Genomic DNA, 50,153 nt, shown 5'->3' with positions numbered 1-50,153 from the left:
GCCAAACAGATCGGCGTCAAGCAGCCCACCATCGCGCGGTTCGAAACCAGCGACTCACTTCCCGATCAAGCGCACCTGCAAGTACTGCTCGAGCTCTACGGCCGTAAGGACCAGTTCACCAAGTTGCGGCAGGTCAGGGACGTTGCCGCGGCGCGAAAACGTGACCAAAGCATGCCGATCGGCACGTTGTCGGACATCGAGCTGCTGATCGGACTGGAGCACTTCTCCAGCAAGATCGAAGTCTACGAGACCATGGTTGTGACCGGCCTGCTCCAGACTCGTGACTACGCACGGGCGATCATCGAGAAGTTCGCCGTTCAAGAGTCCGGCGTGATCGTCGAAGACGCACTCGACCTTCGCCTGGCCAGGCAGGCCGTCCTTGACCGCGGCGACGACGAGCTCCCGCCAGACCTCACGATGTACGTCGATGAGAGCACCTTGCGGTTGGAGATCGGTGGCAAGAAGGTCTTGGCTGGGCAGCTTGAACATTTGCTCAAGCTCGAGAAACGAGACAACATCACGATCCGAGTGATCCCGGCCGACGTGGTGTATCACGCGGCACGCGACAAGTCGTTCACGCTGCTCACCTTCGATGACGACTGGAAGATGGCTTATGCCGAGGACTTCTTCTCGACGCACTACCACGACAGCGTCAAGGCAATCGGTCGCGCGAGCTCACTCCTAACCGGCTTGCACGGCCTGGCCCTCCCTGCGTCAGAATCACGGGGTCTCATCAGCGATATTCGAGAGGAGCTGACATGAGCCAGGACATTACGAACTGGCGCAAGTCCGGCCGTAGCACCAACGCCAACCAGTGCGTCGAGCTGGGGTGGACCGACGAGATCGCGGGTGTCCGCGACACCGCCGAAGACCAGCTCGCCACAGAGGCAAGGCCGGTCATCAAGGCCAGTCACCAGGCGATCGCCGCATTCGCCGACGCGCTGCGCCGATAATCGCGGCACGTAGTCAAAGACCCGAGGCCCCGCACACATCCATTGCAGTGTGCGGGGCCTCGGTCATTCGCACCCGTCCGGCGGCTACCGCGCCAGTCTCCTGGGCCCTGAGAATGTGTGCGGTCCACTTCGCCGACAACGCGGAGCTGAGCGCGATGATCACGAACTGGCGCAAGTCCAGCCGAAGCGACAACGCCAACCAGTGTGTCGAGTTGGGCTGGACTGGCGAGATCGCGGGTGCCCGCGACACCGCCGAGGACCAGCTCGCCGCCGAGGCCCGGCCGGTCATCACCGCCAGCCGCCGCGCCATCGCCGCGTTCGCCGATGCGCTGCGCCGGTAATCCCCGCTGCGCTCCAGTGGCATGGACTCGCGTCCCGCGAGCTAGACCGCCCGGCCGTTGAACAGCCCTCTCTGGCGCGGTCCTCCGACTGCCGCGTGTGGCCGACTCCGGCCCCATGACGGACCGTGCCGGTGACTGTGTGCATGCCGAGGTTCTGTCTCCACGCCATTGCTCGTGGAGACAGAACCTCGGTTATTCGTGCTCTCATCAGCGATTCGAGAGCGGTGGACGTCCGCATCGCATGTTGCCGAGAACCCCGGCAGGACGCAACTGCAACGTGCCGTCCTCACCCGAGCGGACCAGTGCAATTTTGGCCGGTCTACTCAGCGGAGCCTACGATAAATAGACCTCTGGAAAACCTGACCTACAATAAGAGGCCTGAGCCAAGCCAGAATTCTTAGTGCGCGGGCGGAATGATCTCGCCGAAGTCACCATCATCGACCCCACCCAAGAAGGCTTCCCGCTCTTCAGGCGTAAACACCAGCGGAAGCCGCTGTGCCTCGGTGCGACTGTCGTCGATCGTCGCGGGTCGACGCACCAGGAGGTAGGTCACCTCGTCGAGCGTCGCCTCGGCGATCTCCAAGGCGTCCTCGATGTGTTCCCCCTCGGGCTCTGCGCGGCGCCAGCTGAGGCTGTCGAGCCCGCATTCCTCATCGATACGGGCCCGGATGGCGGCTTTGTCTACTCCGGTCGAGCCAGGACCGTCCTCGGGGTATCCTGCTGTGCTGCCGTTCTCCACCATTGCGTAGCCAAGTCTCGTTTCATGATCCGGGGCCGATGTTCGTACCGATGGCCAGCATTGCACAGCTGCCGACTCTGAGATCCACAAGGCAGGACACCTCGCCGGTAGCGCCGGTCGAGTGTCGTCATCTTCCGGCCGAGCCAGGAGCGGCGACGTGGCCTCGTATGGCAAATCGGAGGGAGGTCATGCGAGGAAGCATGCACCGACGGCCGGTCTCGGACTGGTACGACGTGGTCCGGACGTTCACCTTCGTCGATCCAACGGCTTCTGTTCCCGATCTACTGTGCAGCGCCCGCCGACTCTCTTTGTGGCGTGAAAACGCGTAGCCGGTGCAGCTCGCTGACGCACCAGTCCTGAAGCAGGTGCAGCCGCCCGCCCGGCGGTTCCGAACCCAGTTCGTCATACATGTAGAGGTGCCGCGGATGCTTGGCCGTATTGCGCAGCGCCGCCCGAACCTCAGCGACGGTAAGCCGCGGTGAACGCTGCATGCGCGACAGATTCAGGTGACGGTATCGGAACATGAGCGCCTCGACGGCTTCTTCAAGTAAGAACTCGACAGTCACCCCAACAATTTCCAGTCCATTGCTGGTGCTACGACGAATTGGTGCCATGTCAGGACTTCCCTATGATCGTCTGCCGGTAGACGGACTCGCCTGCTGAGTGCAACACATCCCGGGGAGCGTCGGGAACTCGTCCGCCGGTGCGCTGATGATCCAGGCGTGCCACCGGCCACAGGATTCGTTGCAGATTCAGCAGCCTCATGGTGTTCACGACTTCTCAAAACGCAGCATCATGCGGCACTCGGTCTTGCGAATCAACACATCCGCGGCGGACTCGCTGCGAACGCCGGACTGCAGGATCGTCGCGATCGGCACTCGCCCACGATCGGTGTCCCACTCAGCGATCGCGTGCAGCATCGCCTGGACCAGCTCCCGCGCCCTGGGCCCGTGCCCAGTCGCTCCGAGCCTCGAGCGCCGATCACCATCGCCGGAGCCTTCGCAGGGTTGAGCGACCAGGTAGGCGACGCTGTCGGAATCGACCAGAGCCGGCGTGCGGTAGCGAATGATCGGTTTACACAGGCCAGTCGAGACGGCGTTCTCATCGGCGGAAATCCGGCATCCGCCTGGGTGCATCGCAGTGTGCAACCAGATTCCATCGAATGGGTCGAACGGCCCGACCTCCGCGGTCGACCATTCGGTGACCCCTTCCAGGTCCAGAACGCCGGACAGAACACTCGCCTCGATCGGCTGATCGCAGTCCCACCCGATCTGAACATGCCCGTCGACGTCGATGGATTCTTCCCGATCACCGTACTGGCTGGTCAGCGGCACAAACCCGCACAGTCGCATGCCATGCGATTCGAGCCTGTCCTCGCTGGAGGGGCGAACGAACAGGATCGAGCGAGTTGTTCCGCGGAACCGCAGTGGCAACACTATTCGCCCGCCGACAACAAGCTGTTCTCGCCAGGTCGCGGGAATGTCCCAGGCCCCCACGGTAAGGATGATCGCATCGTATTTGGCGTGTTCGGGGACACCGAGGACACCGTCACGCGTGACGACGCGGACACGCTCGTACCCCTGATCGTCCAGATTGCGGCGCGCCTGGGACGCGACCTCGTCATCGACGTCGACGGTGGTGACCTCGCCGTCCGGGCCGACAAGCTCGGCCAACAAGGCGGCGTTGTAGCCAGTCCCCGCTCCGATTTCGAGAATTCGCTGCCCAGGTTGTGGGTCGAGCTGATCGAGCATCATCGCCACGATCGACGGCTCGGACGCACACGACAGCGATTTGCCATCGGTGTCGCGTTTCGTGACGACCGTGTTGTCGTCATACGCTTCCGTCAGCTCCGCCTCAGGCACGAACGCGTGGCGGGCCACGGTGCGCATGACGTATTCGACGCGCGGATTGGTGGCGTACCCGTTGTTTCGAACCTCGTCGACAAGGCGGTTGCGGAGTTCGTCGGGGCTGGAAGTGGTATTCACCGGCAGTTCCTTCCTGTTCGTAGCTACACTTCTGCGGGCTTGGGGGTGCTATCCGAGCAGTAAGCAGGCATCCCATCGGACCGCGCCCGCGGGTGGAATGTGGTCGATGAGTTGAATTCCGCTGTTTCCTTCGAGGAACCCGTCGTGGCCGACGTGCTCGGGGCTGAGGCTGCTGCGGAATCGCTCGCGCAGGTCGGTGAGTGCGCCGACCAACCGCGCATCGCCACTGTCGGCCGCGATCCTGCCGAGGGTGTGCAACAGGCCCGCCGATCCATGGCACAGCGACTCATCGATGATCTGGGCGAGTTGCCATTCATCCGTGACGCAGCCGTAGACGATGTTCTCGACATGCTGCTGGCGCGTGGTGTCGCCGAGCGCGAGCGCGGCGAGCTGTTGGGCTCGAACCTGCCCGGGTGTGCCATAGCACCACGACGGACGCTGTGGACCGCGCTGGCGTGTACGGCCGGTCTCGTGCTCGTGCGCGTTGATGCTTGCGGGCCACCAGCGGTGTTCCGTGCCGAGTTCCCACCGGTCGAGGTAGGAGAGAATGCGCTGGATCGCCTCGGCATGGCCGGGGACGGTAATGCCCTCGCGCAAAGCGATGGCGAGTAGCGTGAGCGGGCCGTTAATGCCGTGAGCGAGACCGAAGTTGGCGTGTCCGCCGCGAAACTGTTCGGGGTCCCCGTCCGGTGGAGGATCGGCATACCACCATCCAGGTCGATCGCGGATCGGCTCGGTCAGCCGTATCAGGTAGGACAACAGGTCACGGAGCACATCATGATGCCCGAGCGCCAGCAACGGGACGGCAAGACCAGTGAGGCCGGAGATCAAGTCGTATTCCCCCAGACCGGCGTGCTCGCACCTATCGATGCGAGCATGGGCCTGCGCGATCCGGTGCCAGGTGATGCTGTCGAGCTGGTGCTCGAGCTCGACAGGCACGTAGCCGGCGGTGCTCAAGACGAACGCGACAGCGGGCACACCCTGGTAGAGGGAAGCCGTATCCGGGTGCCCGGCCACACCACGCCCGGTCATGGCCGCGATTGCTCGTTGGAGTTCCTGGCGATCCGCGGTTCCCGCGTGAGCTTGCTGGACGCGCAGAAGGGCGGTTCCAGCGGCCCCGGAACCGAGGTCGTCGCCGCGCACGGTCTCTTGTCCGATTGAGGTGGTCATGTGGTCGCTCCGGTGCGGTGTTGCCAGGTGAGGGCGGCGTGGCGCGCGAGTTTACGGGCGGAGTGCTCGCGGTCGCGGTCGATACCCACCAGGCGGTTGTGGTGCATGTGCAACAGCGACTCGATGACCGCGTCCCGACCGCTGTCGGGAATGTGGTTCCGGTAGGTGGCCAGCGCGTCGGCGCGGGCCCGCCACGCGGTATCGAGTTCCGGGCTCCAGCCAGGCGTATCCTCTGGTGGGCTCGTCGCGACCAGGGCGGTGACTTGCGCCAGGAGGGCGCGGTCGACTGGCGGTCCGGGATGGGCGGGTCGGTTGATGAACCAGCGCATCGCCTCGGCGTGGCTGCCTAACATCCCGACGGCGATACCGATCATGTTCAGCGCGACTAGACCGTCGCGCGGCAACTGGCCCGGTGTTCGCAGGTGCAGCGCGGTGACCGTGGTGTCGGCGGTGAACACGGTCTCAGCGGTCGGCATGTGCCAGTAGCGGCCGGTCTCGGGCTGGTAGGTGTCGAGCACCAGCCGGTTGATGTCTCGTTTGGCACGCAAGCGTTGTGCCCACTGGCCGAGGCCAGTGAAGACGTCGGTGCGGTGTCCGGGCGTGTTGGTCGCGATGCGCAGCCGGAGATGATCGAGCTCGGAGTTACTGCGGTAGCGAACGACCCACCACGATTCGTCGCCGAGCTCATCGTCCAGGACGGTGATCAGCTCGTCTATCCGGTCGGGGTGGGTGTAGAGCTTCGCGTACAACCAATCGCCGCGACCGGGCAGGTCCCCGCGGCTGATGGTCACAGCCGGACGAGTAACGCCGGTAGGAGTGGGGACGGGATCTTGTGTCGTGATCAGGGGAAAAACGACTTCGTGAGCATGCCCGATCCAGTCGCTGCGGCGCGACCAGTGCTCCACGATCTCGGTCAGCACGGCTTCGCCGTGCCGATCGAGGTGGTCGAGCAAGAGCTGCCGGTGCGCCGGATCGTCGAGATCCAAGCGCAGTGTCCGGTCATGATCGGTCAGCTCGACCCGCTTGGGGCAGGCGTACCGGATCCGCCATCGTTCCAATCCCAGACGCGGATTCTCGAGAGGAATGTTGCTACGGGAAAGACGCCAACGGGCGTGCGAAAGGATCGTTCGGCCATAGCGCACGCGCGGCAGGAACGGCACCGTGCCCGCTATCGGTCCCCAATCAAACCGATGCCACACCGTGTGACCGGCCCGGGGAAGGTGTACCAAGAACCGGGCCAGCGCCGCGTACTGCTTGTCGAACGCGAGCGCATTGAACGCTTGCGGCTCAAGGACTTTCTGGCGACTTCGGCTCAACAAACACAAACCTCCATCGCCGGTGGCCAGGACCGCGAGATCATCGAGCGGAATCACTGCCGCGGTGGCAGGGGCACGGTGTTCACCGAGGGAGAGGACATGAGGGAGGAATTGCGGGGTACGGCTGATGTTCTGTGCGTGCGCATAAGCCGGTGGACAGGACAGCTGCACGGGTGATGCACCGCGCGTACAGGTCGGCAGCGAGGCGTACAGCCGGTCGAGGCCATTGTCTGTGAGATCGGCAAGCCGCGCGGTGAATGTCCCCGCCGCGCGTCCCGGCGCCACGCTACACAGGTAGTCGCCGTCGTCGATGCCCAACGGGCTGGAGGCATGGATCGTGGCACCGATTTCGACATGCGGCGGTACGCGAAGTGGCGTATGCGGATCGCCCACACGGAGTTGGTCGATCAGGGTGTCATCAAGGACCAGCTCGTCGCCAGTAGCGATGGTATGCCAGGCATAGGCAAGCAGCTTCACGTCGCGCTCGCTCACTGCCTCCTCGGGGGCAGGAAGGACGCTTCCGGGATAACCAGCGGGGTATCCGAGCCCGCTGTCAGGATTGACGGCGTCCAGCAACGGTACCGGTAGGTTGGTTCCGTAGCGTTCCACAAACCGCATGTACCAGTCGCGCCAAACAGGGTGGCCGGTAGGTTGCCTGGAAAGTCGAGCCAGCGCGGACGCGCCGGCCTCGAGATCTCGGGCGAGATGTCGGGGAAGCTGAGCGTGCGCGTCCAAACGCAGGTCCACACTCATCTTGGCCGTGGCCTGCACGGGCAGCGCGCGCATCGCGTTGACCGCCTGGAGGTAAGCACGATCGGCATCGCCGGACTGGCTGTTGTGTTCGGCAATCCGGTCGCGAACGTTCCGCAAGCCGGTATGGATACCAGTCACGAAAGGGATTTCACCGATGCTGTGGTAGTCGAGCGCGTCGACGAGATAGCTGAGCGGATCTACTTCGGTGCTCGGGGCGCGCAGGTTCGTAATGAGCACGCCCTGCATGACCAGGTCGGTCAGCAAGGTAGTGATCTGTTCCTCGGGAACCGGGAACGTGTCGCCCAACTCCATCGCGAGGTCGGCGAACAGAATCGGATCGGCGGCGGTCTCCAGAACCGCGTCCACGGGCTTCGTACAGCGCAAGCTGACTCGATGAGGACCGTAGGGAACGTCAATCCGAAGCCCACGCCGAACCGTGAGGTTGTTGACGACGACCTTCAGCAACGGCAAAAACTCCGGGTCACGCTCGAGCTCATCGATGACGGTGCTCAACCAATCGGAATCCACCCGCGCGACAACACGATCCCGCTCACCCCAGTGCAGATGCGTGGTGGATTCAGTGATCGTCGCGAGACCAACTCCTGCGAACAACCCGAACGGGGTGTGCCGTCCAGTCGCGCGCAGCGCATAGCGAACGAGACTCTTGGCGGCGCCAAGTACTTCCTTGTCAGGCAGTTGTTTTTCAGGAAGAAGAATTCTCATCTGTATGGTGTCGAGACGTCGGGCCAGAGCGGGATTCGCTCGCTGGATCGCCTTCGACCACTCCTGTTGCCCCCAGCGGCTGTGGATCCAGCTTCGGCACGATGCAGGGTCCGTCAGATCCGGCCAGATCGTGGGCTTGTCGATATACCCGGCAGCGGCGGCGCGAAGCATACCGACGCCCGCGTGCTGGAACAAGCTGTTGGGCATCGTTTCTCCAGAACAGGCCGCCTCGGAGCCCCGTTCCGCCTTCGGAACGTGGGGCTCCGAGACTGCCGCGACGATCGTGGTCAGGCGTTGCTAGTGCAGGCGGAAGCGCACGTTGGTTTGCAACCGTCATCGGTCTTGCACGGTGCTGCGACCTGACTCGGGTCGGTCAGGATGTTCACGTCGAGGTCGAATTCATCGAGCAGGTCGCCCGGTATCGAGGGAGCGGTCATAGGAGTGTTCCTCCTCTGGAATCAATCGGTTTTTCCTTGGGACACCTGGCCTTCCCGTCAGGGAGCGAACCAGGAGATCAGGATCCGGGCATGCCGGTTGTTGACGACGCGGCCCTGCGAATAGCGAGCGAGCGACGTCTTGGAAGGGTGTACGAGAATGCGCGGTCCTGGCCATCCGCGGTGGTGCACCGCCCACTCGCGCACGTACTTAATGAAGTCATGTGCAAGCGGCGTGGCCTGAGGGCCGTGAGCGCGAACACCGACTTCCCACAAACTCAGGTCATCGCGAATCGGCCGGGCGATTCGGTACCCGAAGTTGTCCCCACGCACCATCGTGGGCGCGCCGGTTCGACTGACGCGCGCCACCACGTCCCGAGCGACGGCTTCGGTGCTTCCAGTCAGAATCGCGAACTGGTCGATGCACGTAGCCAGCCACAGATCCAGCGGCGCAATCGACTGGTCCCATGACAGATTGACCCTGCTCCAGTACTCCACCGGAGTCGTGCTCAGGGCACTGCTTAGCCCGTCAACATCGATCTCAGGGGCGTCACTCTCAAGGCGGAGGCTGACGTGTTTGCCTTGCAGGGCAACCGTCTGCTCCCATTCGACTTCGTCGCCGTGGGGACGAACATACCCGCACAGTTGCGGATCGCGTCCGACCCAGTGACTGGATTCGCGGGTAAACACGATTGAGCGCGTCAAGCCGCGCATGGCCAGCGGCGCAACGAGTCGCCCCCCGGTCTCCAGCTGCGCTGCCCACGCCGGAGGGAGACCTGAAGATTCGACGGTGACCAGGATCAGGTCGAACGGCGAGTTGTCGGGAACCCCCTGCTCGACCTTGGCGTGGACGGCTTGAACATGCGGATATCCGGCCGTATCAAGATCACGGCGGGTACGAGCCGCTTGCTCGGGGCAGGTATCGACCGTCGTGACCTCACCGTCAGGTCCAGTCAGGTCGGCAATCAACGCAGCGTTGTAGCCACCGGACCCGATCTCCAGGACGCGTTGCCCGGGCCGAACATCGGCTTGCTGCAGCATCGTGGCCTGCACACCGGGAGCAGATAATACGTGAAGCGCGTGGCCATCCTCGTCGCGATCGGTGACCAGCGTGATGTCCGAGTACGCCTCCTCGAGCGGCACGCCGGAAGCGAACAGATGGCGGGGAACACCCCGCATGGCGCGCGCGACCCGCGTCGAATACAAGGTTCGGTCTTGAAGCAGGTCGTCGACCATCGCATGGCGGAACTCGTCGACACGATCTGGATCGGCAGGATCTGGTCCGTCGCCTCTGGCGGCATCACGGGTTTCGAAGTGCATTTCGCGCTGCCTTTCGCTGGGAAGCCACGCTTCCCGAGGGCAGCGCGGCATTCCCGGCGGTGAGATCGTCACCAGATCAACAAGGTGATCTCATCACCGGGTGTGGGAACGTTTCCCGGCTTCCATCACTGAACAAATCCGTTGGTCATCCCCAGTGAGGGGACCAACGCGTCAGCCATGGTCGCGGCGAGGAGTCTGTGTGCGCATCACGGGGAGAGTTGCGAGCTCATGCGACCCCTCCGCCTCGATGCGAATACCTCGTTGGCTGTATACTATACAGTCAAACTATTATGCGTTGACAAGAGCTATGCATACTCTTATCGGGTGATTCGCAACCTCAGCAACGACTACCTACTGTCATGACTGTTGGTTCCGGACGCTGTGGGGCGTTGCGTCCAGCGCACCACTAGAGGCCCGAGGCCCTTTTCTGTCTTTGCCGGCATCTGCCGGATCCGCAGGGTCCACATTCGATTGATTACCGACTGATCCCTTTCCGAGAGCTGTTGGCTCGGTTGCACAGAATCCAGGCAGAGCCGACTTATCTGCTGCACGGGGCAACTCAGCTCAGAGGCCATTACGTCGAGGGAAACCCCTGCTTTTCGCCCTGATCGCACTGCTTGCACCCGCTGCCGATTCAACACCCGAAATTCGGCTTCCGTCTTGTCTTGCACATCAGTTCCGTCGTCTTCCCGCGCTGGTGATGGCGGTTCGAGCTCGGACTGCGTCGATCGCTGCTTGGGCCGCGATCCGTACCGGCGCGCGGTAAATGGTGAAACACTGACTAACCTCGCAACCTGCTCGCCACTCAGTCCCCTGTCCCATCCGCGTCGGATTTCCGTGCGTTTCTCCTCCGTAACTCGCGGCAACGCCTTCGCTATCCGCTTATGGCGCGGGATCTGTTCCCACACGATTCCCGCGGGAAGTAGCATCCTTGCGGCAAGCTCGTCCGGATCAACGCCCAGTCGCAACTCGCGCCGAATTTGTAGATATAACCGCGCCGTCAGTTCAGAACGATCACCGGTCATAGTCGGCCGCCAGATACTTCCGCACGGCCACGGCGGGAAGCTTGAGCCGCGACGCAATCACCTTGACCCGCCACCCCAAACTCTCGGCCCACAGGATCACCAGCTGCACTTCGCCGGAAAGCTCATGCCAATCCGGAGCTGTACCCGTAGAGGCAAGCTCCCGTAGCTTCAGGATCTCCCATGGTTGGTACTTCAACACCGTCTGCTTCGAAACCTGGAAATGTGTGGCAATCTCGTTCGAAGTCCATCCAGCGAGCCACGCAATCCGCATTGCATGTGCCTGCTCCGCGATCAGCGGGTCCCGAGGGCCCCGCTGCGGTTGCGGCGGGATCACAAACGTCTGCGGCTCGGGATGCGGATAATGCTGCATCACCTGCGCGACCGAAATCCCCAGCTTCCCAGCGATGGTACGCGGAGACGACTCCCTGGCGGCTTCCTTCTGAATGGCACGGCGAACAGCCTCCGAGACGGGGACATCAACTGACGTGAGCACTTGCTGTAACGCTCCTCGAAAAGGCAGAACACGGATATGTGGCCACGGCCGTGAGCGGGCACCGCAACAACTGTCAGGCGCCGCATCACGACCAGGTACCCGTGACGAACCTGTGCGGAAGATCTGCCAGGTTGACCAGCCTCGAATCGAGCTGCTGCCTTCGACCGAGGCTTACGCCGACCACTGCCGGTCTCTCCAGCATGCCCCGCAACAAGCCGCACCACGCCTGTGATCCGCGGGCATGCGCCAATCGATTCGATGTTCGCATCGCAACCATCACCGCAGCCGGTACTTGTACACCGTTGTGAGCCCAACCCCGGCACGGTCGGCAATGTCGCTCGGATTCACCTTGTCCCGCCAGCCTTGCACGATGATGCTCTCCTGTATTTCGGAGATCCTTTGCCTCGGCGCCAGCTCCGACGGCCGGTACCGCAACGCGGTTTGATCACCGATCTCGAACTCCCGCGTGATCTGCTTCAATGTCAGCCCCGCGCACCATGCTGTCCGGATCTCTGACCTGAGCTCGTCGGTTAGATGCTTGCCCCGTGCATGCCGTGGAACATTCGCTCGCGGCTGGTGCCGCAGCACCGTCTCGACGGACAGCTGCAGGATCCTCGCGACCTCATCCGGGTTCTGGTCAAGCCGGAAAGAACTACGAATGAAGAGGTACTGCTCCGCTGTCACCCGCCTGAATTCATCCGGAGAAGGCATACGCCATCACGTCCGTCCGGAGCAGTAACACCAGTGCAGCCAACGCCACGAGGATCAACACTACGAGTACGGCGAACAGCAGCACCGCCGCCCGAACCGTGCGGCGACATCTCGCCCGAACATCTGGGGCGGCGATCACGATGCCGCCCCAGCGATCGAGGCCACCAGCATGAGCGACCAGTCCGCAGCCAAGCCAAGGCGGACCACCGTCCCGACGTCCGTACTGCCATTCGAACCAGGATCAACGATGCTTCCGCCGTGCAATCGAGTCGAGCGAGTCGCGCTGACGGAGCCAATGCCGTCGACGATGGCGCATACCGGGTACTTGCTCATTGCTGTGTCACCGCCGCGAACATGTATCCCACAGCGATGATGAGCACAACGATGAGTAACCCACCCACGAGTCGCAGAGGAGCATGGGAGTGATCCGTGTGGGTGCCGGAGCTATGAACGCGATCTGACATCAGGTTCGCCTTCTTCTGAACTCGCGCAGGTACTTGAGACTTCCGCAGCACCGCATTGCCAGCCTCGAGAGCTCGAGCACGCAACAAGACGACACTGCTATGCATGACCCTGCAGGTGAATAGCACTATAGCTGTATACTATACAGTCTAAAGGTTATGCAACATGGCCGCGTCGTCAGGCGGGTGGACTACTCCAGCCCACGCGCAATGTGGCCGGCTCGTTCAACTTCCAGCGCCGCCGAGATCGCCCGTTGAAGTTGCCCGGAAGGAGGGCTTGCGTAGTGAATCAACCACCCGAGCATCGACGTGAAGCGCACAAGCGTGAACTCATGCGGGCCGGACGTCTGCTCCAAGACATGCTCTACAACCGAGCGAGTCGAGAGCAGAGCCCCGAGCGCATCCGGATTACTACCGCCGCGCTGCGACAAGCCATTCACGCGCTAGAAAGCTACGGCGATACCGACTCGCTGGATCCGCGCGAACCCCTGCTCGTAGGTCCACCACGCGCGTCAGAGGGTGCCTACTGGTTCATTCAGCACCTTGGCGACCGCGGTGTGCATCGCTGCGAACAAACTGGCGTCACGATCTATGCGGACTGTGGGAAAGTGTTCAGCCCGAAACCCGCCAACGACGGCGAGCTCGCATTGGCCTTGCCGCTACGCGATTTCGCTCAAATCTGTAGGCGGTGCACGCAGGCATGATCGAATCGCATGCTCAAGACAACCGAAGTTGACGGATTGTGTCATAGCGGTGGGTGCGCTTTCGAGCAGTCTCAACCGACCGCATCGAGCTGATATCAGGCTCCGGTGAACTCGACCGCTGCCAGGTTCTTCTTGCCCTTGCGCAAGATCAGCCACCGCCCATGCAGCAGCTGATCGACGGTAACCGCGGCGTCTTCGGCGGTGACTTTCACATTGTTGACGTAGGCACCGCCTTCCTTCACGGTGCGGCGGGCTGCCGACTTACTGCCCACAAGGCCGACCTCCGCGAACAGGTCGACGACCTGACCGGGTTCGCTCACCCTCGCCTTCGGGAGTTCGGCTACCGCAGCCGTCAGGGTCGTTTCGTCGAGGTCGCCGAGCTCGCCTTGACCGAACAGCGCCTGCGATGCCGCGATCGCGGCATCGCACTGGTCAGCGCCGTGCACCAGCGTCGTGAGTTCCTCAGCCAGAGCGTGCTGCGCGGCGCGCGCCTGCGGTTTCTCCTCGGTCTCCTTCTCCAGCTCCAGTAGCTCCTCGCGCGACTTGAACGACAGCACCCGCAGGTAGCGGCCAATGTCCCGATCATCGGTGTTCAACCAGAACTGGTAAAACGCGTACGGCGTGGTCATCTCGGGATCGAGCCAGAGCGTCCCGGTCTCGGACTTACCGAACTTGCTTCCATCAGCCTTGGTCATCAGCGGTGTTCCGAACGCGTGAACCTCGGCATCCGTCTCCAGCCGATGGATCAGGTCCAAACCAGCTGTCAGATTGCCCCACTGGTCACTTCCACCCGTCTGCAACGTGCACCCATACCGCCGGTACAGCTCGAGGAAGTCCATTCCCTGCAGCAACTGGTAGCTGAATTCCGTGTAGCTGATGCCCTGGTCGGATTCGAGGCGCTGCGCGACCGAGTCCTTGGTGAGCATCTTGTTCACCCGGAAATGCTTGCCGACATCTCGTAGGAACTCGATGACGGACATGTTCGCCGTCCAGTCCAGGTTGTTGACCATCATCGCGGCGTTCTCGCCCTCGAAACTGAGGTAGGGCTCGATTTGTGCTCGAAGCCGGATAGCCCACTCTGCGATGGTCTCGGAATCATTCAGCGTGCGCTCGGCGGTCGGGCGTGGGTCACCGATATGGCCAGTCGCACCCCCGACCAGTGCCAGAGGTCGGTGGCCGGCCTGCTGGAGCCGACGCATAGTCAGGACCTGGACTAAGTGCCCGACATGCAAGCTGGCCGCGGTCGGATCGAAGCCGCAATAGAAGATGACGGGACCATCCGTAAGCGCCTTGTGTAATGCGTCCTCGTCAGTGGTGTGGGCGATCAGCCCACGCCACTTGAGTTCGTCGACGATGGCCGTCACTGTCGCGTATCTCCTTGAGAGGGGTACCTGGTACGGCGACCAGTGTAGTGCTCCGGCTGAGCTCGCGTGCCATGTGTGCTGGTTAGACTCCTACCTCGCAGAACACGAGCCTTGACGGCGAACGCTCCGAGCGTGACCTGCTTCACGTTCCGGCGAACCATGTGTCAAGCAACTGGTCAGCGGCAGCCTCGCTGAGGGCCCGGTAGTTCCGGACAAGAGCTCGACCGCTGTTCACACACCGCTCCCGAAACGAGGCATCGTGATCTAAGGCGTCGATCCTCTCGTTGAAATCGAGTGCCGCTCGCCGGATATCCGATGGTGAGACCACCGGATACAGTACGCCGCCGTCGAGTTCGTACCCGACGATCGGTGGTGGAGTGACCAGAACTGCGGCGCTTTCCAGCTCGGAAAGGCTGCCGATGTGATGGGCCACCACGGGAACCCCGGATTCCATCGTTTCGAGTGTCACGCGGGACAACCCCTCTGGTCCCAGAGATGGCACCAGCAGAATCCTCGTGCGGTTGTAGATCGTGCTGGGGTCTTCGGCAAAGCCAGCTATCTCGACCTGCGGCGATGGCGGTGTGTATGGCGGAACATCGGGCCAGGTTTCGACGACCAGATAGGCGTCGTGTGGCCGCTGCCGAATGAGGGCATCCCAGACACGTCGCCCTTTGATCGGATGGTGATTAATCAAGGTGAGATGTCGCCCCGTCTCGTCCGATGTTGTGGGGGCGGTCTGTGGCTCGGGGAGGAGGTTGGGCAAGACAGCGGCTGGCACTCCCGTCTGCTTTTGGAACGCTTCAGCCATGGTTCGACTGACCGCATGCACGCTGGTTCTTCGCAGCAGGTCGTAGTACCGCAGGATTTCGTCGTCTGGATGCGAATCGCTCGTTGGGTACAGCTGGTCGGTCACGAGCACGACCACGCGCTTCCCGCTGGCTAAACTCTCCCGGAGCACGACGTGATGTGCCTGAGTGAGCTGAATTGCGCAGGTGTTTAGCAAGATCACATCCGGGGCGAGTTCATCCAGTAGCTCTCGAAACGCAGCCCGATACGCCGAGGCTTTCCCCGGCGGTGCAACGAACGTCTCGTGGATAGTGCATCCAGATACAGTCCGGGTTCTGCGCTCAACTCCGGATGCCATACGCGGAGCAATACAAGCCAAACTCGCCTGTTGCCCTCGAGCCGTAGCCCGTCGCAGTAACTCGCGAACCTGGAGAAACAAGCCGTTGGTGAACCCCTCCCGGCTGAAGTCGTCGATACTCACGTACACGATCCCGGCCATAGCGTTACTCCTCGTTCGCCGCGGCGGCGAATTCATCGAGCAGAGCATGCAGCCGCACGGAGATCGGGCTATCAGCTGCCGGTGGGCCGGTGACGCCGAGCGGGCTCGGGGCGAGCATCTTCAGGCTCGCGATCGCTGAGTACAAGGCGAAAATCCGACGACGCAGGGGAGTGGCACAAAGGGGTGCGGCGACCCGTTCGATACAGTCCGCCTCCGGTCCGCGGGCGAGCAACCCCGTGCGGGCGGTACCGAGAGGGTACAGGGCGTCGCCGAACCCGAGCTCGTCGAGATCGATAATCGCCGTTACTCGTCCCTTGTGTATCAACACGTTCTGGTGCGTCGCGTCGATCAAGTACGGCAAGGGCTCGATGCGATCGAACTCGGGCTGCAACTCGCTGAGCGCGGTTTCGATGGCACGAATTGCTGGCCTCTGTCGTTTTTTCCCGGACAGGTTACTGCTGGCGCCGGCGACGTACTCCCGGAGCACGCCCGACCAGTGGCCGTGACAGCGCTTGTCGTGATAGCCGACCACACCGCCGTACCCCCGTCCGGGCGGGAGCGTGCTCACGCGGTGCTGAATGTCGAGCAGATCGTCAGCGACTGCTTGCTTTTCCACATCACTGAGGCCAGCGTAGACATTGCAGAGATCATCACCGGCACCCCGTTCAAGGACCATGACCGGCCAAGGCACGACTGTCTCGGTCAAATCCATGGCCAGCACGCGAGGGACAGGTACGCCCACCTTGGCGAGCTTGCATCGCCAGTACGCGAACCCGGTGAAACATTCAGCGCGGTCATGGCGTGTAATCCGCGCGATCACGGACTCACCGGAAGCAAGCGCTACCGTGAAAACGAAGTGACTGCGGCCCATCGAGATTCGGCTCGCGGTCGCGGTTTCCGTACCTAGGCAGCGGCCAACTGCTCTAAGAACTTCTTGTTCCGTTGGGGGCTTCATGACAGGAACAATTCTGCCGCTGCCATGGGGATCACATTGAGGTTGGAATAGCCACGAAAGAACGACCACGTTGTCTCGAAGTCGTCGGTGCTGACGATCAGACCGGGTACGCCGAGGCATCCCGCGAGGTGCCCAACGCCGCTATCGCACCCGACAAACAGACGGCACGACAGCAGGCATGCGATCATCTCGTTGAGGTCTGCTCGAACGTACGTGATGTCCTCACCGAGGTATGCTTGCGTGTCGGGGCCGCCGAGTACTCGGACTTCGCCATGGGACCCAAGTTTGCTCAGCACATGGCGGGCCGCGTCCCGTGGTACCGGCGTGCTGGATCGCGCGTCGAACTGGCAATAAACCAGGCTTCCCCGACTTTCAGGTGGCTGCATCGCGCGCAGCCGCAACGGTGGTGTTTGATGACGGGCACGTCCACCGAAGATGTCAGCGACTGCGAGATTGAACCGGCTCAGCCACGGGACACTCCACGACGATCGAGCGAACACCGCATCGCCATCGATCGCCTCAGAGGACGATGAGACGTGCGCAACTCGGTCACACGCGAACGCTTCAACTACCTCAGCGAGACTATGCGAACCGGAAACGGCGACGGACTCGACATCGTTGTCGCGGCAGTAGTGCTCCAGGCCGGACACGATCCCGAGTGCGTCACCAAGACGGTTATGTCGACTGAACCGCATCACGGACCCGGCGGTCAAGCGCGACAGCGCGACGTCGTCGCTAGGTGACAGTGCTCGAGTAGTGTCGGCGATCTGCTCGCTGAAGCAGCGCAGTCCCCGTTGGCCACACCGCCATGATGGGGGCACTGCTGGAATGTTGATCCCAGGCTGCTGATGGTCGTCGACGAAACGCAGCTCGTTGAAGCCGAACTCCTGGGCCAGCTCGCCGATCACCGGTGGGCCGCTCACCTCGATCTGCGGTATTCCGTGGATTTGAGCGTACGTGGCCAACCCCGCGGCCAGCTCAACGCAGTCCCGCACGGAAAGGTTGGGCACTGTGAAGCGGACCGGCAGTTCAGCTCGCCCGTTGCGCGAGTCCTTGTTCATTCAGTTCCCTTCCACTCTTCGACACTCAGGCAAAGCGAATCGAACTGCCTCTTACCTTCGCTGAGGTGGCCGATCAGCTCTTTGGCGTGTGTATCGGAAAAGTGCGGATTCAGAGAATAGATCCGGAGTGCAACCACGGGTTCGCCGGTCGATGTGTAGAAGGCTGCGGACGTCTTACTAAGAGCGATCTGTTCCGTGTCGGGAACGAGTCGTCGTGAAAGCCAGCTAAACAATTCGGACGTATAGCTGTTGATCCGCTGGACCGTGCTTGTGTCGCTGAAGTTCTCGGCACCGGTAGCCGGATCGCCGGAGGGATAACACCGAATGAAAACATCAGGACCGTAGGACTGGTCGTTGATAACCGTCATACCGCTGTTTGTGAGATCTTCAACGCTGCCACGTAGGGCTTCGCTTGTTTCGAGGGCGTGGCCGAGCAACTGTCGAAGCCGCTGCTTGCCCAGGCTTTGTAGGCCCACCCATGTGGCAACCATGTTTGCGGCAGACCTTGAGGTTTCCAGTGTGAAAGTTCCTGGATTGTAGACATCCTTATCGTGAAACAACGGTGTCATTGTTTCACCGTCTCGGCGCAGCCGGGATAGATCACGCTGTTCTTGCATGACGATCATGCTGGACGTGTACGGCGCGAAACCCGTCTTGTGGAAGTCAGCTCCGAACGAATCAGCATACTGAATCGTCTTCAGGCGGTCCACCAGTCGGGAAAGTTTTTCTACAACACTAGGACCGAAACCGAGTGGGTTGATGTGCAGATCATAATCGGCGAAACAGAGGTACGCCCATCCGACAACGGTGTCTGCATGAATGTGCGGAGTATAATCGAGGCTGTACTCTTCAACGAGTCTATCCCGCATGGCACTGATCTCGACGAAGTCGTCGACTGCCATATTGGAAGTTGTTCCACCCGCGCCCATGATGCAGGCAAGGCGGTTCCCCCGGTCCAGCGCGTCGCGGCAGACTGCTTCCATCGAAGCAATGTCTGTTGTCTGATCGGGCAGCGAGGCGGCGGATAGGTAGTTGTGAGTCCCGATCCCAAGCCATGCGCACGCAGACTTGTGCGAGTAATGCGCTGGCCAGGACCCGACTACGCAGACTCCCGGCTCGATCCCGCGCTCAATATGATCCGGTTGCGCCTTGGAAAGCCCGACCTTGATCGCGTACAGATTGGTAGCTGTGCCCCCGAACGTGAACAGACCACCCGCTCGGTCCGGGTCATACTGTGCCAGTCGCGCCAGCGCCCGAGCGCAATTGAGCTCGGCGGACAACGTCTCCCCGGCATCTTCCCCGGTCACACCGTTTGGCATGAACAGCGACGTAGTACACAGCGTCGCGAGGTTCACAAACGACGGCGGTGGAATGATGTTCTTAGCGAACAGCTGATGATGCACCTTGACTGAGCCAGCCAGCCACCGGCGCAGCTGTGCGAGCACCGCATCCGGCGCGAGAGGCGCCTCCCGCAGGTGCCCCTCATCTACTGCCGCATCTTCGCTGTCGTGCTCCCATCTGGGGTACACAGGACCGGCACCCTGATGATTCAGGGCCTCGGCCAGCGCCTGTCGAAGGAGCTGAACCAACGCATCGCCGTTGCTTCCATCGGGACGGAGGAACAGACTGTCACGCCAGCATTCGAACCCGTCGCCATCACCAGGAGCCTCAGAATCCATCGGTGAACCCACCAGTACGCGACAGTGCAGTGACCGCGCTCATTTCCTTGACTTTCCGTACAGCTTCATACGTTCAGGACGAGGTGCGCGCCGACGACCAGATCGAAGATCCTCGCACGCCACGACGATTGCTTGGACAAGATCCTCCCGCTGGCGGCGCAAAACGGCGATGCTGCCATCGTCCTCGGCGCCAAGCAGCGCGCGAGTATGCGCGATTCGCAGCGTCAAGACAGAGAGCCGATCAAGCGCCGAGCCGATGGACTCCGTCAACGGGGGTGCAGTGCAGGTATCACCCCACCAACCATCGAAGACCCGATCAACCTGCTCAATGAGCTCGTGGCGAAGGCCGTTCAATTCGTCAATCTGCCTCTTGATCGCCGGAACGTCCGAGTCACCAGCCTGTCGTACCCGATCCTCCGCGTCCCACTGCTTGCCGTTGACCGCATGCAGTCGGTTCAACGGCTCCAGTAACGCCGGAGCACAAGGAGACGGCGTGCCAGCGAGTGCATCCGCACACCATCCGCGTCGCTCATCCCTCATGACGAAACCGGATTCACCCCAATCAGCTGCAGTACCAAACCCCGACCAAACTTACCCGATCGCCGTCTCATCGAAGGCCTCTGCCGCTGTGACAAGGGCACGGAGTTCTTCCCTGTATGTAGCGTCGATTTCGGAGTGACGCCGCGGATACCGCGCTATCGCGTCGAGTGCAGCGCGGAAGCGTTCCACAGCTTCCTCATAGATCGGGTCAGGATCAGGCTGTTCGGGCTCCTGGCTACGGTCGATCGGCGAGGCGTGGAGTCGATCGCGTAAACCGGTCAGTCCCTCGTGGAGGTGTCCCAGGTTCGGCGGATCGAGCCGGCTCAGGAACGACCTGGCCAGAACGGACGCATCAGTGGCGATCCTCGTGATCTTGTTCCGCCGTCGTTGCCATGCCGGCGGGACCTGTGGGTCAGCAGGCTCGGTGGTCATGGCGACGACGGTAACCGCAGTCACCGACAATTCCCTGACTTCCACGGATGTCTGCGGCTACCCTGATGAATTGGCGCTGTGACCGGGACCCTGCTGGACGGCGCCGACGCGCATTGCCACGACCGCCCAGCACAGCCGCCGGAGAACGCGTGTTTACCGGGCATGGGCGACCAGGAGCTCGTCCCAGCGGGTGGTGTAGGCGGGGCTGCGGACTTGCTGTTTCATCTCCCACTCGGCGCGGGTGCGCACTCCGGCGCGGCCCAGTCCGATCGCGGCCTTCCCATATCGCGAGGTCACCGAGTCGATTGCTGCGGTCAGCGCCTCGTCGATGGTCCGATTCTTCGCGGTTGTCCACATTCCCGTCACCTGGTGCTCGGCTACGAGGTCCGGGAGGATGATCCCGATGCGCCGATACTGGTATCCGGGTTGATACAGGCGTCGAGCCAGGCGCGCGGCCGCGAGAGCCAGCGGGCGGGCCGCGTTGGTGGGCTCGAGCAGAGCTTGTGAGCCATGCACGTCGATCGGCGCTCCCGAGTAGTAGCTGCCGCCACTGGAAAGCCACACCTGCACGAGACCAGCAGCTCGGTGGTGTCGGCGAAGTTTCGCGGCGATCCGTTGCGCGAACGTACTCGCCGTATCCACGACCTCGTGTTCATCGGTCACCGGTTTGCCGAGCGCCCGGCAGTGCACCATCTGTCGCCGCGGCGGTGGAGAGCATTCCAATGGGATGCACGAGATACCGCGTAGTTCGCGAACGGTGCGTTCCACGACCACGGTGTAGTTGCGGCGCACCCAACCAGGGTCGAGGCGGGCGAGTTGCCCGGCACTGCCCACCTCATGTGCGGCCAGGCGGGCGGTCAGCCGAGGCCCGATACCCCACACATCTGCGACGGGGAACTCGTCGAGGATGGCCTGCACCCGCCGCGGTTCGACTTCGGCGAGGTTGTCGACCCGCTCCGTACGTTGCTTCGCGCGTTTCGCTGCCACCTTCGCCAACGTTTTCGACGGTGCGACACCGACTTTGACCGGAAGCCCAAGCCATCCACCGATACGCTCGCGGATCCGCACAGCCGTAGCCGTAGCGCCCTCAGCGGGGATGCGCAGGAACGCCTCATCGATCGAGTAGGCCTCCCATCGGGGTGTGACCGATTGAAGGATCGCGAGCATCCGCGCGCTCATATCGCCGTAGAGACCGTAATTTGAGGACAGGAACACGATCTCAGCTCGTCGCGGATGGTTGCGCAACTGAAACCACGGCTGTCCCCGTTCCACGCCCAGGGCCTTCGCCTCGGCGGTCATCGTGACGACACAGCCGTCGTTGTTGCTCAGGACGCACACCGGCCGGCCGCGAATTCGCGGATCGAAGACCTGTTCCACGCTGGCGTACATCGAGTCCACGTCGACGATCGCGAACAGCTCATCGCGCACGGCCGCCCCCTGGCCCTACATGGTGGATGACCGTCGTCACCACGCCCCAGATCGAGATGCCATCTTCGGGGATCGGCACGTCGTCGTACTCGCGATTCGCTGCCTGCAACCGCGGAGGATTGGTCCGCAGGACCTTCACCGTGAACTCAGACTCGACGACCGCCACGACGATGCTCCCATCGCTCGCGGTCAAACTCCGATCGACCAGGATCTCGTCACCATCGGCGATGCCCGCACCGGTCATCGAGTGCCCGGACACCCGCAGCACAAACGTCGCTGAAGGGTTCTTCACCAAATGATCATCCAGCCGCAGCGGACCGTCGTAATGATCCTCAGCTGGGCTGGGGAAACCAGCCGCCACGACCGGCGGACCCTCGACGGTAATAGATCGCACTCCCACGACCATCATTAGAACACAGGTTCGAAAAAATCGTATGACCTGGATCGATGACAGATACCGTGTGTTATCGAAAGAGTTCTGTAGGTGTTCGATGGGGTGTATCTCGGGCTCGTCGAGTGTCGCTGCGTCGACGCATGGAGCTCGCAGCTGCGCCAACGCGCCTAACGACTGGGGGAGCGCCGTTCGAGGGACCCTCAACGCGCCCAATCACGACCCGACCCGCCTGGCGCTCACCAGCAGCGCGCGGCGCCAGCATCACAGGCCGAGCGCCATGCGCTCACTGTGCCCGAGAGCGGATAGCAATCCGGTCATTGTCGTACACCCCGACGACCGGAGGTCGTCCATCGCGAGCCGGGGTGATCCTCCAACCCTGCGCCCGGAGGTGGCGCTGAGCGTAAGCCTGCGCTGCCTCTCGTGTTGGAAACCGCACCTGTAGCCCGTCGCGCTCGAGCTTGACTGCCACCCACAACCTCCCGACATGCGATCGAACGCCCGTTCGACTGCCGGTCAAGGACAACACCGCCGGGCCTGACTGTCAACCCGGCCCAGATCGCTCCAGCGTGAAGACCCCGCCGCCACGAGGGGGAGGGAGGCGGCGGGGCGTGGGATCGGCATGCTCCGGGGGATTGAGCAGAACCGATCGCCACCACGGTAGGCGTGGTGAAGGAGCCGTCGGTGAATCTCTCGATGATTCACCCGATCGGACGCGACCTTCGACGGGACCTTTCCCGAGTGGTGACGCCTGTCGACCGATACTGCCGCTTCGTGCTCGGCGACGACGATGCGGCGGGCGAAAGGTTCGACCTCGCGCCGGGATGTTTCGCGGAGTTGGCCACGCGTGGTGTCGGGTGGTGCAGCGCGACGCGCCATGGTGCCCGCTGGCGGGTCAGCGCGTCGGGGGATCTGCTGGCCCGTCACGGATCTGCGCGTGCGCTGACCCGCCAGCGGGCAAAGGGGGCGCGTGCGCCTGCATCACCCGACATCAGGGGCGGACTCACCGAGAGGCCCGCTGTCTGGTGGCGACTCGCTGATGCGGCGCGCGCATTTGCTGGCACGACACCACAATCTGAACGTCGAAGGAGTCGCCATGTCCGCACTAATGCGTCACAAGTGGATGCGTTTCACTGAGGTGAACCGCGTTTGCGAGGTCTGCGGAATGACGGTGGACCGACTACCGGACCGCTCGTATTGCTGGGTACTGCGTACTGGGCGAGCGGTGGCCACTGACGGCCGGAAAGCATCAACGGGTGTATCGCCGACCTTGAGTATCCTGCCGGGTTGCGTGGCCGGGCAACAGCGAACAGCCGATGGCGCTTCGATTCCGTCAAGTTACGGGATGTTCATTCAATTCAGCGGATCGAACAAGGTCTGGAGAATGACCGCAGCGGGTCGGATCGTCGAGGACCACTGGTACGCGGCTGTGGTGCCGAACGCTCGATGGGCACAGAGCCGGGCCGAGGAACTGCATGAGCAGCTGGCGCGTACGGATCCCGGTGTTCAGGTGTGGATCGCTCCGGTCGCTGACCGCCGCGATACGCGAGAGCCCACATGACCACCTGGACGCCGCTCTGAAGCTGGAGCACGACCAGCTGTGGGGTGTCGTTGTGCTGGTTCGGTGCTAGCCGGGCGGGTGTGCGCCACGCGCCATGGTGCCCGCTCGCGCGCGGGTGTCGTCGGAAAGCGGGCTTCCGTTGTGGCGCGCGAGCGGGCTGGGGGCGCGTGCGCCCAGCCCCGCCCGGCTAGTTTCCCTGCACCGGGATGTGGCGGGTGCTCGCACGAATTCCCTCGAGGAAGGAGCCCGCCGTGTCTGAAGTTCAACCAACCGTCGACAGCGAGGAATCCACTGATACATCGGAATTACCCGACAGCAGTAGTGCGACGGTGCGGTTTGGTCTGCTGATTGAACCCGACTTCTGCCGGATTGTGCCACTGCCACCCGTGTGCGACAGGGACGTGGTCGTCGGCGAACTCGGTGTCGACTCGGTCGAATTGTGTCTGCAGATCGGTTCCGTCGCGTTCTGGTGCGCGCGGGATGACCTCGGAAACGGTTCCCGTCTGAATTTCGGTGCGTTGACCATCATGCGATGGCTGATCGCCGATATCTACGCCGGGATCGTCGACACCGGCGATGATGACGCCGACCGTGCGTCGCAGATCGTGGAGGACCCCACGGTGATGCCGTCCGTGCGCGGCCTGTGCCTGGTCACCGGATATCGCCTGCCGCAACAGCAGCCTGCCCCTTTGGGGCCGTTGTTTATCCGGTGGTGGCGCGCCCGGATCACGCAAACGGCCGCTGCCTCCAACGACACGATGATCGGCCATCTCGACCGGTCGAACCTGACCACGGCCGCGTTCGAGTCGAGCCTCGTCACCGACCGCTGAGAACCAGCGTCCGCTTATCGACCTTTCCCAGATCATCACGGTTTATCGAGGTTGTCATGTCACACCATGGATTACACAGCACAGTGCCGGAGGGTATTCGGCGAGCTCGCTGTTACCTTCTCCGTGCCGCCGAACCTCCGGCGCCGGCGCTGCGCGCATTCACCGCCGAGCACGGTGCGGTCAAGGCCGCTGAGCTGGTGCGTGCGGGCGACGTGCCGCCCGAAGTCGCCGCGGAAACGGCTGTACGTCGCGAGATCGATCGTGTCGACCGGGATTTCGCCCGTGCCCAGGAGTGTGGGGCACGGTTGATGATCCCCGAGGACCCAGAGTGGCCGTGGCCGCGTTTCCCGGTTCCCCTCACGAGTACCGGCGATGCTGCTGTTGCGGCGAGCACTGGTCCGCTGGCGTTATGGGTACGCACCGATGTTTTCCCGCGGTTGGATCGCCAGCCGGTGGTGGCCATCACCGGTGCCCGCGCGGCGACCGCCTACGGGGCAACACACGCCTGCGATTTCGCCTACCACCTCGCACAGACTGGTATTCCGATCGTTTCCGGTGGTTCGTGGGGGATCGACAGTGCCGCGCACCGGGGTGCCCTCGCCGCCCGCGGGCAGACGGTAGCGGTACTTCCTGGTGGCATCGACCGGCTCCACCCGGCCGGTAACCGTGACCTCCTGGCCAGCATTACTGCTGCTGGCGCGCTGGTCAGCGAATACCCGCCCGGTGTCGAGGTTACGCGTCAACGCTTGTTTGAACGCATCCGTCTGCTGGTCGCGCTGGCCACCCACGTGGTGATCGTCGAAGCGGGACCGCGCAGCACCGCCCTGTATGCCGCAGGGTTCGCGAACCAGTCCGGTCGGCCGGTGATGGCTGTTCCCGGTCCGATCAGTTCCCTGGTATCGCGAGGATGCCACGACCTCATCCGCTCTGGCCAGGCCAAGCTCGTTGCCGCAGCGGAGGGAATCGTCACGGGGCACGCCGAAGAAAACGTTGGCATCACCGACATTCAGAGCAAGCAGTAGCGGAATCCCGCTGCACAAAACAAGAAAGAGATGACGAATGCCCCTGCCTGATCGTGGCGACACGGGCTTGCCGCCGCACTGCGCACACGAGGCCACCGACTTACACACCTTCACCGAAGTCCTGCGACACGCCCGGGTTCAACTGGCCCGCCACCATGTCGGCGCGGCTTTCAACCTCGTTCGTCACGTGTTCCCCCGCGCGCACCAGATGATGATCGACGTGAGCAGCCATCGACCACATCTGGACGGCGTTCGCGACCAGAACGGGAACACGATCTGGGCCTGGTATAACGGTATCGACTCGCTGCCGGTTCCTGCCGCCGAGACGATCGTGGACTGGTCACCGGCGACGTGGCGAACTTTCCGCACGCGCATCGAGGCGTATCTGGCCACCGCACTCGACAACGCCGACACCACATCCCTGGGCTGGCCAGCGTTCAACGAGAACGCTACCCGGTACCTCGCCACCCACGTGCCCTCGCCCGCCTTCCCCAACGATGGCGGCGTGATCGACGCGCCCGGCGCGGATCCGCGACTAGTTCCGGTCAGTGAACTCATCCCCGGTGACGTGTTCTGCTACGAACACGCTGGAACGCACTACAAGATCACTGCCCCGACCTGGCCGGTTCCCGGCGACGGCGATGGGGTGATCTGGGTCTTCGTCGCCGAACAACCCTGGCCGCTGACCTTACCAGCGAGTCAGCTCGTGCAGGCCACCTACAGACCCCGCGAAATAGCGATCCGGTGCCTGCTCTGCGGCAACACGACCCGCGCGTGGGTCAACACAGCTTATCTGTCCGGAGGCCGGGGAATCTGCCGACGCTGTGACCGCGGCACCAAAGCCTAACCATACAAGCAGAAATCGCCCTGTCCGCTGCGTTTTTCGCGCGGGGGACAGGGCGATTTCGTTTCTCAAGGAGGTTATCCGATGCACCAACCACCCGCTGTTTGTGCCGTGTGCCAACGCAGCCTGGACATTCGAATCGACGCGCGCGGAGCAAGCTATGTGCATCCTCCCGGCGCTCAGCAGGATCACGCGCCGGTACCGGTGCCCCCAGCGGCCGGGTGGCGGGGCCACTGCGATTTCTGTTCCGAGCATCCCGCGACACACACGCTTCCGGTGCGGGACTTCACGGTCGCGCTCGAGCATCCACTGGCCAAGCTCACCGGAACAGACTGGAAAAGTCGAGGAAATTGGGCCGCGTGCGGAGTGTGCGCGCACCTGCTTGAGAACCAGGAGTGGGACCAGCTGCGTGAGCGCGCCATCAACGCCTTCGTTAGCACCTATCCCGGCCCGGTCGATACGAACCTGAATCGGCTGATGTTCGGCGAACTGTTCCGGGTCCTGCAGCAGAAAACCACCGGACCCGTGCGGCCCGTGGAGGACGGGGATCAGTCGTGATCCGGCGCAGGACGGGATTGTCCGCGGTCGAGCTGGACGTTCTCGAGGCGATCGCGCGCGGGATGACCAACACCCAGATCGCGATGCACCAGTACCGCTCGGTCGAGACCGTGCGCAGCCATATCAAAAACATTCACCGCAAGCTCTCGGCCCGCAACCGCGCGAACGCGGTCGCGATCGCCTATCACCTCGGTCTGTTCGCGACCCACCACGACCGCACCAGGAGCGTGCGGGCACCCCTGGCCCTGCCCGCCCGCCGCACGCGGTCGGTGGGTGGCCGTGGCGGGGCGGAGGGGCCGCCTGCACGCTAGCGGAACCCGCCCGGGCCGCCGCCCTTGCTGTCGCGCGCCAAACGCGGCGCGCGACACCGCGGCGCCCCGGGCGGGTCCCGCTGGATCGCGTGCGTCCCCTCCGACCCCGTCACGACACACCCCGACGGGGCTTCACCCGAGGGGAGAAACCGTATGTCCACCACGAAAGAACAAAAAGGGGATGGCATGACCAGCGTCATCGACACCACCACTTCGACCAGCGAACCGGACGTGTCCGACGAGACCAACACAGTGATCCCGGCCCAGCGCCACGACGACACCGCCCCCGCCTCCAAGACCACTGAGCACCGTGATGAATCCCTGGCCACCCCCGAGGACCCGCTCGAGGACACGTCATCGGCACCGAGTGAAAAGCCCGGCGATGGTGACGTCATCAAGTGGGTCGACCCGGCCGAGTTGGTGATCGGGGCCAATGTGCGGGTCGAGAACGCGAAACCCGACCGCGACACCGTGCGCGACATCAAAAAGCGCGGTGNNNGCGAGCCGATCCGCGCCTACGAGGACGGCAGCGGGAACTGGGTCGTCGTCGTGGGCCAGCTGCGCACACTGGCCGCGATCGAGGCCGGATGCGAACAGGTTCCGGTGTGGGTGATCCCCGCACCCCCGCTGAACGAGCGCCAGGCCGAGATCGAGCGCATCATCGATCAGCTCAACGAAAACGATCACCGCCAGGCCATGACCCGCGGGGACGAGTATGCCGCGCACCAGCAGCTGACGATGCTCGGCCTATCCGCAGCGGCGATCGCGCGCCGACGCAGCCGCCCCAAGCGCCTGGTCGAAAACTCGCTGCAGGTCGGAGACAGCGAACTCGCGGCCAAGGCCGCCAACCGCTACGAGCTCACCCTCGACCAGGCCGCCGCGGTCGCCGAGTTCGAAACCGACCAGAACCTCGAAGCGGCGAAAAAGCTCATCCAGACCGCGGTCGAGCACCCGAACAACTTCGCCGCCCTGGCGCAGCGGTTGCGCGACGAACGAGCCGAGCAGCAACAGTTCCAGAGCGCTCGTACCGAACTGGTGACCGTCCTGGAAACCGCAGGGGTCCCGATCCTCGAGGAGCCCCTGACCGCGTGGGGAGAAGCGCCCGGGCGGCCGCTGCAGCGGTTGCGGGCGACCCCGGAGGCCGAACCCGGCTCCGAGCTCACCGAAGCCGAGCACGAGGCCTGCCCGGGACATGTGGCCTGGATCGAGCACGACTACGACGACGAGGACAACACCATCGCCGTGGCCGTGTACGGCTGCAGCGACTTCCGCAGCTACGGGCACGCCATCACACACGCGCCACGCGGCCAAGCCGAGCACTCGCCGAAAGCGATGCTCGCACCCACCGCCGACGGCCGCGCCGCACAGGCAATCGAGAAGGAGCGCCAGCGGTTCGAGCGCCGGTGGGTCCGGGAGAACAACAAAGACTGGGACGCCGCGACCACCATTCGGCGCGACTGGCTCACCCAGTTCGCCTCCCGGCGCTCCACCCCGCGCGGGGCCCAGGCCTGGCTCGCGGCCCAGAAAGCGACCGGACACCGTGCGCTGACCAGCGCGATGGAACGCGGCCACCAGCTCGCCCGCACCCTGCTCGGTCTGGGCTCCCGCGACGAGCTGCGCGAACGCATCACGAACGCCTCACCGGCGAAAGCCACCGTGTTGGACGTGTTCCTCACCCTGGCCGCGATGGAAGCCGGGATGGACCGCGATGCCTGGCGCCGTCCGAACGCTGCCGACACCGACTACCTGAAGGCGATCACCGGCTGGGGCTATCAGGCCTCGGACGTCGAGCTCAAAGTCCTGGCCCCCGAGGACCCCGCCACAGTCGTGGAGCAGCGCCTGAACCAGGACAACCAGCTGACCACCGGACAGGATGCCGCCACCGAGGCGGAAGCCCAGAACGAGGAGGACCGCGACAAGGAAGCTCAGGACGAGGAATCCGGGCCAGACAACGAAGAACCCACGCAGGACCCCGAAGACGACTCCGACGAGCTGCCTGCCACAGACGACACCGTCGCCTAGCCAGCCGCGTGCGCTGATCCGACAGCCACTGTGACCGCTAGCGCCCACACCACACGGCGTTAGCCACCACGCCCCCGAGCGGAGACCGCTGATCCTGCGGCTCTCGCTCGGGGCCTTCTTCGTGCTGCCCACTCCCAGTTGGAGGGATATTCGTTGACTGCCCCGATTCCTGGGTGGCTCGCACACCGCCCGACCACCGGCGGGCTGGTCGTCCCCTGGATCACACCTCGCCGCACCGATGGGACGTACCTGTTCGGCGCCGTCGACGAACGGCGCGCTCGCACGGCATTCCACGGTCGCCTCTGCGGGGTCTGCGGCCGGAAACTGGATCGCCCGCTCGTCGTACTGGTCCGTGACCAGGATCTGGTGCTGCAAGCCAGCTTCGAACCCGCGCTCCACCCCGTGTGCGCCACATATACCCGCACGAACTGTCCCATGGTCGCCGGGAAACAAGCCACCTACCGGTCCAGCCCCCTCCGGCTCGACCCGAACATGATCCCCGGCGCCGACGCCGAACAGCGCCAGGGCACTACCGCCGAAAACTGGTACGCCGTCTGGCTGGCCAGCTACACCGTCACACGACTTTATGGGCATCTGGCCGCCAGTTTTCGCGGCCGGACGCCGCTGCGCATCCGCCCGGTCTAGAACCGCTCACATCCAGCGCACCCCAACTCCGAGAAACCCGCGCCGCTTCTGGCATCGGGGGAGTCGGGGCGCGCCGGTTGATTGTGGAGGATTCTCATGTATGCCAACCGTTTCACCCATGCCGCGCTGCGTGCCGCCCGGCGCGGATGGCACGTGTTTCCCGTGCGAGCGGGCACGAAAACCCCAGCGGTCACCGACTGGGAGAACGCCGCCACCACCGACACCGCACAAATACAACGCTGGTGGACCCGGCGAGGAGTCCGCAACATCGGCATCGCCACCGGCCCCTCCCGTCTGGTGGTCCTCGACCTCGACCAGCACGGCCGCCACAGCAGCCTACCCGAGAAGTTCCGCGGGGCCCGCAACGGCGCCGACGTCCTGACGATGCTGGCCACCACGGCCGGTGACACCATCCCGCCGACCTTCGAGGTCATCACCCCGCACGGGCGCCACCTCTACTTCATCGCCCCGCCCGGGATCGAGGTGCGCAACAGCCAGGCCAAGCTGGGCTGGTGCATAGACGTCCGTGCTCGCGGCGGCTACGTCGTCGCCCCTGGTTCGGTCACCACCCACACCTCGGGCCAGCTCCGGCGGGCCCGCCACATCGACCCGTCCTTCCTGACCGGGGCAGGCGACTACCTGATCCGCAACGCCACCCCACCCGCCCTACTGCCGGCCTGGATCACCGAAGCCCTGACCGCACCCGAGCACGAAGTCAGCAACCACAACGGTTTCTCAGCCTCAGCCCCGACCAAGCCGGTAGCGGTTGAACGGCTCGACCGATACCGTGCCGCGATCCTGGACGGAGAAGCACGCAAGGTCGCCGACGCCCAGCCCGGCACCCGCCACAAAACACTCCTGGCCGCGGCGCGAACGCTGGGCCGTCTGGTCGGCGGGGACGAACTCGACGAAGCCACCGTGCGCACCACGCTGCACGCCGCATCACGGCGGCACATCGGGATCGAGCACTACACCGAAGCCGAGATCATTCGCACGATCGACCGTGCCCTCGCCTACGGACGGCAATGCCCCCGCTATCTCCACCGTGCCGCACCATCCCTGACACCGGCGACCGGAACGGAGCACCGTCGATGACATTCTGCTTCTGCAGCGACGCGTCCGAACCCCGCTGCCCCGACTGCGCAGCGCCGATCGGCGATCGCCACCACCTTGGGTGCGCGATCGCCCGATGCCTGCATACCGGAACGCAACGTCTGGCCCACCCGGACGACTGCCGCTGCCCACCGGATACCTGGTCCGGCTACTGGTCCGGGGAACGAGAGTGCCATGGCCTGAATTTCCACACACCCAACGGTTTCCCCGACCTCAACCGACTCTACTCCGAAGCGAGGTGGTGCGTCCTGCACCACCGATGGGAAAAACCTTCCTGCTAAGAAGCTCCGCTTGACCTTTTTGTTCTGCCGCAACCACACCAGCGCCCCTACCGCCACGGTGACCGCGACTCGAGATTGCGTCCCGCGGTGATCAACCCGACGCACCCGTGAATGTGTGCGTCGAGCAATCGCGCCAGCCGCGGTTAGTCGGCGGCGATCAGGCGATCGTCCGGTTACCTGATTTCACCGGAGACGCCGCATCCGGCATGCGGTTCACCGCTGTGGTGGATCGCCTCCAGCTCTAGCACACCGGCCCCGGACACCGCCTGACGGCGGTCTCCGGGGCATCGGCGTGCTGACCGAGCTGCGATCCACCCAGGCGGTGAACAGCACCGTCCGCGGGGAACACCATTTTTCTTCGTTTCTCTTCTCATTTCTTTTCGTGCAAGTTGGAGGGAGTTTTGACATGCCCATTACCGGTGAAGCGGTGTCCACTTGTTGCCACTGCGAACAACCCGGAGAGCTCAGGGTTGCAGAGTCAGATAACCCGGTGTGCCAGGAATGCGCCGAAGAATCCTACGAAACCTGTTCCTGCTGTGAGAACGTGACCTCCGATGGATACCTCAGCGTCGGCTACGGCATCCTGTGCGGCCCGTGTGCCGAGCATAGCTTCCATCGGTGCGACGATTGCGACGAGTTAACGGAATTCAGAACAAGCACGAATTGTGGCGAGGTCTGCGACTCGTGCCGGAGTGAGTGGTATTACGAGTGCTCTGGCTGTCCTGAGTGGATTCACCGCGGCGACGACTGTCCCGACTGCGCCGACGATGAGCGTTCCGATCTGATCCTGGACTACGGATACAAACCACGTCCGGTCCTTCACGGCGAGGGGAAACTGTTCCTCGGGTTCGAACTGGAAATCGAAACACCACGCCGCGGCAGGGAAGAGTGCGCCGAAGTCGCGCAGCACTACCTCGGTCGGCTCGGATATCTCAAAGAAGACGGGTCGATCGGCTGCGGCTTCGAAGTCGTCACACACCCGATGACCTATAAGTGGGGCCTCGAGCGGTTTCCCTGGCAGCTACTCGACGACCTTGCCCAGGCCGGCTGCGACACCGAGGACACCGGGCTGCACGTGCACATCAACCGCACCGCGTTCGACTCCCCGGCGCATGTCTACCGGTGGATGCAACTCATCTACCGCAACGCCGGGCACGTCATCGCGATCGCCCGCCGCCGCTCGAACAACTGGGCCGCGTTCAACGACGACGACCGCCACCGCGCGAAGCATTTCGCCAAGGGAGACGCCAACACCAGCCGCTACAGCGCCATCAACACCCTGCCCTCGGCCACCTACGAACTGCGCGTGTTCGCCGCCTCCCTGCACCCGCGCCACGTGCAGGCCGCCCTGGGGCTCGCCGCCGCCTCGGTCGAGTACACCCGCCACCTCTCGGTGGCCGACATTGTCGGCCGCTGTGGCTGGGACTGGCCCGCCTTCGCCTCCTGGGTCGCCGACCACGACGTCTACGCGCCCCTGCATCACGAAATCCAGGAGATCCAGCACACCGAGGAGTTCGCATGTGCATGCTGACCTACTTTCCCGGACACGTCACCCCGGACCTGCAAGCCCTCTCGAACGGGGCGGCCTACAACGACGACGGGCACGGATTCGCCATCGTCACCGGCGAAACCGAGATGATCATCGAGCACGGTCTCGACGCGGCACAACTGATAGGGCGCTTCGGTGAACTCCGCGACAAACACCGCAGCGGCCCGGCCCTGTTCCATTCCCGGTTCGCCACCCACGGGAAGGTCGATCTGGACAACTGCCACCCCTTCGCCGTGGCAGGAGACCAGCGAACCGTGGTCGCGCACAACGGAGTCCTGCCGGACAAGGTGCGCCCCCGCAAAGGTGACTCCCGCTCGGATACCCGGATCGCCGCGGAGGACTTCCTCCCACGCAAACCGTATCGGTGCCTTGATCAGCGTAAGGCGCACACCGCTTTACAGCAGTGGCTCGGGACCACCAACAAGCTCGTGTTCCTGACCGTGCACCCCCGTTATCGCCAGCACGCCTACCTCATCAACGGATACCTCGGCGTCTGGGACGACGAAACCGGGATCTGGTACTCCAACCACGACTATCAACTCGACCCGGCCAGGCTCGGCGCAGACGCCGAGTTTCCCGATGTCTGCCCTGTTTGCTACAGCGCTGGCGGACTCGATGACTACGCGAGCTGGTGCCGGATCTGCCAAACCTGTTTGGACTGCGGGGACGGTCTCGAGCACTGCCGATGCTACGTCCCCGATCCAGGATACGGCGCTTGGCGTTCGCTCGCGGACGCACTCGAGGAAACCAGTGACTCGTTCGTCGACGCCAGTGACGCGGTGTTCGCGTTGCACGGAGACCCCGAGGAGAACCCCCGGTCGTAGTCACCTCGATCCCACGAGTCCGGCCGGGGCGCACGATCGTGCGCCCCGGCCGAATTCGTTCTTCCCCGTCGACCAGAAAGCTTGTCATGCCTCCTGCTACGCCCCCAGAACACCAATCCGATGAACGTCTCCTCGAACACGCGCACGTGGGCAGCTTGCAGACCTGGCCGGTCTACCTCGACGCGGCCATCCGTTCCATCGATCCTCGCGAAGATCGAGACCCGAAGTATGACCGGGACGGGAACCGGTACACCGAACCGTTTCGGCAACTGGTCGTCCACGCGAAACTCACCCGCCCAACCCCCGTAGCCGGAGAAGAACCGGCCGCAAATGGTGGCGCAGCGCGCGAGCTCGTGTGGCTCATGGTCACCGGATTCGACTTCTCCCCGATGGCGACCCTGCTCGAGATCGGGAACGAACAGGTTGTTCCCGCACCACACTGCACGAGCACAGACCTTGAGGCGTTCTCCGCGATCGCCAACGACTACGGAAACCTCAAATTGCGCACCATCCCCGACTTATCCACCGGTGACTCTCCCCCCGGGAACGTCGGCACTTCTCGCGCGAACCAGCCGCATCGGATGCTGCGCCCTGCCTACCGGCCTCTTGGTCCCGGCATCGAAAAGGTCGCGCGGTTTCTCGCCAAACGCCTCAACGCTGCCCGGCCGAACCGCTGACACGACAGTAAGGATGATCATGAAGTTTCACCTCGAAGGCACCGGCGACCTCCTCGTCACGATCCCGACCTTCCTGGGATTCCGCCCCGACAACGCCCTGATCCTGGTGATCGTGGGCACCGCCGCGAACGGCGAGCCACGTATCGAGGCGGTGCAGCACGCACCGCTGGCCGGTATCGCCAAAGACACAGCCGCTGCCGCCATCCAGATGGCAAACGTCATCGTCGACCGCCCGGTGCAGTACGCCCTCGGCGTGATCACCGCACCCCGGCATTCGCGCGAGCCCACGGGTGAGCTCCCACGCCGGGTTCTGCGACGCCGATTCGGCGAAGCGCTCGCCAGTGAAGGGATCCACGACCAAGTATGGCTCCACACCCCTGATTTCCGGGCAGGAACCGTCTGGCAGGACTACAACAATCCCACCCACCGCGGGCAGCTGCCCGACCCCTCCACGGTCCCGGCGACAACAGCGATCGTGACCAAAACCCATATTAGCGACGACACCCTCGCAGCGCTGGACGCCCGATTCAGCGACGCTCCAGAACACGACAGGACACGCATCCGTGACCGTCTCCTGCAAGCGATCCGCACCGTCGAACTGGAAAGCGCCACTAGCCAAACCCTCCAGCTGCGTGGGCGCGCCCGGCAGGTCCAGGACGCCATCACCGCTGCCGGGCACGGAAACCTGCCCGAGGCCGACGTGGTGATCGGTGACCTCACCGCGGCCATTACCACCCCGAAGATCCGGGACACCCTCCTCGACCTGGAACCAGGCCGCGCGGTCGCGGCAGAACGCCTCTGCCTGCACCTGTGGCGCTATGCCCCCAGCTCGGCCCGTGCCCGGCTCGCGGGTGTCATCGGGATCATCGCCTACCTGCGTGGCGAACAAGTCTGGGCCGGAGTAGCGCTGAAGAAAGCAGACCTCTCCGAGGTTCTCACCGGCCTGGTCGCATTCGCGGTCGCCAGCGAAATCACACCACACGAGGCCAAAGCAACAACAGCCCGCACCGCAGCACAAGCCCGCGACAGACTCGGCCTCACGAACAACGCGAACTGACCACCACCTGTCCAGAATCCACCGCTCCGTGAAGCTCAACCACCCGAGGACTCGAGGAGTAGCGATGCTCATTGATTTCCGTGCCACCAACGTCTTGTCACTGCGCGATGAGCAATGGATTTCCTTCAGCGCAGTAGAACCGAGTAGTGACTCCGTGCGCCCCACCAACGTCCGCCGCTACGGACACCGTGTGTCGGTGACGCCCGTCGTGGGAATCGACGGCGCCAACGGTTCCGGCAAGACCAACGTCCTCACGGCACTGCGGTTGATGCGCGACACGATACTGCGGTCGGGTTCCCGGGAAAGCCGCCAGAACCAGCCTCGGCGGATCCCGTTCGCCCTATACCCGCGACACGCGGGCGAACCGTCCTACTATCAGATCGACATCGTCACCGACGACATTCAGTACAGCTACGGTTTCGGTATCGACGACGAACGCGTCGTGCGCGAATGGCTGCACGCCTACCCGGATGGGCGCCAGGAGATCTGGCTCGAGCGCGAGGGAGACCATAGCCGTTTCCCGGAAGCGGAACCGGACACCGAAGAATTCGACCGGATCCGCGATTTTCGGTCGGACGAGTTAGTCGTGAGCGTGGCGGCGAGGTGGAATCACTACGTGTTCCGCCCGGTGTACGACTGGTTCCGCATCAACCTCTGGCTCATCAGCCCCGACCAGGATTTCTCCCAGCGACTGGTCTACACCCAGCAGATGGTGTTGCGCGACAACACCGTCAGGGAACGCATCGCCGGGCTGCTGGTCGCCGCGGACCTTGGCATCACCGATATCGAGGCTCCCGCGATCGGAGATGACGAGGTCCGTCTCGTGCGCCGCGGCGACGGGCAGTCGGTGACGATCGAGCTCGGGAGCGAGTCGCGGGGGACACAGCGGTGGTTCGCGCTGCTGGGACCGTTGCTCGACGCGTTCGACCGGGGCACCACCGTGCTCGTCGACGAACTCGACGCGAGCCTGCACCCCATCCTGGCCGAGGCGATCATCCGCATGTTCGAAAGCACCGACTCGAACCCCCACGACGCGCAGATGATGTTCACCGCCTACGACGCCGCGCTGCTGATGAACAAACGACTCCTCCGCGGAGACCCCCACACCGATCACAACCAGATCTGGCTGACCGAGAAAGGCAACAACGGTGCGACCGAACTCGTTCCCCTCAACTCCTACAACCTCCCGAGCAACGAGAACAACGATCTGGCACAGCGATACTTTCTCGGCCGCTACGGCGGAATCCCGGTAGCCTCCCCGAACGACATCGCCAGGGAGCTGCGGGCCCGCCGGTCCGAGCCCTGAACAACACCCGACGGTGGTCAGGATCTGAGCCGGGTGGCACTCGGCTGCCAGGCGGTGAACCCGGCGACGGGGCGCGGTGACGCTATCCCCGATAGCTCGGTGTTCCTGCGGGCCACGACTTGTCTTTCTGTGCTCGTGTCCTGTGGACCGCACGAAGACCAGCACACCACCAGCGGGGCCGGATTGGTGCCCGGCCACTCCGGTACGGGTGAACCGGCCCTCTCGGTTGCGGGCGCATCATGGCGGCGGGTTCGCCGGTTCACCCCGACCGGAGGACCAGGCCCCGGCTCCAGCCCCGCCGGCGGCGCGCTCTGGCTACGCCGCGTTCCACACAACACCGAGCCAGAAAGGGCTTCGATCATGGCTGGAGAAACCACCCTCACCATCGTCGGTAACCTCACCGCGGACCCCACGCTGCGGTTCACCCAGGACGGCACCTCGGTCGCGAACTTCAACGTCGCTTCCACCCCGCGGACCTTCGACCGCGCCGCGGGGGAGTGGCGGGACGGGGATACGCTGTTCCTGCGGTGCAACGTGTGGCGCGAGATGGCCGATAACGCTTTCCACTCGCTGACCCGCGGGATGCGGGTGGTCGTGCAGGGCAGGATGCGGCAGCGCAGTTTCGACACCCGCGAGGGCGAGCGTCGCACCGTCTTCGAGCTCGAGGTCGACGAGGTCGGACCGTCGCTGCGGTACGCGAGGGCGGAGGTCACGAAGAACCAGCCGCGCAACGCGGTCCCCGAGAAGCGCGCCACGCCCGTGCCGCAGCCGGAGGCGGCTGCCGAGCCGGGCAGCGCTGACGAGGTTCCGTGGGTCAGCGTGGACGAGACTGAGCTCGTCGGCGCCGCCGCGGGTGCCGCTGAGGAGTTCCCCGGGTTCTGATTCGACTCGGTCGTGTCCGGCCGACCCACTGGGTCGGCCGGACACCCTCCCGGTCGCCGCATCGAACCACACCCGACCCCTTTCGCAGGCCCCGATACGGATCCGCCCTCGCCGTCGTCCCGTTGCTAGAAAGCAGAACCTTCCATGTTTGAGTTCAGCGTCTTCCTCGCGGGTAACCTGGTCGCCGACCCGGAACTGCACACCGGGCCGAAGTCCGCCCGCGTCACCTTCACCATCGCGGTCAACCCTCCCCGCCGCTACGACAAGCAGCGCCAATGCTGGATCAACCAAGGCGGCACCGTGTACGAGCAGATCGTCGCGTTCGGCCAGCTTGCCCGCAACGCGGCCACGAGCCTGCACCGCGGTGACCACGTCACCGCGTACGGCCGGCTCCAGGACAACTCCCGCACCATCACCCGAGGTAGCGAAGACTTCATCGATCACGCCACCGAACTGCTGGCCACCTACATCGGAGTCGACCTCAACACGGCCACCGCGACCGTGACCCGTAACCCCCGCGCCGAGCACCCGACACCGCGGCACATCGATGTCTGACACCCGCCTGAGTGCTGGTGGGTCCCGGACGGACACCGTACCGTCCGGGACTCACCGCACCAGTAACTCAGCACGATCCCCAGCGGGACACCATCGTCCGGCGGGCAGCGATGCCGTTACGGCCCGACCGACCCGGGGCCGTGCCCGCCGGGCATCTCGCTATTCACCGGGTGGTGCCCGGGTTCCTGGATCACCCTTTTGCGGGGCGCGGCTGCTCTACGCTGGACTCATGCGTACCCGTCACGGCATCACCTTCGGCGGTCTGATCCTTTCCGGCGGCGCAGGTGTATACCTCGGCGCGGCCCTCATCGGTGCTATCGCGGTCGTCGCGGGCGCGATCCACGACCCTCGCACTCTGATCGACGTGCCCGCGCTGATGCTCCTCGGTGCCGGAGCCGGGGCCATTGTCGCCCGCGCTACCCGCGACGCGATCAAGCCTCGCCTGCAGCATCGCTACCGGCGCGGCATGCTCACCGGTGCGATCATCTTGCCGCTGGCTTTGGGGATTGGTCAGCTCGATCACCTCGCCGTGTCCCACACCGCGACCCAGTGGGCAGGCGGTGTCGTGCTGCTCTCCGGTGTCGCCGGGATCGTGACCTACTACCGGTGGCGCAAACGCCGCACCCTCAACGAGCGCGCCGCCCACCGCACCCACCGCGCGCTCGCGCCCTACGCCCCGAGCCCGCGCTAGCCCACACCGACAAGCCCCGGCGGGACCCGCGTCGCCGACGCGGGTCCCGCTCGAACCGTTCCCCGCCCGGCCTTCTGCCACGGTGCCCGGCCCACGCACGACACGCTTATTCGGAGCGAGGATCGCCGTGTCGACCTATTCGGGCTCTACATCCGGCCACCCGTGTGCCTGCTCGGTGCCCGCGCTTTCCTCGTCGTTTGCTTCGTGCGCCGTGTGGACGCCTGCCGCCTGTCCATCGCCATCACGCATGCTGTCGCCATGCGGCTGTTGCGACGCGGGAGAACCGACACCGCTTGAGCCAGGCTCGGCTGGATCCCCGGAGGTCTGCGTCGTCCCAAGCCCGCTATCGGTCGCGACGTCCACGCCATCCTCACCGTCGGCACCGGATGAGGCGGACGCCGCTTCGGTCGAGGACTTGCCCTGCTGGTCCAGCTCGATGATCTCCTTGCGCGAGAGTCCCAACAACGCGGCCGCCTCGGCTGGGGGCACTTTCGCCGCGCGGATCTCGCGCACCGCGTGCGCTATCGATTCCCGCCAGCGCGCAATCTCTGCCCCAGCCTCCGCGCGGATGGCGTCCTCACGGCGCGCGTGCTCCTGCTGGATCCGGTATCGCTGATCATCGAGAGCCGCCAGCTTGGCGCCCATCGCCGAGCGCACCCGCGCGATCCGTTCCTCGGCCTGTCGCCGCGCGTGCTCGATCGCGGTCGTCGCCTCCGCGAACGGCTCGAGCGCATCTCTGACACGGCGCTCCCGCTCGCGTTCCCGTTCCAACTGCTCGTTACGTGCGCGGCGCAACTCCTCCAGTCGCTCGAGCGTCGCACTCGAGCGCCGCTTACGCCGCCGCGGCTCCTGCGTGGTCATCCGCGCCTCCCCATCACTGGCCGGGCAGGGGAGGGGCTTACCGGACACCACGAGTCTACCGGCACCAGAACCGGGAAGACCGAACGTCGGGAAGGTGGCGCCGCCGCGGTAGCCGCGAACGGCTACCACCACGAACCGTGATGGCCGACCAAGACCGCGACGGCGCGCACGCCTCGCCAGCCGGGCGCCAAACACCCTTACGAGACGCAAGCCCAGGATAGCCTTCGCGGTCGCCTCGTCGACACCGTCCATCACACCTGCTGACCCAGCACGTGTGCCGACAAAGGGAACAGCCTCGCAGCAGTGAAGCGGGCAGCCCCAGCGGTCCTGCGCTCGAGAGGGGACCGGGTGGACCGTCTGGGCCCGCATGGTCGCCACCGTGGCGGGAGAAGGTGGCCCCGCAATTGTCCGGTCGCTTCCCCCAAATACAAGGAGCCTTCCCCGACGAATTTCCCTGCTGTTCCAGCATGCCCGCCGGTGTCGTGCAGAAATTCGCCGGTGACTCCTCCTTGCATTCGGGTCCCCTACGCTCCCTCGTCCAGGCGTTAACGGGCAGGCCAGGGGCCTGCCCGTGAGGTAGCGGGGCCACCTTCCCCCACCACTCCCAGCGCACACCGGTCACACCAACACCCCAGGGTGAACACCACCAGCACACGCCCACCTCAGCGGCACACAGAACCACGGAAACCACACACCACCACCAAAAAGGAAACACTATCAAATCAGGGCATGCAATCCCGCAAAATGGAGGCAAATAAACGGCCTATTCTGCTTGTATGCAGGGGTGATGTTCGATACGATTATTCACGTAATCCAGTCGGGACGACCAACCCGACAATTCAGCAAATCGTCAAACGAAGGTTTCATATCATGGTTCAGAAAGCGAAAAACCGCCGTATTACGTCCATTTCCGGTGTGGTGGACGCGCTGAGTGCGAATCCGCCCCGCGTGCGGTCCGCGCTCGAGGGGCTGCGCTGGCTGTTCGAGACCGGAAGCGACAGCCCCAGCACGGTACTTGCCGCGTGTGCCCGCCTGCTCAACACCACCGAGGCCACCACACCCGAAATCCTGACGGCCGTCCGTGAGGTTATGGCCTCCTGGGACACCTACGACCCCCAGGTACACACCCTGTTCCACCGATGCGTGTACACCAGCGAAACCCGCACCGACTGCGCCGCAACCGAACCCCGCGACATCGTCGCGCTCCTGCACACCAGCCCGCCCCGTATCGGTACCGCGCTGGACGCGCTCCGCTGGTATGACGCCACCACCGGTGGCCGACACCGTGACGTGCTCACCGTCTGCGCAACCCTGCTGAAAAACCCCTCAGCCACACACCCGACCATCGTCGAGGCCATCCAGCAGGCCCACCGCCTGTGGCCCCACCTGGACGAAGACACGCGCGCCCTGACGATGGCGTGCGTCTACGCCAGCAAAGCCCGCGCCTACACCGCACGGCAGAAACACGCCCAGCAGGCACGCCGCCGGGAAACCGAAACCGGAGACATCCACCGGTGCGGAAACTGCGACGGCAACCTCGCCGACACCCCCGGCCTCGCCTACTGCTCGGAGCCGTGCCGCCGCGAAGCCGAAACCAGCCACCACCCCGACACCACCACGCACACCGACACCGGCCGCACCAAGCAGGCACCCGCACCAGCCACCACACCCGCACCCACGGCCACCCAGACCACACCAGAGGCCGCCGACAACCACGACCCCGACGATGCCGACGAGTTCACCGATGCCGACGAGTGCGCGGAGAGCGAGGAGCCCGCCGACTACCGGGACACCCGCACTGGCGCGCAGGCCCGACGTGATCTCGGTGTGGTGGACACCTACGAGGACACCCGACCTGCCGTGCAGTTCGAGGACCGCGCAGAACCCGACGACGCGACCGGCTGGAAACTCTGGGACGACGACTATCTCGCCATGTCCGTCCGCGACGAGGACCCCCGCTATATCCGCACACCGTTTCGCGCCAGCAACCCGCGCGCGTTGTGTATCGCGTGCAACCTTGAACGCACCCCAGCCGAACAACGCGGCCACAACGACGGCCGGTGCGAAGCCTGCCACGACGCCGGAAAACCACCGCTGCACACGTTCGCACCCGCGCCCGAGCTGATCGCCGCCTAACCCCCGAGACCCGCCAGCAGGGGCGGCCGCCAGTCACCAGACCGGCGGCCGCCCCTCTTTTGTGCTCGCGATACCCAGCAGAAGCCAGCCCGAGACGCGACACCGGTTGCGCGACCCCCAACCCACCCCACCGCCCCGCCCACCACCACAGTCCCGAGCGGTCACCGGTCCCCAGAGCGGCGACCGCTTTTTCGCGCCCTCGTGCGCTGGTGCGCCACCGAGGGCGGAAACCCAGAGCGGCACACACCCACCCTTCCAACCCAGCCCACACCACCACACCGACCACACACCCCGGCCCGCCCCGACCGGACACCGCACCACCCAGCCCGCACCCGCACACCCCCGCCCGACCGCCTACCGGCACACCCACCCCCGCATACAGCACATCTTGCAGACCATCGGAACCAGGTGGTGGCGACCGTTTTTCCGGCGTAGCCTAGAAGAATCGTGATGGGCTTGCGGAAGCTGAGCCCTGGTGGTCACGAGTATCTCACGAACTCGGTGGCATGCGGCGACCGTGATCGGCGCGCCGAGCCTGGCGAGTTGCTGAGCGACTACTACCTCCCCCGTGGTTACCCGGCAGGCCAATGGTTTGGCGCCGGAGCGGAAGCCTTGGGGCTGGCCGGCGCGGTCACTCCTGCGCAGATGAACGCCTTGTTCGGGGAAGGACGCCATCCCCACGCGGATGCGATCGAAGCGGAAATGATCGCTGACGGTGCCAGCGCCGCGAAGGCCATGGCGGCCACGAAACTCGGGCGCCGGTTCCCGCAGTACTCCGCGCTGGATCACATGCGCAGCAAGGTTTCCCAGGCCTACAAGGACTACAACCGTGAGCACGACCGCCCGATCGGCGCCCCGATCCCGGCGCACGTGCGCGCCGAATTGCGCCGCGGGGTGCAGCTGCAGGCCTACCGCGACGACCACGACGGCCACGATCCAGACGACGAGAAAGCGTTTCGGCGGTGGTTGGCCGAGCAGCAGCGCGCGCTCAAGACCGCGGTATCCGGGTTCGAGATGGTCTTCGCCCCGGACAAATCCGTGTCGATCACCTGGGCCATGGCCCCGCCCGAAGATCGTGAACAGATCGCCGACCTGGTGCGGCAAGCGGCGCGGGACACGCTGTCGTATGTGCAGCGCCAGGTCGCGTTCACCCGCTCCGGGGCGATGGGGGAGGCCCAGGTCGATGTCAACGGGATCACCGCGGCGTTGTTCGAACACTGGGATTCGCGGGCCTCGGACCCGCATTTGCATATCCACGCGCTGATCTCGAACAAGGTACAACGCAGCGACGATGGGGAATGGACGGCCCTCGACGGGCGCACTGTGCACGCGGCCGGGGTGACCGCGAGCGAGTACTTCGATTCCCGGCTACGGGACCTGTTCCGCGCCCACGGAGCCCGCTGGACCCAGCGCGGCGCCTCGGGGGTGGATCTCAAGCGGCCGGTGTGGCAGCTCGAGGGCGTCCCGGTTGAGCTGGTCAAAGAATTTTCCCAGCGCCACACCCAGTTTGAAGCGGCCCGCGCCGAACGCATCGCTACTTTCACCGAGGAGCACGGGCGGGAACCGAGCCCGAAAGAAATCTTCGAGATCAACCGGAAATCCCAATACGACCACCGCCCCGGCAAACAACCCCCACAAACCCTCGACGAACACACCCGGGCATGGCGCGCACAAGCCGAAACCGTCGTGGCGCCCCTGGTCCTCGACGGGCTCGTCGGACGCGTGTTCGCCAGCGGCCAGGTGGCGGCCGACGAAGTGGACATCGCGGAACTGGCACGCACGACACGCGCGGTCGTCGCCGACAACTACGCCCACTTCAGTTGGTGGAACCTCGCCGCCGAAGCACACCGCCAATCCGCGCACCTCACAGTGCCCGACCACGATCGTGAACGCCTGATCGACACCATCGTCACCACCGCCCTGCAGGCACCGGACACGCTCGCGCTGACCGGACCTGCCGCCGTGGAAGAACCCGCCTCGTTGCGGCGCCGCGACGGGGAATCGGTGTTCGTCGAACACCGCTCCACCCGCTACACCACCACCGCCACGCTCGCCGCGGAACAGGACCTCGTGGCCTGGGCACGCGAAACCAACGGGCACCGACTACGCACCGACACCGTCGACAAGGCACTCCAGGGACAGGGCCTCAACACGGGGCAGGAGCGCATGGTGCGCTCGTTCGCCCGCTCCGGCCGTCGAGTCCAACTCGCGCTAGCACCCGCTGGGGCGGGTAAGACCTCGGCCATGCGGGTCTTCGCGACCGCGTGGCGGCGCACCGGGCACCGCGTCTACGCGTTCGCCCCCTCAGCGCGGGCCGCACAAGAACTCGGCACCTCGATCGGCGCACGCGGACACACCCTGCACCAACTGACCACCACCCAAGCCCTCGGGTTCGCGCACCGCGCGTTCCCCATGGTTGCCGGTGACCTCGTCATCATCGACGAAGCCGCGATGGCCGGCACCCACACGCTGCACGCCGTGGTCAAATACGCCCTCAACAAAGGCGCCGACGTTCGCCTGATCGGCGACGACGCACAGCTGGCCGCGGTCGAAGCCGGCGGCGCGATCCGCCTGCTCGCGCACGACGTCGGCGCCATACGGTTCCGCGAAATCGTCCGCTTCCGCGGCCCGGACCGGCGCGAACAGGCCACCGCCAGCCTGCACATCCGCGAAGGGAACCCCCGCGGGCTGAAGTACTACTTCGACCACGGCCGGGTCCAAGACGGCTCCATCGAAACGATGCGCGCCGCCGCTCACGCCGCCTGGCGCGCCGACCTCGACGCCGGAGCATCAACGCTGTTGATCGTGCCCACCAACGAAGACACCATCGCGCTCAACCGCGAAGCCCGCCAACGACGCCAACGCAGCGGAGATCTCCAACCCGGACCGGAAGTGGCACTCCACGACACCACCCACGCCGGTCGCGGAGACTGGATCGTCACCCGCCACAACGAACGGCTCATGTACCTCTTCGGTGGCGCCGACTTCGTCAAGAACGGGGACACCTGGCAGATCATCCGGGTGCACCACAACGGGAGCCTCACGGTCAAACACCGCGCCCACGGCGGAGGCATCACCCTGCCCGCCGAATACGTTCGCGCGAACGTCGAACTCGCCTACGCGGCCACCGTCAACCGAGTCCAAGGCATGACCAGCAAAGGGAACGCGCACCTGGTCGTGCCCCCGAGCATGACCCGAGAACAGTTCTACCCCGGCATCACCCGCGCCATGCGCAAGAACTTCCTCTACGTCGTCACCCACCATCACGTCATCGACCAACACCAGGAAACCCCCGACCCCCAAGACCCCAAGGCCGTCCTCACCGGAGTCCTGCACCATTCCGGCGCCGAAGTCTCCGCCACCGAAACGCTACGCGCGAAACTCGCCGAAGCCGAATCACTGGGCACGCTCGTGCTGCGCTACAACTACACCGCCACCTACCGCGACGAACACCGCTACCGCGCAGCCCTGACCCGCCACACCCCCGAAGCCCTCGAGTACGACAGCGAACCCGCCCTCATCCAGACACTGCGCAACGCACACGACCTCGGCTGGGAACCCGACCACCTCATCCCCGCCGCGCTCGGCCGCACCACGCTCACTGGCACGAACGACCCCGGTGCGGTGCTCCAGTCCCGCATCACCAAACACCTCGACAAACACGCGCCACCGACACCGATCGCCGAACCCACCCGCGAAGACATCACCCGATGGCGAGGAATCTTCGACGCGATCGCGCCGACCGCGCCGGTCGAAGACCCAACCTGGGAACCCATCTGGCACCACGCCGCCGGAGCACTCGCCGCCGGAATCGACATCGACGCCGCCATCACGAGCGTGGCGCACCAACTCACCGCACGACCCCGCGTCGACCCGATGCCCGATCACCGCTACGCCGAACACGCCCTGACCCGCGAACTCGCGAACCGGATCGAACGCGGCGACGGTCACCACCGGGCCCTGCCCTGGCTCGCCCGCCCCGACTTCACCGCCGCCCGCCACTATCCCGGCCACGCCGAATACCTCACCGGACTCAACACCGCCATCACCGGCCGCGTCGAAGAACTACGCGCCAACGCGATCCGGAACACCCCAGGCTGGGCCACCAAACTCGGTCCACGCCCCAACAACCCAATCACGGCAGCCGAATGGGACGAACTCGTCGGCCTCGCCGCCGCCTGGCGCGAAACCTTCCACATCACCAGCGACAACCCGAACGCCCCACTCGGCGAACAACCCGACAGCCGTGGAGCCAAAGCCCACGCCTGGCAACAACTCACCACACGCTGGAACCAATACCCCAACCCACCGCAGAACACCCCAGCCTCCGAACCGCACCTGGCACACCTCGTCGCCGAACAACACGACACCGCCACCGACAACAACACGGAGCGCGAAGGCACCGATGAGGCCCTGTTCATCGACGACCTGACCACCCTCGAACAGAACCGCTACCAGACCGAAACGCTCGACCAGCTGACCCGCCGCTACGAACTCATCGCCCGCGCCGGCGACGCCGAACGCTACCTCGACCTCCTCGCCGAACACGCCCCCGAAACCATCAACCAACCCGCCGAACCCGCCCTGCTCCACGCACTCGCCAACGCCCAAGACACCGGTTGGCAAGCACACCGACTCCTACCCACCCTGACCAGCCACACCACCCTCGCGCAGGCCAATGATCCCGCCGCCCTGCTGACCAAACTCATCACCAACTACACCAGCACCCGCCAGCCACCCGCACCAACCGCCACACCCACCCCTGAGGACACCGCGCGCTGGCGCACCCTCATCACCGAAACCCTGCCCGCCGCCGCGGTCAACCAACCCGAATGGGACCTCGTTTGGCGCCACGCAGCCGGAGGACAAGCCCGCGGAGTCGACCCGGACACCGCCCTCGCCCGCGCCGCACACCAACTCACCAACCAACCCACCGAAACCCCGCAGATTCCAGACCATCGCGCCGCCGGACACGCCCTCGTGGCCGAACTCGCCGCCCAACAACACGCCGGACACGGGCATCAACCCGCACTACCGTGGCTGGCCCGCCCCGAACTCACCGGCACAGCAGACGACCAAACCCGCCGCGAACGCCTCGATACCGTCAACGCCGAAATCCACGCACGTACCCAACAACTCCGCGCGAACGCCACCCACCAGCCGCCCATCTGGGCGCGCCCGCTCGGTCCGCGGCCCACCGAGCCCGACGCGGCCCGCCGCTGGGACCACACCCTCGCCCAAACAGCCGCCTACCGCGAAACCTTCCACATCACCAGCAACAACCCCCACCAACCACTCGGACCAAACCCCGGCGGCAACAACGCCCGCGCACGAGCGTGGAGCCACCTCAACCAACAATGGAGAACCCTCATGACCAACCACACCGCACCCGACCCCGAAGACACCCAATCCGAAACCCTCGAAGCCACCAAGGCCCGACGCGACCTCCACGACACCCTCAACACCGAATTCCGCGACGCCGTCGCCGAACAACTCGAACACCAACACGACGACGAAGACGAACGCCGCGCCGAACACGAAGACGAACTCGACGACCTCGAAGCCAGCCGCCAGGAAGACATGCACACTGGCTTGGGCTACTAGTTATCCTTGAAACTGGGCCATTCTGTCTCGGAAGTCCTCTCCGCAGCGCCGCCAGCGGCAGTACCCACGAGACCGTCGAGCATCCCGGCGGTTCGTCGCAGTGATTGACCATGGCGTTACCAAACCCGCCGGGCAGCTACCTACCTCGGGAATCTCGCAACTCGATCAGCGCGAGCGCGACCACCGCACGGGAGTGTCAGCCGGTTTGTGGGCGGCGCTGGTGATCATGGAAGAGTTGGGGCTTGGCCCCGACCCGGAAGGATCACAGTGAGTAACGAAGTCGAGGCTGCTGCGCCGACCATCGAGGGCGACGCTGGTGGTGATCTGAACGTCCGTATTGCCCGGGAGTTGTTGGAGACGGCACGCGATACGGGTGTGTCGTTGACCGGTCCGGATGGGCTGTTGCGACAGATCACGAAAACCGTGCTTGAGTCGGCGTTGAACGCCGAACTGGACGAACACCTTGGTTACGAGAGGGGCGATCGCGAGAGTAAGGGTACCACGAACGAGCGGAATGGAACGACCCCAAAAACGGTTTCCACGGATATCGGTGATGTGCGGATCGGTGTGCCACGCGACCGGGAGGCGACGTTCACGCCGCAGATTGTTCCGAAACACGCTCGTCGGATCGAAGGGTTCGATGAGACGATCATCTCACTGTACGGCAAGGGCCTCACGACTGGCGAGATTCGGCGCCACCTGTACGAGATTTACGACGCGGACGTGTCTCGTGATCTGATTTCCTCGATTACCGACAAGGTTTTGGACGACCTGAAATCGTGGCAGGCTCGTCCGTTGGCGCGCGTTTATCCGGTGGTGATGATCGACGCGATCATGGTCAAGATCCGCGAGGGAACTGTCGCGAACCGGCCCGTATACGTGGCCGTCGGCGTCGATACTGCTGGTGAGCGGGATGTGCTGGGCATGTGGGTCGGTACCGGCGGCGAAGGCGCCAAGGATTGGGTGAACCACCTGTCCGATTTGAAGAACCGCGGTGTTGAGGACATTTGTCTGGTCGCCTGCGACGGTCTGAAAGGGCTGCCTGAGGCAGTCAATTCATTGTGGCCGCGGGCCGACGTGCAATTGTGCGTCGTGCATCTTGTACGGGCCAGTCTACGCTATGCTTCGAAACGGTACTGGTCACAGATCACCAAGTCCCTCAAGGGCATCTACACCGCTCCTACGCTCGATGCGGCGGAAGCGTTGTTCGATGAATTTGCCGCGGAATGGGAGGATTTGTATCCGGCGATGATACGCATGTGGCGCGACAGTTGGGACAACTTTATCCCATTCCTGTCGTTCCCGCCCGATGTTCGCAAACTCGTGTACACCACGAACCAGATCGAATGCCTGAATGCGCGGTTCCGGCAAGCGACCCGTCGACGGGGTCATTTCCCCACCGAGCAAGCCGCGCTGAAAGTTCTCTATCTCGTGATCAAAAAACCCCTCAAAAACCGCACCAACATCACCGGAAAGACGGTAGGCTGGAAACAGGTGTTGAACACGCTGTCCCTCCACTACGGAGACCGCATCAACGCCCAGTAACTAGTAGGCGATCACCGGGCCGCCCACAAAGGTCCGGACAGTCCCACTCACAGTAAAATAGTCTTGAAGTCTCATGAACCATTCACTCCTGGACGGCGGCAACTGTAGTATTTGTTACTTCCCCGCTTACGTATGAGCGTTTGTCTGTGAGTATGAGCGGACAGGGGGTTGGTCTATAATGGTTGCTAGCGGCGCTCCCAGGATGCTTAGCTCTCAAAAGTGAGTCAGAGATAAGCCCATCTTGGAGTGCGCGCCGTCGAGTGCGCATCGGCAACCCCGCCTCGTGCGAGGTGTCTCGCGGCTACTTCTTCAGAATATAGCGGTATCCTCAACTGCCCTTCACTGCGCGATAGTGGCGGATGATGCGACACTGCCGAGGCTATTGGGAAGATCTTGTGATGCACATGCATTCAGGTTTGTCGATGCTGGCAGCTGCTATGGCCCGCTAGTATCCCGGAGGTGGTTCGCGCAAATCCACTTGAGGTGCTAATATTTTTCTGCAGTGCATGTGCATACCAGCTGTTGGGGGTGCCTATTGTTTACCGACTTTATGCAGTTTCTTCCGGATGGTCCTCTCAAGTCAGATCTTGATAAGTTCGGACGGGGCTCCGAACGTTCGAACAAGGCACGCTTGGCGGGAGATGATCCACCACCTTTTGCGGTGCCTGATCCGGTACCGTTTGAAATGTTGATGAATAAGACTGCCCGTAATTGTGAACGACTGCTCAGATTGCTTTCACCGCGCGCCGCTATTAGAGCATGGTGGGAAGCAAGAACTGGTGCTTCATCTCTAGTTTCTCAGATGACGAATCTGAATCGAGTGATTTGGACAATCGCCGCCGGTGGGTCTGGGGGAAATGAAGACCCGACCGCCGTTGACCGCTACGTTTACCTCTCGGGCCGATGGCTGGTCTGCAAATCGGTTGCTGATATGTTTCGACGAATGACAGATCAAGGCGACAAGTCGCTATTTATGATCGATAGTACGCCGTATCGCGAGGTGATGTCACGCACTA

44 protein-coding genes (1 of these 44 only partly in view) are annotated in these 50,153 nt (G+C 64.2%); 24 read left to right on the top strand and 20 right to left on the bottom strand.

Features of this window, described 5'->3' with window-relative positions; all coding sequences use genetic code 11:
- From A37U_RS0140495 to A37U_RS0140485, 3 genes are all read left to right on the top strand, one after another.
- Positions 1–762 (top strand): DUF5753 domain-containing protein (locus tag A37U_RS0140495; RefSeq protein WP_020502373.1); only part of this gene is annotated, 762 nt, incomplete at its 5' end.
- Complete coding sequence (locus tag A37U_RS47780) at positions 759–953, top strand: DUF397 domain-containing protein (RefSeq protein ID WP_020502372.1); 195 nt, start codon at positions 759–761, stop codon at positions 951–953. The genes A37U_RS0140495 and A37U_RS47780, both read left to right, overlap by 4 nt.
- Before the next feature lie 155 nt (positions 954–1,108).
- Positions 1,109–1,294, top strand: coding sequence for a DUF397 domain-containing protein (locus tag A37U_RS0140485; RefSeq protein WP_026198138.1), 186 nt, complete (start codon positions 1,109–1,111; stop codon positions 1,292–1,294).
- A gap of 397 nt (positions 1,295–1,691) precedes the next feature.
- Here the strand turns inward: A37U_RS0140485 and A37U_RS0140480 are convergent, their stop codons facing one another.
- The 9 genes from A37U_RS0140480 to A37U_RS0140440 all read right to left on the bottom strand — a co-directional run bounded on the left by A37U_RS0140480 (position 1,692) and on the right by A37U_RS0140440 (position 11,936).
- Positions 1,692–2,036, bottom strand: coding sequence for a hypothetical protein (locus tag A37U_RS0140480; RefSeq protein WP_020502370.1), 345 nt, complete (start codon positions 2,034–2,036; stop codon positions 1,692–1,694).
- A 278-nt stretch (positions 2,037–2,314) separates the two neighbouring features.
- Positions 2,315–2,647, bottom strand: a complete 333-nt coding sequence (locus A37U_RS0140475) for a hypothetical protein (protein WP_157183354.1) — start codon at positions 2,645–2,647, stop codon at positions 2,315–2,317.
- 156 nt (positions 2,648–2,803) lie between these two features.
- On the bottom strand, positions 2,804–4,018 hold the full coding sequence (gene fxlM, locus A37U_RS47775; protein WP_020502368.1) for a methyltransferase, FxLD system: 1,215 nt from the start codon (positions 4,016–4,018) through the stop codon (positions 2,804–2,806).
- 48 nt (positions 4,019–4,066) lie between these two features.
- A complete protein-coding gene (locus A37U_RS0140465; RefSeq protein WP_063712903.1) occupies positions 4,067–5,188 on the bottom strand; it encodes a lanthionine synthetase C family protein in 1,122 nt (373 codons plus the stop codon).
- Positions 5,185–8,187, bottom strand: coding sequence for a lantibiotic dehydratase (locus A37U_RS0140460; RefSeq protein ID WP_026198135.1), 3,003 nt, complete (start codon positions 8,185–8,187; stop codon positions 5,185–5,187). The genes A37U_RS0140465 and A37U_RS0140460 overlap by 4 nt, the downstream gene beginning before the upstream one ends.
- Positions 8,188–8,267: 80 nt before the next feature.
- The gene (locus A37U_RS55270; protein WP_020502364.1) at positions 8,268–8,417 is read right to left on the bottom strand and encodes an FxLD family lanthipeptide; all 150 of its coding nucleotides are present in this window, start codon (positions 8,415–8,417) and stop codon (positions 8,268–8,270) included.
- Positions 8,418–8,474: 57 nt separating this feature from the next.
- Positions 8,475–9,734: a methyltransferase, FxLD system gene (gene fxlM / locus A37U_RS47770; RefSeq protein WP_157183353.1), complete on the bottom strand. Its 1,260-nt coding sequence runs from the start codon at positions 9,732–9,734 to the stop codon at positions 8,475–8,477.
- Positions 9,735–10,748: 1,014 nt separating this feature from the next.
- A complete protein-coding gene (locus A37U_RS0140445; protein WP_020502361.1) occupies positions 10,749–11,252 on the bottom strand; it encodes a hypothetical protein in 504 nt (167 codons plus the stop codon).
- A gap of 276 nt (positions 11,253–11,528) precedes the next feature.
- Entirely contained in the window at positions 11,529–11,936 is a 408-nt protein-coding gene (locus A37U_RS0140440) for a hypothetical protein (RefSeq protein ID WP_020502360.1), read from the bottom strand.
- Positions 11,937–12,708: 772 nt separating this feature from the next.
- On the opposite strand from A37U_RS0140440, the gene A37U_RS52470 reads away from it, so the two are divergent.
- On the top strand, positions 12,709–13,128 hold the full coding sequence (locus A37U_RS52470; RefSeq protein ID WP_157183352.1) for a hypothetical protein: 420 nt from the start codon (positions 12,709–12,711) through the stop codon (positions 13,126–13,128).
- 95 nt (positions 13,129–13,223) lie between these two features.
- On the opposite strand, the gene tyrS is transcribed toward A37U_RS52470, so the two are convergent.
- From tyrS to A37U_RS0140385, 9 genes are all read right to left on the bottom strand, one after another.
- Positions 13,224–14,492 carry a tyrosine--tRNA ligase gene (tyrS, locus tag A37U_RS0140430; protein ID WP_020502358.1) on the bottom strand — a complete coding sequence of 423 codons (1,269 nt, stop codon included), beginning with the start codon at positions 14,490–14,492 and terminating at the stop codon, positions 13,224–13,226.
- A gap of 142 nt (positions 14,493–14,634) precedes the next feature.
- Positions 14,635–15,777, bottom strand: a complete 1,143-nt coding sequence (locus A37U_RS0140425; RefSeq protein WP_020502357.1) for a glycosyltransferase — start codon at positions 15,775–15,777, stop codon at positions 14,635–14,637.
- Between the two features lie 4 nt (positions 15,778–15,781).
- Positions 15,782–16,732, bottom strand: a complete 951-nt coding sequence (locus tag A37U_RS50830; protein ID WP_338055199.1) for a phosphotransferase family protein — start codon at positions 16,730–16,732, stop codon at positions 15,782–15,784.
- Positions 16,729–17,793, bottom strand: a complete 1,065-nt coding sequence (locus A37U_RS52465; RefSeq protein ID WP_020502355.1) for a glycosyltransferase family 9 protein — start codon at positions 17,791–17,793, stop codon at positions 16,729–16,731. The genes A37U_RS50830 and A37U_RS52465 overlap by 4 nt, the downstream gene beginning before the upstream one ends.
- Positions 17,790–19,472: a pyridoxal phosphate-dependent decarboxylase family protein gene (locus A37U_RS0140410; protein ID WP_157183350.1), complete on the bottom strand. Its 1,683-nt coding sequence runs from the start codon at positions 19,470–19,472 to the stop codon at positions 17,790–17,792. The genes A37U_RS52465 and A37U_RS0140410 overlap by 4 nt, the downstream gene beginning before the upstream one ends.
- A 39-nt stretch (positions 19,473–19,511) precedes the next feature.
- A complete protein-coding gene (locus tag A37U_RS55265) occupies positions 19,512–20,012 on the bottom strand; it encodes a DUF4254 domain-containing protein (RefSeq protein ID WP_083934264.1) in 501 nt (166 codons plus the stop codon).
- A 51-nt stretch (positions 20,013–20,063) separates the two neighbouring features.
- Positions 20,064–20,444 (bottom strand): hypothetical protein, encoded by a 381-nt coding sequence (locus tag A37U_RS52460; protein WP_157183348.1) that lies wholly within the window; start codon positions 20,442–20,444, stop codon positions 20,064–20,066.
- A 153-nt stretch (positions 20,445–20,597) separates the two neighbouring features.
- Entirely contained in the window at positions 20,598–21,872 is a 1,275-nt protein-coding gene (locus tag A37U_RS0140390) for a Y-family DNA polymerase (RefSeq protein WP_020502350.1), read from the bottom strand.
- Positions 21,862–22,233, bottom strand: a complete 372-nt coding sequence (locus A37U_RS0140385) for a LexA family protein (RefSeq protein ID WP_205623129.1) — start codon at positions 22,231–22,233, stop codon at positions 21,862–21,864. Before A37U_RS0140385 ends, A37U_RS0140390 begins: the two co-directional genes overlap by 11 nt.
- Before the next feature lie 1,414 nt (positions 22,234–23,647).
- On the opposite strand from A37U_RS0140385, the gene A37U_RS52455 reads away from it, so the two are divergent.
- From A37U_RS52455 to A37U_RS47765, 3 genes are all read left to right on the top strand, one after another.
- Complete coding sequence (locus A37U_RS52455) at positions 23,648–23,824, top strand: hypothetical protein (RefSeq protein WP_157183347.1); 177 nt, start codon at positions 23,648–23,650, stop codon at positions 23,822–23,824.
- A gap of 251 nt (positions 23,825–24,075) precedes the next feature.
- Positions 24,076–24,654 carry a hypothetical protein gene (locus A37U_RS0140375; protein WP_157183346.1) on the top strand — a complete coding sequence of 193 codons (579 nt, stop codon included), beginning with the start codon at positions 24,076–24,078 and terminating at the stop codon, positions 24,652–24,654.
- Positions 24,655–24,851: 197 nt separating this feature from the next.
- Positions 24,852–25,676 carry a DNA-processing protein DprA gene (locus A37U_RS47765; RefSeq protein ID WP_157183345.1) on the top strand — a complete coding sequence of 275 codons (825 nt, stop codon included), beginning with the start codon at positions 24,852–24,854 and terminating at the stop codon, positions 25,674–25,676.
- A gap of 100 nt (positions 25,677–25,776) precedes the next feature.
- Here the strand turns inward: A37U_RS47765 and A37U_RS54575 are convergent, their stop codons facing one another.
- Positions 25,777–25,908, bottom strand: coding sequence for a hypothetical protein (locus A37U_RS54575; RefSeq protein ID WP_276143969.1), 132 nt, complete (start codon positions 25,906–25,908; stop codon positions 25,777–25,779).
- Between A37U_RS54575 and A37U_RS0140365 the strand changes: the two genes are divergently transcribed.
- The 13 genes from A37U_RS0140365 to A37U_RS0140295 all read left to right on the top strand — a co-directional run bounded on the left by A37U_RS0140365 (position 25,897) and on the right by A37U_RS0140295 (position 38,991).
- Positions 25,897–26,523, top strand: a complete 627-nt coding sequence (locus tag A37U_RS0140365; RefSeq protein ID WP_157183344.1) for a hypothetical protein — start codon at positions 25,897–25,899, stop codon at positions 26,521–26,523. The two genes, A37U_RS54575 and A37U_RS0140365, sit on opposite strands and share 12 nt — an antisense overlap.
- A 273-nt stretch (positions 26,524–26,796) precedes the next feature.
- Positions 26,797–27,078, top strand: a complete 282-nt coding sequence (locus A37U_RS0140360) for a hypothetical protein (RefSeq protein WP_157183343.1) — start codon at positions 26,797–26,799, stop codon at positions 27,076–27,078.
- Positions 27,075–27,389 (top strand): response regulator transcription factor, encoded by a 315-nt coding sequence (locus tag A37U_RS49235; RefSeq protein WP_020502343.1) that lies wholly within the window; start codon positions 27,075–27,077, stop codon positions 27,387–27,389. The genes A37U_RS0140360 and A37U_RS49235 overlap by 4 nt, the downstream gene beginning before the upstream one ends.
- A 2,175-nt stretch (positions 27,390–29,564) precedes the next feature.
- A complete protein-coding gene (locus A37U_RS48985) occupies positions 29,565–30,056 on the top strand; it encodes a hypothetical protein (protein WP_020502341.1) in 492 nt (163 codons plus the stop codon).
- A 96-nt stretch (positions 30,057–30,152) separates the two neighbouring features.
- Positions 30,153–31,151: a bifunctional DNA primase/polymerase gene (locus A37U_RS0140340; RefSeq protein WP_020502340.1), complete on the top strand. Its 999-nt coding sequence runs from the start codon at positions 30,153–30,155 to the stop codon at positions 31,149–31,151.
- A gap of 591 nt (positions 31,152–31,742) precedes the next feature.
- Positions 31,743–32,981: a hypothetical protein gene (locus A37U_RS53315; protein ID WP_205623128.1), complete on the top strand. Its 1,239-nt coding sequence runs from the start codon at positions 31,743–31,745 to the stop codon at positions 32,979–32,981.
- Entirely contained in the window at positions 32,969–33,823 is an 855-nt protein-coding gene (locus A37U_RS47750; protein ID WP_157183342.1) for a class II glutamine amidotransferase, read from the top strand. The genes A37U_RS53315 and A37U_RS47750 overlap by 13 nt, the downstream gene beginning before the upstream one ends.
- A gap of 146 nt (positions 33,824–33,969) precedes the next feature.
- Positions 33,970–34,500: a hypothetical protein gene (locus A37U_RS52450; protein ID WP_020502336.1), complete on the top strand. Its 531-nt coding sequence runs from the start codon at positions 33,970–33,972 to the stop codon at positions 34,498–34,500.
- A gap of 13 nt (positions 34,501–34,513) precedes the next feature.
- Positions 34,514–35,557, top strand: a complete 1,044-nt coding sequence (locus A37U_RS0140315) for a DUF4192 family protein (protein ID WP_338055202.1) — start codon at positions 34,514–34,516, stop codon at positions 35,555–35,557.
- Between the two features lie 196 nt (positions 35,558–35,753).
- A complete protein-coding gene (locus A37U_RS47745) occupies positions 35,754–36,863 on the top strand; it encodes an AAA family ATPase (protein WP_157183341.1) in 1,110 nt (369 codons plus the stop codon).
- A 360-nt stretch (positions 36,864–37,223) separates the two neighbouring features.
- Positions 37,224–37,745, top strand: a complete 522-nt coding sequence (locus A37U_RS47740) for a single-stranded DNA-binding protein (RefSeq protein ID WP_020502333.1) — start codon at positions 37,224–37,226, stop codon at positions 37,743–37,745.
- Between the two features lie 144 nt (positions 37,746–37,889).
- Positions 37,890–38,300 (top strand): single-stranded DNA-binding protein, encoded by a 411-nt coding sequence (locus tag A37U_RS48980; protein WP_020502332.1) that lies wholly within the window; start codon positions 37,890–37,892, stop codon positions 38,298–38,300.
- A 229-nt stretch (positions 38,301–38,529) separates the two neighbouring features.
- Complete coding sequence (locus A37U_RS0140295; protein ID WP_020502331.1) at positions 38,530–38,991, top strand: hypothetical protein; 462 nt, start codon at positions 38,530–38,532, stop codon at positions 38,989–38,991.
- A gap of 135 nt (positions 38,992–39,126) precedes the next feature.
- Here the strand turns inward: A37U_RS0140295 and A37U_RS0140290 are convergent, their stop codons facing one another.
- Entirely contained in the window at positions 39,127–39,852 is a 726-nt protein-coding gene (locus A37U_RS0140290; RefSeq protein ID WP_020502330.1) for a hypothetical protein, read from the bottom strand.
- 729 nt (positions 39,853–40,581) lie between these two features.
- Between A37U_RS0140290 and A37U_RS0140285 the strand changes: the two genes are divergently transcribed.
- The 4 genes from A37U_RS0140285 to A37U_RS52445 all read left to right on the top strand — a co-directional run.
- Complete coding sequence (locus A37U_RS0140285) at positions 40,582–41,988, top strand: hypothetical protein (protein WP_157183340.1); 1,407 nt, start codon at positions 40,582–40,584, stop codon at positions 41,986–41,988.
- A 450-nt stretch (positions 41,989–42,438) separates the two neighbouring features.
- Complete coding sequence (gene mobF / locus A37U_RS0140280) at positions 42,439–47,592, top strand: MobF family relaxase (protein WP_083934259.1); 5,154 nt, start codon at positions 42,439–42,441, stop codon at positions 47,590–47,592.
- Between the two features lie 267 nt (positions 47,593–47,859).
- Entirely contained in the window at positions 47,860–49,137 is a 1,278-nt protein-coding gene (locus tag A37U_RS0140275) for an IS256 family transposase (protein ID WP_020502327.1), read from the top strand.
- A gap of 802 nt (positions 49,138–49,939) precedes the next feature.
- Positions 49,940–50,153, top strand: the 5' portion of a protein-coding gene (locus A37U_RS52445; protein ID WP_157183339.1) for a hypothetical protein. Its footprint extends 1,193 nt past the window's final position; 214 of the gene's 1,407 nt are visible here — the first part of the coding sequence; its start codon is at positions 49,940–49,942; its stop codon lies beyond the right edge, outside the window.

The organism is Sciscionella marina DSM 45152, assembly GCF_000379465.1.
GTDB classification, from domain to species: Bacteria; Actinomycetota; Actinomycetes; order Mycobacteriales; family Pseudonocardiaceae; genus Sciscionella; species Sciscionella marina.
This window is presented reverse-complemented; position numbering and strand designations above follow the sequence as displayed.

Coding starts and splice junctions, on each gene's coding strand:
- A37U_RS47780 (WP_020502372.1), top strand. CDS start 759: ATGAGCCAGGACATTACGAACTGGCGCAAGTCCGGCCGTAGCACCAAC.
- A37U_RS0140485 (WP_026198138.1), top strand. CDS start 1,109: ATGATCACGAACTGGCGCAAGTCCAGCCGAAGCGACAACGCCAACCAG.
- A37U_RS0140480 (WP_020502370.1), bottom strand. CDS start 2,036: ATGGTGGAGAACGGCAGCACAGCAGGATACCCCGAGGACGGTCCTGGC.
- A37U_RS0140475 (WP_157183354.1), bottom strand. CDS start 2,647: ATGGCACCAATTCGTCGTAGCACCAGCAATGGACTGGAAATTGTTGGG.
- A37U_RS0140465 (WP_063712903.1), bottom strand. CDS start 5,188: ATGACCACCTCAATCGGACAAGAGACCGTGCGCGGCGACGACCTCGGT.
- A37U_RS0140460 (WP_026198135.1), bottom strand. CDS start 8,187: ATGCCCAACAGCTTGTTCCAGCACGCGGGCGTCGGTATGCTTCGCGCC.
- A37U_RS55270 (WP_020502364.1), bottom strand. CDS start 8,417: ATGACCGCTCCCTCGATACCGGGCGACCTGCTCGATGAATTCGACCTC.
- fxlM (WP_157183353.1), bottom strand. CDS start 9,734: ATGCACTTCGAAACCCGTGATGCCGCCAGAGGCGACGGACCAGATCCT.
- A37U_RS0140425 (WP_020502357.1), bottom strand. CDS start 15,777: ATGGCCGGGATCGTGTACGTGAGTATCGACGACTTCAGCCGGGAGGGG.
- A37U_RS50830 (WP_338055199.1), bottom strand. CDS start 16,732: ATGAAGCCCCCAACGGAACAAGAAGTTCTTAGAGCAGTTGGCCGCTGC.
- A37U_RS52465 (WP_020502355.1), bottom strand. CDS start 17,793: ATGAACAAGGACTCGCGCAACGGGCGAGCTGAACTGCCGGTCCGCTTC.
- A37U_RS0140410 (WP_157183350.1), bottom strand. CDS start 19,472: ATGGATTCTGAGGCTCCTGGTGATGGCGACGGGTTCGAATGCTGGCGT.
- A37U_RS55265 (WP_083934264.1), bottom strand. CDS start 20,012: ATGAGGGATGAGCGACGCGGATGGTGTGCGGATGCACTCGCTGGCACG.
- A37U_RS52460 (WP_157183348.1), bottom strand. CDS start 20,444: ATGACCACCGAGCCTGCTGACCCACAGGTCCCGCCGGCATGGCAACGA.
- A37U_RS52455 (WP_157183347.1), top strand. CDS start 23,648: ATGACCGCAGCGGGTCGGATCGTCGAGGACCACTGGTACGCGGCTGTG.
- A37U_RS54575 (WP_276143969.1), bottom strand. CDS start 25,908: ATGGCTGCTCACGTCGATCATCATCTGGTGCGCGCGGGGGAACACGTG.
- A37U_RS0140340 (WP_020502340.1), top strand. CDS start 30,153: ATGTATGCCAACCGTTTCACCCATGCCGCGCTGCGTGCCGCCCGGCGC.
- A37U_RS47750 (WP_157183342.1), top strand. CDS start 32,969: ATGTGCATGCTGACCTACTTTCCCGGACACGTCACCCCGGACCTGCAA.
- A37U_RS0140315 (WP_338055202.1), top strand. CDS start 34,514: ATGATCATGAAGTTTCACCTCGAAGGCACCGGCGACCTCCTCGTCACG.
- A37U_RS47740 (WP_020502333.1), top strand. CDS start 37,224: ATGGCTGGAGAAACCACCCTCACCATCGTCGGTAACCTCACCGCGGAC.
- A37U_RS48980 (WP_020502332.1), top strand. CDS start 37,890: ATGTTTGAGTTCAGCGTCTTCCTCGCGGGTAACCTGGTCGCCGACCCG.
- A37U_RS0140295 (WP_020502331.1), top strand. CDS start 38,530: ATGCGTACCCGTCACGGCATCACCTTCGGCGGTCTGATCCTTTCCGGC.
- A37U_RS0140290 (WP_020502330.1), bottom strand. CDS start 39,852: ATGACCACGCAGGAGCCGCGGCGGCGTAAGCGGCGCTCGAGTGCGACG.
- A37U_RS0140285 (WP_157183340.1), top strand. CDS start 40,582: ATGCAATCCCGCAAAATGGAGGCAAATAAACGGCCTATTCTGCTTGTA.
- mobF (WP_083934259.1), top strand. CDS start 42,439: ATGGGCTTGCGGAAGCTGAGCCCTGGTGGTCACGAGTATCTCACGAAC.